The organism is Stenotrophomonas oahuensis (genome assembly GCF_031834595.1).
GTDB lineage: Bacteria > Pseudomonadota > Gammaproteobacteria > Xanthomonadales > Xanthomonadaceae > Stenotrophomonas > Stenotrophomonas oahuensis.
Genome location: NZ_CP115541.1, coordinates 1206359 through 1262563 on the forward strand (window position 1 = coordinate 1206359; position 56205 = coordinate 1262563).

Sequence of the window (56205 nt, forward strand, 5' to 3'; positions counted from 1 at the left end):
CGCGTACGGTGCGCGAAATCCGGCAATGACGCGGGTGCGGCGCGTTGCGCCGACGCACGACCAACGATCGTGCGCCACCGATCCATGCCGCGGGGGTGCCACCGATCCATGCCGCCGTAGGTAGCGCACGACCGTTGGTCGTGCGCCCGAATCACCCGGCCGCCTTCGGCGCGTTCAAATAATCGAGGCTGACCTGCAACAACGCCCGCAGCCCCACATCCAGCGCCTTCTCATCCAGCAGGAACTTCGGCGAATGGTTGGCCGGAGCCTTGGCCGGGTCGATCCCTTCGCTGGTGGAGCCAACGAAGAAGAACATGCCCGGCACCTGCTGGGCGAACAGCGAGAAGTCCTCCGCGCCCATCTGCAGCGGCGGCTCGTACACATTGGCTTCGCCCACCACCGCCTGCAGGCTGGGCAGCATGCGCGCGGTCAGTGCCGGGTCGTTGACCGTGGCCGGGTTGCCCTCGGCCTCGTAGATCTCGGTTTCGGCCTTGGCCCCATGCGCAGCGGCAGTGTGTTCGGCGACATTGCGCAGGTCGGCGAAGATCTGCTGGCGCATGCCTTCATCAAACGTACGGATGGTGCCGACCATCTCCACTTCGTCGGGGATGATGTTGTAGCGGATGCCACCCTTGATCGCGCCGAAGCTGACCACCGCCGGCTGCTTGGAGATGTTGGAACGACGGCTGACGATGGTCTGCGCGGTGCCGACCAGGTCGGCGGTGGCGACGATCGGATCGACCCCGTTCCACGGCGCTGAACCGTGGGTCTGCCGGCCGATCACCTTGATCCCGAAGCGGTCCGACGCGGCCATCAGCGGGCCACCGCGCACGGCGATCTGGCCCGCCTGCACGCTGGAGAACACATGCAGGCCGAACACCGCTTCTGGCTTGAAGTCAGCAAACACGCCCTCCTTGAGCATCAGCGCGGCACCGCCCTCTTCCGGCGGCGGCGCCCCCTCTTCGGAGGGCTGGAAGATCAGCATCACTTCACCGGGCAGGTTGTCGCGCATCTTCACCAGCGCGTCGGCCACACCCAGCAGGGTGGCAGTGTGGGCGTCATGGCCGCAGGCATGCATCACCCCGACCTGCTCGCCGCGGTAGGTGCTGGTGGCCTTGCTGGCGAACGGCAGAGTGGTCTGCTCGGTCACCGGCAGCGCATCCATGTCGGCGCGCAGGGCGATGCGCGGGCCGGGCTTTCCACCCTTGATGATCGCCACCACGCCGTGGTGGGCAATGCCGGTCTTCGGCTTCAAGCCCATCGCGCGCAGACGCTCGGCGACCTTGGCCGAGGTGCGCTCTTCGCGGTTGGACAGCTCCGGGTGCTGGTGGAAGTCGCGTCGCCACTCCACCACCTGCGCCTGCAGACGGGCGGCGGCAGCGGTCACTTCCGGGCGCTCGGCCGGGGCGGCGGCAGCCAGAGCGGGCGAAGCAAGCAGCAGGGCGGACAGCAGCAGCGACAGACGGGGCATTGCAGTCTCCAGAGAAAGGCAGCCGGGCAAGCCCGGCTCTACGCGAGGGTGAACCTGAATGTAGGGCATCCGGCCCCACGGGGAAAGCCGCACGGGGATGGCCTTGGGTCAACGCGAAGCACGCTGGCGCGTTACCGCAGGGAACCTGCACGGTTCCGCCCGGTCAGAGCGCACGTCCCATCCGTCATGCAGGCAGTCTCACGGCGGGCGGGTATGCTTTGCAGCAGCCAACCGGGCCCTTGCCCTTCGCCAGCCTCAGGAGTTTTGAATGTCGCGTTTCTGGAAGATCGTGCTGCTGGTGATCGCAGTGCTGGTGGTGGGCCTGATCGGCCTGCGCGTGCTGGGCGGGGGCAAGGACAAGGCCGGCGGGCCCGGCGCGGCGGCCGAAGCCGGCAAGGACGGCGGGCGTGACAGCGCGCCGGTGCCGGTCACCGTGGTCGATGCCGCGCGCCAGGACGTGCCGGTGTATGCCAGCGCGCTGGGCACGGTGTCGGCAATGAACACCGTCACCGTGAGCCCGCAGGTGGGCGGGCAGCTGATCAGCCTGAACTTCAAGGAAGGCCAGGAAGTAAAGCAGGGCGATGTGCTGGCCCAGATCGACCCGCGCACGGCGCAGGCCAGCTATGACGAGGCCGCCGCGGCCAAGCGCCAGAACCAGGCGCTGCTGGCCACCGCGCGCTCCAATTACGCGCGTTCCAATTCGCCGGAATACCGCCAGTACGTCGCCAAGACCGACCTGGACACCCAGCGCAACCAGGTGGCCCAGTACGAAAGCACGGTGGCCGCCAACGAAGCCAGCATGCGTGCCGCCCAGGTGCAGCTGCAGTACACCAGGGTCACCGCACCGATCTCCGGCATTGCCGGCATCCGCGCGGTGGACGCCGGCAACGTGGTCAGCGCCGGTACCGCGCTGGTGACGCTGACCCAGGTGCACCCGATCCACATCGTGTTCAACCTGCCCGAGCGCCAGCTGCCGGACGTGCGTCAGGCCCAGCAGGCCGGCCCGGTGACCATTGCCGCACTGGACCGCAACGACGCGCATGTGCTCACCGACGGCGGCAAGCTGGACGTGGTGGACAACCAGATCAGCAGCGACAGCGGCACCTTCCGTGCCCGTGCGCTGTTCGACAACCCCGACAACACCTTGTGGCCGGGCCAGTTCGTCAACGTGCGCATGCAATTGCGCACCATCAGCGGCGGCGTGGTCATTCCGACCCAGGCGGTGATGCGTGGGCCGGACGGCGAGTACGTATACATCGTGCAGGCCGACAACACCGTGGCCATGCAGACGGTGAAGAGCGGCGTGGAAGTGGGCGACAGCCATGTGCAGATCACCGAAGGCCTGAAGGGCGGCGAGCGGGTGGTCAGCGAAGGCCAGTTCCGCCTGAAGCCGGGCAGCAAGGTCACCGCGCTGAAGCCGGGCGAAACCCCGGCCGCGCCGACCGAGGCCGAACTCAAGGCTGCTGCCCAGCAGCAGGGTCCGGGTGGCCGCCGTGGCGGTGGTCCGCGCTGATCGCGCACCGCGTCTTTCCGGTACCGGCGTGCGCGCGGGTACCGGCTTTCTGCATTGCCGTCTGACGTAACCGCAAGGACCCGCCCGTGGGCTTTTCGACGATCTTCATCCGCCGCCCCATCGCCACCTCGCTGTTGATGGCGGGTTTGTTGCTGCTGGGCATCCTGGGCTACCGGCAGTTGCCGGTGTCGGCGCTGCCGGAAGTGGACGCGCCCAGCCTGGTGGTCACCACCCAGTACCCCGGTGCCAACGCGACCACCATGGCCTCGCTGGTGACCACGCCGCTGGAGCGCCAGTTCGGGCAGATCTCCGGGCTGGAGCTGATGACCTCCGATTCGTCGGCCGGCTTGTCCACGATCATCCTGCAGTTCTCCATGGACCGCGACATCGACATTGCCGCGCAGGACGTGCAGGCAGCGATCCGCCAGGCCACCCTGCCCTCGTCGCTGCCCTACCAGCCGGTCTACAACCGGGTGAATCCGGCGGATGCGGCGATCGTCACTCTCAAGCTCACCTCGGACACGCGCCCGCTGCGCGATGTGAACAACTACGCCGACTCGATCCTGGCCCAGCGCCTGTCACAGGTGCAGGGCGTCGGCCTGGTCTCGATCGCCGGCAACGTGCGCCCGGCCGTGCGCATCCAGGTCAATCCGGCGCAGCTGTCGAACATGGGCCTGACCCTGGAAGAGCTGCGCAGCGCGCTCACCCAGGCCAACGTCAACGCACCGAAAGGCTCGCTCAACGGCAAGACCCAGTCCTACAGCATCGGCACCAATGACCAGCTGACCAGCGCGGCCGAATACCGCGACACCATCATCAGCTACCAGAACGGTCGCCCGGTGCGGCTGTCGGACGTGGCGCAGGTGATCGACGGCGTGGAGAACGACCAGCTGGCGGCCTGGGCCGACGGCAAGCCGGCGGTGCTGCTGGAAGTGCGCCGCCAGCCGGGCGCGAACATCGTGCAGACGGTGGAACGCATCCGTGCCCTGCTGCCGCAGCTGCAGAGCGTGCTCCCCGCCGACGTACACCTGGAGATCTTCTCCGACCGCACCGAAACCATCCGTGCTTCGGTGCATGAAGTGCAGTTCACCCTGATCCTGACCATCGGGCTGGTGGTGGCGGTGATCTTCGTGTTCCTGCGCCGGTTGTGGGCGACCATCATTCCGTCGGTGGCGGTGCCGCTGTCGCTGGCCGGCACCTTCGGGGTGATGGCGTTTGCCGGAATGTCGCTGGACAACCTGTCGCTGATGGCGCTGGTGGTGGCCACCGGCTTCGTGGTCGACGATGCGATCGTGATGATCGAGAACATCGTCCGCTACATCGAGCAGGGCAAGAGTGGCCCGGAAGCGGCCGAGATCGGTGCGCGCCAGATCGGCTTCACCGTGCTGTCGCTGACCGTGTCGCTGGTGGCGGTGTTCCTGCCACTGCTGCTGATGCCGGGCGTCACCGGGCGGTTGTTCCACGAGTTCGCGTGGGTGCTGAGCATCGCAGTGGTGCTGTCGATGCTGATCTCGCTGACCCTCACCCCGATGATGTGCGCCTATCTGCTCAAGCCCGATGCGCTGCCGGAAGGCGAAGACGCGCACGAACGGGCGGCGGCGGCCGGCAAGCAGAACCTGTGGACCCGCACCGTGGGTCTGTACGAGCGCAGCCTGGACTGGGTGCTGGAGCACCAGCCGCTGACCCTGGCGGTGGCGGGCGGCGCGCTGGTGCTGACCGTGCTGCTGTACGTGCTGATTCCCAAGGGGCTGCTGCCCGAACAGGACACCGGGCTGATCACCGGCGTGGTCCAGGCCGACCAGAACATCGCCTTCCCGCAGATGGAGCAGCGCACCCAGGCGGTGGCCGAAGCCCTGCGCAAGGACCCGGCAGTGACCGGTGTATCCGCCTTCATCGGCGCGGGCAGCATGAACCCCACGCTCAACCAGGGCCAGCTGTCGATCGTGCTGAAGCAGCGCGGCGACCGTGACGGGCTGGATGAGATCCTGCCGCGCCTGCAGCAGGCGGTGGCCGGCATTCCCGGCGTGGCGCTGTACCTGAAGCCGGTGCAGGACGTCACCCTGGATACGCGTGTCGCGGCCACCGAGTACCAGTACTCGCTGTCGGACGTGGACAGCGAACAGGTCGCCCTGCAGGCCACCCGCCTCACCGAGGCACTGCGCCAGCGCCCGGAACTGGCCGACGTCGACAACAACCTGTCCAACCAAGGCCGTGCGCTGGAGCTGAACATCGACCGCGACAAAGCCAGCGTGCTGGGCGTGCCGATGCAGACCATCGACGACACCCTGTACGACGCCTTCGGCCAGCGCCAGATCTCGACCATCTTCACCGAACTCAACCAGTACCGCGTGGTGCTGGAAGTAGCCCCGGAGTTCCGCACCAGCACCGCGCTGATGAACCAGCTGGCGGTGGCCTCGAACGGAGCCGGCGCGCTGACCGGCAGCAATGCCACAAACTTCGGCCAGGTCACCTCGTCCAACTCCTCCACCGCCACCGGCATCGGCGCGCAGAACACCGGCATTCCGGTCGGCGCGGGCAACATCATTCCGCTGTCGGCGCTGGCTGAAGGCAAGGTCACCAGCACCCCGCTGGTGGTCAGCCACCAGCAGCAGCTGCCGGCGGTCACGGTGTCGTTCAACATCGCCCCGGGCTACTCGTTGTCCGACGCGGTCAAGGCGATTGAAGAGACCAAGGCCAGCCTGGACATGCCGGCGCAGGTGCATGCGCAGTTCATCGGCAAGGCTGCCGAGTTCACCGGCAGCCAGACCGACGTGGTGTGGCTGCTGCTGGCCTCGCTGGTAGTGATCTACATCGTGCTGGGCGTGCTGTATGAAAGCTACATTCACCCGATCACCATCATCTCGACCCTGCCGCCAGCCGGCGTGGGCGCGCTGCTGGCGCTGATGGTGTGTGGCCTGAGCCTGTCCGTGGACGGCATCGTCGGCATCGTGCTGCTGATCGGCATCGTCAAGAAGAACGGCATCATGATGGTCGACTTCGCGATCGAGGCGCGCCGCGCCGGTGCCAATGCGCATGAAGCGATCCGCCGCGCCTGCCTGCTGCGTTTCCGCCCGATCATGATGACCACCGCCGCGGCCATGCTCGGCGCATTGCCGCTGGCGCTGGGCACCGGCATCGGTTCGGAGCTGCGCCGCCCGCTGGGCATCGCCATCGTCGGCGGGCTGCTGCTGTCGCAGCTGGTCACGCTGTACACCACGCCGGTGATCTACCTGTACATGGAACGCTTCTCCGAGCGCATGCGCCTGCGTCGTGAGCAGCGGGCGCTGCGCCACGCCGCCGCACAGGACCGCGCGTGAACATCTCCGGTCCGTTCATCCGCCGCCCGATCGGCACCACCCTGCTGGCCATCGGCCTGTTTGTGATCGGCCTGCTCTGTTACCTGAAACTGGGCGTGTCGGCGTTGCCGAACATCCAGATTCCGGTGATCTTCGTGCACGCCAGCCAGTCCGGCGCGGATGCCACCACCATGGCCTCCACGGTAACCGCACCGCTGGAACGCTATCTGGGCCAGCTGCCCGGCGTGGACCAGATGCGCTCTTCCAGTTCGGAAGGCAGCTCGCTGGTGTTCATGATCTTCCAGAGCGGCGTGGACATTGATTCGGCGGCGCTGGATGTGCAGACCGCGATCAACTCGGCCCAGGCCGACCTGCCCTCCGGGCTGGGATCGCCGATGTTCCAGAAGGCCAACCCGAACGACGACCCGGTGATCGCCATCGCGCTCACCTCGCAGACCCAGTCGGCCGATGAGCTGTACAACGTGGCCGACTCGCTGCTGGCCCAGCGCATCCGCCAGATCAGCGGGGTGTCGTCGGTGGATATCGCCGGTGCCTCCACGCCGGCGGTGCGGGTGGATGTGAACCTGCGCCTGCTCAACGCGCTGAACCTGACCCCGGACGACCTGCGCAACGCAGTGCGCGCGGCCAACGTGACATCACCGACCGGCTTCCTCAGCGACGGCAACACCACCACCGCGATCATCGCCAACGACTCGGTGGCGCGCGCGGCGGACTTCGCCAACCTGGTGATCAAGACCCAGGACGACGGCCGGGTGATCCGGCTCAAGGACGTGGCCAACGTCTACGACGGCCAGCAGGATGCCTACCAGGCCGCCTGGTTCAACCACAAACCGGCGGTGGTGATGTATGTGTTCACCCGCGCCGGGGCCAACATCGTGGAAACGGTGGATCGGGTGAAAGCGCAGATTCCGACCCTGCGCGACTACCTGCAGCCGGGCACGGTGCTGACCCCCTATTTCGACCGCACACCGACCATCCGCTCGTCGCTGCACGAAGTGCAGATCACCCTGTTGATCAGCCTGGCGATGGTGGTGCTGACCATGGCGCTGTTCCTGCGCCGGCTGGCTCCGACGCTGATTGCTGCGATCACCGTGCCGCTGTCGCTGGCCGGTGCGGCGCTGGTGATGTACGTGTTCGGCTTCACCCTGAACAACCTGAGCCTGCTGGCGCTGGTGATTGCGATTGGCTTCGTGGTTGACGATGCCATCGTGGTGATCGAGAACATCATGCGCCACCTGGATGAAGGCATGCCGCGGATGCAGGCGGCCTTGACCGGTGCGCGCGAGATCGGCTTCACCATTGTCTCGATCACCGCCTCGCTGGTGGCGGTGTTCATTCCACTGCTGTTTGCCAGTGGCATGGTCGGCGCGTTCTTCCGCGAGTTCACGGTGACCCTGGTGGCCGCCATCGTGGTCTCGATGATCGTCTCGCTGACCCTGACGCCTGCGCTGTGCAGCCGCTTCCTGAGCGCGCACGAAGAACCGGAGAAGCCGTCGCGGATCGGTCGTTTCCTGGATGGCGCGCACGACCGCATGCTGCGCGTCTACACCGTGTGCCTGGACTTCTCGCTGCGCCACGCCCTGCTGTTGTCGCTGACCCCGATCCTGCTGATCGTGGCCACGGTGATGCTGGCCGGCGCGGTCAAGAAGGGCTCATTCCCACCGCAGGACACCGGGCTGATCTGGGGCCGTGCCAATTCCAGCGCGACGGTCTCGTTTGAAGACATGGTCAACCGCCAGCGCCGCATCACCGACATGCTGATGGCCGACCCGGCGGTGAAGACGGTGGGCGTGCGTCTGGGCAGTGGTCGTCAGGGCTCCAGCGCACAGTTCAACGTCGAGCTGAAAACCCGCAAGGAAGGCCGCCGCGAGACCACCGCGGTCGCGCTGGCCCGGTTGAGCGCCAAGGCCGACCGCTACCCGGACCTGCAGCTGCGCCTGCGCGCGATCCAGGACCTGCCCAGCGATGGTGGCGGTGGCAACAGCCAGGGCGCGCAGTATCGCGTTTCGCTGCAGGGCAATGACCTGGCCCAGCTGCAGGAATGGCTGCCCAAGGTACAGGCAGCGCTGAAGCAGAATCCCAAGCTGCGCGACGTCGGCACCGACGTGGATACCGCCGGCCTGCGCCAGAACGTGGTGATCGACCGCGCCAAGGCGGCGCGCCTGGGCGTTTCGGTCGGCGCGATTGATGGCGCGCTGTATGGTGCGTTTGGTCAGCGCCAGATATCCACCATCTATTCGGACATCAACCAGTACAGCGTCGTGGTCAATGCCCTGCCCGAGCAGACCGCCACGCCGAAGGCGCTGGATGAGATCTATGTGCGTGCCGGCAATGGCGAGATGATTCCGCTGACCGCGGTGGCCGAGCAGGTGCCCGGGCTGGCCCCGCCGCAGATCACCCACCAGAACCAGTACACCACCATGGACCTGAGCTACAACCTGGCTCCGGGCGTGAGTACGGGCGAAGCGGATCTGATCATCAAGCGCACCGTGGATGGTCTGCGCCTGCCAGGTGACATCCGCATCAGCGACGGCGGCGGATTCAACGTGCAGCTGAATCCGAACTCGATGTTGATCCTGGTATTGGCGGCGATCATCACCGTGTATCTGGTGCTGGGCATGCTGTACGAAAGCCTGGTGCACCCGGTGACCATTCTATCCACGCTGCCGGCGGCGGGCGTGGGTGCATTGCTGGCGCTGTTCGTGACCAACACCGAGCTGTCGGTGATCTCGATGATCGCGCTGGTGCTGCTGATCGGCATCGTGAAGAAGAACGCGATCATGATGATCGACTTCGCGGTGGTAGCGCAGCGCGAGCATGGCAAGACACCGCTGGAGGCGGTGCGCGAGGCCAGCATCGTGCGCTTCCGCCCGATCATGATGACCACCATGGTGGCGATCCTGGCGGCGGTGCCGTTGGCGATCGGTATCGGCGAGGGCTCCGAACTGCGGCGTCCGCTGGGTATCGCGATGATCGGCGGCCTGCTGTTCTCGCAGAGTCTGACCCTGCTCAGCACGCCGGCGTTGTATGTGATCTTCTCGTGCCTGCAGGGCCATTGGCGCGCATGGCGGGCACGCCGCCGCGCAAAGGCGTCACGACCAACGGTCGTGACCCACCGGTAGGTACCCACCGTTGGTGGGTACACGTTGCGCGTGTCAATGATGACAATCATTTGACGCGCGGTAACGAAAAGAGAACAATTCGCGGCAGCCACGGTCCTGCCGCGCCTCGCGCCCTGCACTGATTCCCGCCTTCCGCGGGCAGCGCCCCGACTCAGCCACCTCCCCCTTTTCCGCCATCACCTGATCGCGGACGGTGTGCTGCTGTCCGCGGAGGACCCCGACATCATGCAATCTGCTGCACTGCTTCGTCCTACGCTGTTAGCTCTGTCGCTTTCGCTGGCCTGCGTCGCCCAGGCCCAGACCACGCCTGACGGCACCGCGCGCACGCGCAGCGCCACCGACCTGGATGCCATCACCGTGACCGGTGAGCGCGCCCACACCGATACCGGCGCACTGGGTGACCGCGCGGTGCGCGATACCCCGTTCGCCATTTCGGTCGTCGGCCGAGAAGCCATCGAGCAGCGCCAGGTGGTGTCGCTGGGCGAGGCGTTCCTGACCGACCCGTCGGTGGTGACGCAGGTCAGTGCGTATGCCAGTGGCTGGAGCTCGCCGATCCGCAACCGCGGCATTGATCTGAGCTACGACAGCTACCGCGTCAACGGCCTGCAGGTGTCTTCGTGGGGCACCGAGTGGCCGCTGGAAGTGATGGAGCAGGTGGAACTGCTGAAGGGTCCGGGTGGCTTCATGTACGGCTTCGGCCAGCCGGGTGGCATCATCAATTACGTCACCAAGAAGCCGACCGACACCACCACCCTGTCCACCCAGCTGGGCTGGCGCGAGCAGGGCGTGGTCAGCGGCCAGGTCGACGTGGGTGGACGCTTCGGCAACGAAGACATGTTCGGCTACCGCTTCAATGCGTACCAGGAGAAGGGCGAGACCTTCAGTGGCGGCGAGGTGAACCGCAAGGTGGGCTCGCTGTCGCTGGATGCGCGCCTCAGCGACGCCGTCACCTGGACCTTCGACGGCGTGTTCCAGGAACGGGACCTGAGCGAAGAGTCGCCGCAGTGGTACTTCCGTGGGATCACCGAACTGCCGCGTCCGATTGGCGGCGACGTCGACAACAGCATTCCCGGTACCTACTACGACACACGCTCCAGCCTGCTGTCGACCGCATTGAACTGGCAGATCAGCGAGGACTGGAAGGCCAGTGTGAGCTACGGCTACACCAGCTCGTGGAATGACGTGAACAAGATCTTCGCCTACGTCGACGATGTGAACGGCGACTACGACATCAATTCGTACGAACTGGGCGGAAAGAGCGAGTGGAAGCATGCGCAGGCGATGCTGCAGGGCCGGTTCCAGACCGGCCCGCTGTCGCACCAGGTGGTGGCGGGCGTCTCGCACCAGAAGGCAACGGGCTGGGACCGTCCGTATGAGTGGAATCTGATCGGCCGCGGCAACCTGTACCAACGCCCGACCATCCGCCACGACGCGGTCGGCTCGCGGGTGATGACGCGCAGCAGCGAGACGATCCAGCAGGCGGTGTTCGTCAGCGACACGGTGGACTTCGGCCACGGCTGGTCGGTGCTGGCCGGTGCGCGCTACAACGACTTCGAGAACAAGGGCAGCTACCACACCTATCCGGTGACCCCGACCTACGCGGTGATGTACAAGCCGGTGGAGGAAGTGACCCTGTATACCAGCTATGTGGAATCGCTGGAGGCGGGCAACCGCGTTGGTTCGGATTACATCAACGCCGGCGACGTCCTGGACCCGACCATCAGCAAGCAGTTCGAGGTCGGCGCGAAGATGGAGTATCCGCGCTGGAACGCGAACGTGGCGGCGTTCCGTCTGGAGCGCGGCGCGAACATCGACCGGATCACCCCGGCCGGCCTGCTGCTGGTGCAGGATGGCATCACCCTGTACGAAGGCATTGAAGCCAGCGGCGCGGTGCACCTGACCGATGCGTTCACGCTGGGCGGCGGCGTGACCTGGCTGGATCCGACCTACGACAAGCTGTCGCCGGACAGCGCCAGCCAGCAGGGCAACCGCACCACCGGCGCGGCGCGCTGGAACGGCGTGCTGCACGCGAACTACCAGCTGCCGTGGGTGGATGGCCTGGAGGCCTACGCACTGGCCCGCTACTACGGCGACGTCTATTACGACGCCGACAACACGCTGAAGCTCCCGGACTACACCCTGTTCAACGCCGGCGTGGGCTACCGCATGCAGTGGAACGAGCACGCGGTAACCTGGCGTGCCAGCGTCGAGAACCTGACCAACAAGAAGTACTGGTCCAACGCCGGCCTTGGCCTGCCACGCACGTTCGCGGTAAGCGTGCGCTTGGACCTATAACCGACACACCACTACGTAGAGCCGGGCTTGCCCGGCTGCTGCCGGTCTTTGGCGAACAACCGGTGGCCACCGACCACGTATCGAGGGGCCGGCGGGTGGGGGGTACGGGACCGTGAAGGCACATGGATGTGCCGCCCGAGCCTAACTGGAGATTTAAGGCGTGTCCCGTATCCCCCACCCGCCGGCCCCAAACACGTAGACCTGCAGACGAGGTCGCTCTTCGCGCACCCTCACAACGAAAGCAGCAATAATGCGGGCACCAAAACCGCACGAGCCCGCATGCCCGCCCGAGATTCCCGACTGAGCCGCCTGTGGGCGCATGAAAAGGCCAGCTATGGGTTGCGGGTGTTCATTGCGCTCAGCGTGGCGATGGGCGTGTGCTGGCACTTCGACCAGCTGCCGACCCTGCCCGGGGTGTTCCTGGGCATCATCGCCAGCGCGATTGCCGAGACCGACGACAACTGGTGGGGACGGACGAAGTCCGTCGCCTTGTCGCTGCTGTGCTTCGTCATTGCTGCCGCTGCAGTGGTTGAGCTGTTCGCGTGGCCGTGGTTGTTCATCGCCGCGCTGGCTGCCTCCACCTTCGGCCTGACCCTGCTCGGGGCATTGGGCGAGCGCTATGCCTCCATCGCCCAGGCCACCGTTACGCTGGCCATCTACACCATGATCGGGCTGGAGCAGCACGGCGCGGCCGACCGCGCCCAGGCCATCAACGCGGTCAGCCATCTGCTCGCCGGCGCGCTCTGGTATGGACTGCTGTCCATCCTGTGGACTGCCCTGTTCGCCAACCGCCCGGTGCGCGAACGGGTCGCGCGGCTGTACCACGAGCTGGGGCGCTATCTGGAACTGAAGGCCGACCTGTTCGAACCGGTGCGCGAACTCGACCTGCAGCAGCGCCAGCTCGCCCTGGCCGAGCAGAACCGCCGCGTGGTTGAGGCGCTCAATGCCGCCAAGACCGCCATCCTGGCCCGCTTCGGACGCTCCGGTCGGCCCGGCGTGCAGTCTGGCCTGTACCTGCGGCTGTATTACATGGCGCAGGATTTCCACGAGCGCGCCAGCTCCTCGCACTACCCGTATGGCGCGCTCACCGAAGCCTTCTTCCACAGCGACGTGCTGTACCGCTGCCAGCGCCTGCTCGCGCTGCAGGGCGAGGCCTGCGCGAATCTGGGCACCGCCATCCGCCTGCGCCGGCCGTTCGTGTATGGCGAACTCACCCGCCAGGCCACCGCTGACCTGACCGCTTCACTGGCCTGGCTGCGCGAGCAGCACAACCCGCAGTGGCAGCGGCTGCTCTCTTCGCTGGACCTGCTCGGGCACAACCTGCAGAGCATCGAGCGTCGGCTGTCCGAGGCCGCCCAGTCCGAGACCACGCTGGACAACGTCGACACCCGGCTGCGCGACACCAACCCGCACACCCTGCGCGAGATGGGCGTGCGTATCCGCCAGCAGCTGACGCCCGGCTCGGTGCTGTTCCGGCACGGCCTGCGTATGGCCATCGCACTGGTGGTCGGCTTCGGGGTGATCCATCTGGTCAATGCACAGAACGGGTCGTGGGTGCTGCTGACCATCGTGTTCGTGTGCCGCCCCAACTTCGGTGCGACCCGCCAGCGTCTGGCGCAGCGGGTGGCCGGCACGCTGATCGGCCTGGTGTTCACATGGGCGCTGTTGCAGCTGTTCCAGGACCTGCGCATCGAGCTATTGATCGCACTACTGTCGGCACTGCTGTTCTTCTTCACCCGCCACGACCGCTATCTGGTGGCCTCGGCCGCCATCACGGTGATGGCGCTGACCTGCTTCAACCTGATTGGCGATGGCTTCCTGCTGATCTGGCCGCGACTGGTGGACACCCTGCTGGGCTGCGCGATTGCCGCAGCGGCGGCCTTCCTGATCCTGCCGGACTGGCAGGGGCGGCGGCTCAACGAGGTGATGGCACGGGTGCTGGAGCGCTGCGCCGGCTACCTGCAGGCGGTGCTGGGCCAGTATGGCAGCGGCATGCAGGACGACCTGGCCTACCGGGTCGCGCGCCGCGACATGCACAACGCCGATGTGGCTCTGTCCACCGCACTGTCAAACATGCTGCGTGAGCCGGGGCATGTGCGCCGCAACCTGGATGCGGGGTTCCGCTTCCTGGCCTTGTCCAACACCTTGCTGGGGCATCTGTCGGCGCTGGGGGCGCATCGCGCGCAGCTGGACAGCTACGCCCAGGACCCGCTGGCGCGCAGTGCGGGCGAGCGGGTACAGCAGGCGATGCAGCAGATTGCCTCGGCACTGCAGCAGCGGCAGCCCGTGGAGGAGGGTGACAAGGAGGCAGACAGGGCGCTGGCTGAGCAGCTGGAGCAATTGGACGACGGCATGCCGGCCAAGCTGCAGTTGATCCGCACCCAGCTGGCGCTGATGCTGCGGCTGCTGCCGAAGCTGCGCGGGGCCGCCAACGAGGCGGCGCGCACGTTGCGGTAGACACCGCATGCTAAGGTGCGCCGGTCCGCAAGGAGATTCCATGTCATCCGGTCACAGTCAGTTCGCCCTGCTCCGCCAGCGCCGCTTCCTGCCGTTCTTCATCGTGCAGTCGCTGGGGGCCTTCAATGACAACGTGTACCGCCAGGCGATCATCGGCCTGCTGTTCTATCTCGGCGTCAGCCAGGAGGAGCAGTCGCTGTACACCACGCTCGCGCCGGCGATCTTCATCCTGCCCTACTTCCTGTTTTCGGCACTGGCCGGGCAGATCGCCGAGAAGCTGGAAAAGTCGCGCCTGATCGTGATCACCACCACGATGGAGATCGCGATCATGTCGCTGGCGGCGGTGGGCTTCCTGACCCAGAGCATGCCGGTACTGCTCGTGGCGCTGTTCTGCACCGGCCTGCAGTCGACCCTGTTCGGCCCGGTGAAGTACTCGGTGCTGCCGTCGGTGCTGAAGCCGGAAGAGCTCACCGGCGGCAACGGCCTGGTGGAAATGGGAACCTCGATGTCGATCCTGGTCGGCATGATCAGCGGCGGCATCATCTTCACCCTGGCCGGCAGCTACGGTCCGGTGGTGGCGGCAACAGCGGTGATCGCGCTGGCGGTGGCCGGCAACATCACCGCGCGGATGATTCCCAAGGTGGACGCCGGTGCGCCGGACCTGAAGATCAACTGGAATCCGCTGCCCGAGTCACTGGCGGTGCTGCGCCTGGCAAAGAAGCAGAAGGCGGTGCGCAACGCGATCCTGGGCGTGTCGTGGTTCTGGTTCGTCGGCACCCTGCTGACCTCGCAGTTGCCCACCTACGCCGTGGTCAACCTGGGCGGCGAACCGACGCTGTACATCTTCGCGCTGGCACTGTTCTCGGTCGGCACCGGGGTCGGCTCGCTGCTGTGCGAAAAGCTGTCCGGTCGCACCGTTGAGATCGGCCTGGTGCCGTTGGGTGCATTCGGCATGACCGCTTTCATGCTGGACCTGTACCTCGCACGGGCCGGTGAGGCCACAGCGGCCGGCCTGAGCGTGCCGGCCTTCATTGCGGCGGCCGGCAGCGCGCGCATCATCGTCGATCTGGTTGGCATCGGCCTGTTTACCGGCTTCTTCGTAGTGCCGCTGTTCGCCCTGATCCAGAGCCGCACGCCGAAGTCGGAAATGTCGCGCGTGTTCGCCGCGCTGAACATCCAGAACTCCGGCTTCATCGTCGGCGCGGCGCTGATCGCACTGGCCACGCAGAAGTACCTGCACTGGACGATTCCACAGTTGTTCCTGGCGCTGGCGATCGCCAACGCGGTGGTGGCGATCTACATCTTCACCATCGTCCCCGAATTCCTGATGCGCTTCCTCAGCTGGGTGATGGTGCGCACGCTGTACCGGCTGCGCCCGCACGGTATTGAAGCCAACGTTCCGGATGAAGGCGCGGCGTTGATCGTCTGCAATCATGTCAGCTACATGGATGCATTGATCCTGTCGGCGACGATTCCGCGCCCGGTCCGCTTCGTCATGTACTACAAGATCTTCAACATTCCGGTGATGCGCTGGATCTTCCGCACCGCCAAGGCCATTCCGATTGCCGGTGCGCGCGAAGATCCGGCGTTGATGCAGGCGGCGTTCGACGAGGTGGACAGGGCGCTGGCCGAGGGCGAGCTGGTCTGCATCTTCCCGGAAGGAGCCCTCACCCGCGATGGCGAGATGGCGGCCTTCAAGTCGGGCGTGGAAAAGATCCTGGAGCGCCGGCCCGTGCCGGTCGTGCCGATGGCGCTGCGCGGCATGTGGGACAGCATGTGGAGCCGGCGCGATACCCGGCTGGGGCGCATGCGCGTGCCACGCCGCTTCCGCGCGCACATCGAGGTGGCGGCGGGACCGCCGGTGGATGGAGCCAGCACCGACGCGGCGCAACTGGAAGCGCTGGTTCGTACGCTGCGGGCCGGGCAGGCTTGAGTCGCCATACGCTGCCGAACTTGGGTAGGGAACGTCTTAATTTGACGCTTCCCGCCATGTAAACGCATACATTCGGGGCCAACATGGGGTAGATTACCGCCCCATAGGGGGTGTCCGACGGGATTTTGGCGATGCCGTCGGACCACCAAAGGAATGGAGCAGTACTTGAATCACCCGCCAACACCACCTTCATCAGCCGTCTTCGTTCCGAACCACCTGGTGTGGGCGATCCTGACGACGTTGTTCTGCTGTCTGCCGCTGGGGGTGGTGTCAATCGTCTATGCCGCGCAGGTCGATGGCCGTCGGGCAGCGGGCGATGTGGCAGGTGCGTTCGCCGCCTCGCGCAAGGCCGCTGGTTGGGCCTGGGCGTCGGCGTTGGCCGGTCCGGTGCTGTTGCTGTTGTGGTTCGGTCTGTTCGGCGGTCTGGCTGCGCTGGGCGCTCTGTCCGAGCTTTGATTCACTTTTTTTAAACCCACCCGAGAAAATGGAGCTTCACCCATGAACGCCACTGCCCCGCAAGTCCCCAACAACCTGGTCTGGGCCATCCTGGCCACCCTGTTCTGCTGCCTGCCGGGCGGCATCGTGTCGATCGTCTATGCCGCGCAGGTCAACGGCAAGCTGGCCGCCGGTGACATCGCCGGTGCGCAGGATTCGTCGGAAAAGGCCAAGAAGTGGGCCATCTACTCGGCCATCGCCGGTATCGTCGTCGGCATCCTGTACACCGTGCTGGTGGTGATGATGGGCATCGGCGGCGCAGCCAGCGGCGGCTACTGATCGCACTGAGGACGGCCCGGTCCGGCACCCCTTGTGGGTGACCTGCCCGGGCCGTTCTGCCGTCATGTCCTCACCTAACTTACGTCCGACCGGCCGACGCTGGGCTCCGCTGGCGATCACCGCCGGCCTTGCTGTCGGTGCCACCGTGGTACTGCGCCACGTCAATCCGTATGCCGGCAACAGTCCGCTGCCAGGTTGCCCGCTGTACGCACTGACCGGGCTGTACTGCCCCGGCTGCGGCAGCACGCGCTGCCTGTACTCGCTGGTGCACTTCGACCTGCCCGGCGCGATGGCGATGAACCCGCTGCTGGTGATCTCGCTGCCGTTTCTGCTGCTGATGTTGCTGCACATGGCCGGCTGGCGTCCGCGTGCGCTGGACCCGTTGATGCGGGTGCTGGCCGCCCCGATGTTCTGGCTGGTGGTGCTGGTGGGGTATGCAGTGTTGCGCAATCTGCCTTGGATGCCGTTTGTGTTGTTGTCCCCCATTACCCGGTAGGTGCGGACCGTTGGTCCGCACGCTCTACGTCACCCAGCCCGCAATCACCAGCACCGCCAGCGCTGCCATCCACAGCAGCAGCATGCGCCACACCAGGCTCATCGCATCACGCAGTTCCGGCAGGCGCCGCCACACCGGCACCATCCCGGCTTCGCTGTAATCGTGCGCGTCTTCGCGCAGCTCGGCACTGACACTGGCCCGCGCCACCGCACCCAGAAACACCGTGGACGCCGCCCATTGATTGCCATGCGCTTCGCGCCAGGCCTTCCAGGCGGTATCAAAGTTACCCACCAGCGCCATCGACAGCGACATCAGCTGCGCCACCGGCCATTCCAGCCAGCCCAGCACCTGGCGCGCACCGACCACGGTTTCCACCGTCGCCAGCGACCGCATCGGCCCCACTGCCAGCAAAGCCAGCAGGCGGTAGCCGAGTGCGCCGGCCGGGCCCAGCAGCAGGAACCAGAACAGCACCGCAAACCAGCGCCGCAGTGCGTTCAGCACGGTGGCCTCCACCAGCGAACCGACATCCTCCTGCAGGCTGCCGCCTGCGGACTGCAGCTGTGCAATGGCCGCGTGCCGGGTGTGGCTGTCATCGGCGTCGATCACCGTTTCGACGTCGCGGTCGAGGTCGCGCGGACCCCAGCAGATCACCAGCGTGGCAATGCCCAGCAGCAGTGAAGGCAAGCCATACAACCGATCATGCAGCGCCCATTGCAGCAGCGCCAGCAGCAGCACCCACGGCAGCACCGCCACCACCCAGCCGTGTCGGCCCCGCCAGAACCCGCGGTGTTCATTGGCCTGACCACCGCCCTGCCGGTCCAGCCACTGCAGCCAGTGGCGGTAGGCAGCGAAACGCCGCAGGGCGACCGCTGCGGCCGGTGCGACATGCCCCAGGGCGAGCGCGACCAGGACAGCGACCAGGGTAGTGAACATGCGGGCCTCCGGCTCGTGACTGAGCGCTACTATGCCGTGCAACCCGGAAATTCCCCGGGTCACAGGTAATGTACCGCGTCGCGTGTTCAGGTAGCGGCAACGCGGCCGGCGCTCAGGCGACCTGGCTGCGGTACCAGTGCTCGATCAGGCTGCGTGAAATCGAGATCGGCGGCGACAGGCGGATGCCCTCGCCGTCGTCTTCGATATCCCGGGCCAGCGCCGCCCCGACCTCGTCCACGCTGAACCAGCGCGCGTCTTCCAGTTCACCGTCCACGCACGGCACATCGTCTTCAGCGGTGGCGGCAAAGCCCAGCATCAATGCGCCCGGGAACGGCCACGGCTGGGTGCCCAGATAGCGGCATTCCCGCACCCTTACCCGGCTTTCCTCGAAGACTTCACGGACCACGGTCTGCTCCAGCGATTCGCCCGGTTCGACGAACCCGGCCAGCACCGAATACCGACGCGGAGCCCAGTTGGCCTGGCGACCCAGCAGCAGACGGCCATTGTTTTCCACCGCCACAATCACCGCCGGGTCCACGCGCGGGTAATGCTCGGTGTTGCATTGGCTGCAGCGGCCGACGAAGCCGCCGCGGCTGAAGACCACGGCCCCGCCACACACGCCGCAGAAGCGGGTGCGTGATTGCCAATAGGACATGCCACGGGCGTAGCAGAACGCGGTGGCGTCTGCGGCCGCCCAGGACACGGCGGCCTCACGCAGGTCCACGCGCTGCGGCGCGCTGACGTCGACACCGGCAGCGTCCACCGAGAACCACGCCTGCTCACCGCGCAGCCCCAGGAAGATCGCTGTTCCGGGTCCACCGCCCAGTTGCTCGCCGGTCAGCGCGAGCGGTTGGCCGAGGTCATCAGCAAGCGCACGACCATCCACGTCGAGCACCAGCACATGCGCCTGCGGCCACAACCGCAGCAATGCATCGGCATCGGCGCGCAGCGTGTCAGCGCGTTCGAGGGGTTCAGTGGTGAAGGAAAAACCGGACAGCGGCAGGGATGTTCTGGACATCCCCCAAGCTTACATGCTGAAGCTGCTGCCGCACCCGCAGGTGGTCTTCGCGTTCGGATTGCGGATCACGAACTGTGCGCCGGTGAGGCTTTCGGTGTAGTCCACTTCCGCGCCCATCAGGTACTGCAGGCTGAGCGGGTCGACCAGCAGGGTGACGTTGTTGGTCACCACCGCCAGGTCATCCTCGGCGCGGTTCTCGTCGAACTCGAAACCGTACTGGAAGCCGGAACAACCACCGCCTTCGATGTACACGCGCAGCGCGAGCGAAGGATTGCCTTCGCCTTCGATCAGCTCATGCACCTTGGCCGCGGCGGCTTCGGTGAAGTGCAGCGGACGGTCCAGCGACTGGTAGTTCGGCGCGGCGGCGGGGGCACCGGGCAGGGAAACAAGCGTACTCATGCGTGCAGGATGGGGGCGCAAGGCCCCCGATTCAAGCCGTTTCGCCGATCACTGTGTTCAGGCCATGGCCTCGGCCAGCTTCTTGCGGGCCGCGCCATCCTTGTCCTTGCCGTCCTTGTCCTTGCCCTCGCCGGCTTCCGGCGGCGGCAGGGCCATCTGCGGCGCGCCGTGAATGAGGCGACCGGTGAGCTGTGCGCCGGCGTTCATCTCCACTACCTGGTAGTGGATGTTGCCGTTCACGCGGGCGCTGGGAGTCAGTTCCACGCGTTCGCTGGCGTGCACGTCGCCTTCCAGCCGGCCGCTGAGCACCACCACCTGCGCGCGGATCTCGCCTTCGATGCTGCCCTGCTCGGCCAGCGTGAGGGTGGCGGTCGACGCGCCTTCACTGGCGATCACCTTGCCCAGGATGGTGCCTTCCACATACAGGCCCCCACTGAATTCCACGTCCCCGCGGATGACCACCTGCGCGCCAATCAGCGCGTCCACGACCAGATGACCGTCGCGGTTGGACTTGTTGCTGCCGAACATGGGTTTACTCCCCTTCATTTGCCGTTGCTGCCACAGGCGCGCCGGCCTGTTTCCAGTCGAAGACCTGGGTGGTGCCCCCTGCACCGGATCCCAGCGTGACCCGCACACGTTGCGGGGTGAAGTCCTTCGGCAGCATGACGCTGCCGGTGAGCTGCTGGAAGTACCGGAAGGAATACTCCTGGCCCGGCACCTTGGTGCGCTGGTGCAGCTCGTCCCAGCTGACCGAGGTCAACTTGCCGTCTTTCACGCCTTCCACCGTGAACCGCATCTGCCCTTGGCTGATCGCACCACGGTTCAGGTTCTGGGTCAGCACCACGGCGTACTGCCAGGTGCCGGCCGCTTCCGGCGAGAACTCGATCGAATGGGTGTTCAGCCCCTTGCGCTGGCTGGTGGCACCGACGAGGCGTTCATAGAAGGCGACATCGGCACGCAGGCCGGCGATTTCTTCTTCACGTTCGCTGAGCGAGGTCTGTACCTCGCTGTTGGCGGCGCGACTGATGCGGTCGGAGGCCTGCAGGGTGGCCTGGCGCTGCTGCAGCTCGACCACCTGCTTCTGGAGGGTGTCGGCGCGCGCTTCGGCGGCGTCCAGCTGACGGCCGGCGTCGCCGCCGGGGCCCGCGAGCCAGCGGCCCACCAGGCCGGCCAGCACCAGGGTGAGCAGCCAGATGCCGGCCACGACGAGCAGCCGGCGACGGTCCGGCGCGGGCGCGGAACCCGGGCGGCGGATCTGGATGCGGGAAGGTGTCGGAGTGTTCATGACGATGAGCGCGGTACTGCGGCTGGGCAGTACCGCCACGGCCCCTGTCGGATCGAGCGACTTCCTAGTGTATGCCACCCCTGACGCTTTTTTCGCCCCGGAGAGGCCGCGCGATGATGGCGTTCATCGACGTCATCCCCGATAGTGTGGGCCTGTGCACATTTTCATGCCGGAGCGCGTGCCATGTCCGAGGCCCACCTGTTTGTGATCGGCATCCTGCTGGCCTGGCTGGCCGGCATCCGGGTCTACCTGACCGTGTTCGGGGTCGGCCTGGCCGGCCTGCTGGGCTGGGTGGACCTGCCCCCGGCGCTGCAGGCCACCGAGTCGTGGTGGGTGCTGGGCACCTCGGCGGCGCTGGCCATCACCGAATTCGTGGCTGACAAGATCCCGGGGGTCGATTCGGCCTGGGACCTGGTCCAGACCCTGGCGCGCGTCCCGGCCGGGGCCTTTCTGGCCGCCGCCACGTTGTCGCCCAACGGTGAGCTGAGCGCCACCGCGCTGGCCGCCGGTGCCGGGGTGGCACTGGCCAGCCATGGACTCAAGTCGGGCACCCGGGCCCTGCTCAACACCTCACCGGAACCGGCCAGCAACTGGGTGGCCTCGGCTGCAGAAGACACCGTGGTGGTGGGCGGGCTGGCGCTGGCACTGGCCCACCCGTGGATCGCCCTGGTGGTAGTGCTGGTGTGCAGCCTGGCCGGTGCCCTGATCGTATGGCTGGTGTGGCGGGCGCTGTGGAAAGGCATGCGCTGGTTGCTGCGGCAGCCGGCCACGACGCCAGATCGGGTCACGGCCAACGGTCGTGTCCTACCGCATAATGACGCCGCAGACAGGGAATATTGATGGCCGTCCACGAGAACAGCGTTGCCCCCACCCGCGCCGCGCGCGCTGAAACCCCGCCCGCCGACCATTGGCAGCGCTGGGCCAGCGCTGATGCTGTTGCGCCCGCACCGCCCGCACCGGCCCCGTTGCCCAGCAACGTGGTGCCGCTGGCCACCGCCGCCAGCGCGGCCGTGGCCACGCCGCCGCCGCTGACAGTGGCTTCCGCGCCAAGCCTGCCAGCCGACACTGCCCCGCCGCTCGGCTCCGAAGCGCCGTACCGGGTGCTGATCGTGGAGGACGACCGTTCGCAGGCCCTGTTCGCACAGAGCGTGCTGCACGGGGCGGGCATGGAGGCGATCGTGATCAGCGACGCAGAAGGCGCGCAGCAGGCCATCGCCGAGCATCGCCCCGACCTGATTTTGATGGACCTGCATCTGCCGGGCCTGGACGGCATGCGCCTGACCGCGCTGATCCGCCAGCAGCCCGGCCAGCAACTGCTGCCGATCGTGTTCCTGAGCGGCGACCCCGACCCGGAGCGCCAGTTCGAAGTGCTCGACAGCGGTGCCGATGACTTCCTGAGCAAGCCGATCCGGCCCCGCCACCTGATTGCGGCCGTGTCCAACCGCATCCGCCGCGCCCGCGCGCAGGCGGCGACGCAGAGCGGTGCTACCGGTGGCCCGGTGATGAACAACCCGGAGACCGGGTTGCCGACCCGCCACCATGTGCTGCAGCAGCTGTCTGCGGCGCTGACGCATGGCGATCACGGCGGCCTGTTCTTCATTGAAGTCGCCAGTGCGCTGGGGCTGCGCGAGCGCTATGGCTACGCCGCGTTTGAGCGCCTGATGGTGCAGGCCGCGCAGCGTCTGGCTGACAGCGCGCACCCGCACCTGCTGGCACGATTGAACGACAACAGCTTCCTGGTGCTGGCCCGCGGGATCGACGAAGACAGCCTGGATACCATCGCGCACAACCTGCGCACGCAGCTGTCCGAGCGCGCCTTCGTGATCCGCGACGAAGAATCGGTGCACCTGCGCGGTGTGGTCGGCCATGCCCAGTTGTCCGGCGGTTTCAGCGACGCCGGCACCGCGCTGGAAGCAGTGGAACGCACCACCCTGCAGGCGCGCCTGCTGTCCTCCGGCGTGGCCGCCTACGTGCGCCGCGAGGACGTGGCTGCACAGGAACACCTGGCCCTGCTGGAAGGGCAGCTGGAACTGGCCTACCAGCCGATCGTGGCGGTGGCCGGCGGCAACACCGCGCAGTACCAGGTGCTGCTGCGACTGCGCCAGGCTGACGGCACCCTGCTGTCGGCCGGCCAGGTGATTCCGGCGGCAGAAGCGGCCGGGCGCATCGCCGACCTGGACCAGCAGGTGCTCGACCACGCACTGGGGCTGCTGGACCTGTACCGCCATGCCACCCAGCCACTGCATCTGTTCGTCTCGCAGTCGCTGCGCACGCTGGCCCGCGATGCCTTCGCCGACTGGCTGCTGGAGTCGCTGGAGCGACGCCAGATCGCCGGCAGTACCGTCGTCATCGACGTGCGTCTGCCGGACGCGCTGATCCACACGGTGACCCTGCAGCAGTTCTGCAACCGCATGAGCGCAGCCGGCGTGCGCTTCTGCCTGAGCCAGTTCGAGCCGGGTACCGAGGCCAACGCGCTGCTGACCCAGCTGCCGCTGTCTTACGTGCGCATGGCCGCGCGCTTCTCCAGCACGCATGCCAACCAGAAAACCCGCGACGAACTGCGCGGTGCCATCGATGCGGCGCACCGCGCGGGCGCGCTGATCATCGGCCAGCAGATCGAAGATCCGCAGGCCGCAGCAGCGATGTGGATGGGCGGCGTCGACTTCATCCAGGGCAACATGGTGCAGTCGGCCGGCAGCGAACTGAACTTCGACTTCCATAACGCGGTGCTGTAACCGTGGCGGCCCAGGGACGGGTTCCATTCGCGTTCTGGATGGCGGCCATCACCTCCGCGCTGGCGGCCACGTCCAGCGTGTTGGCGGTCGCGACACTACGTGCGCCGTGGATGTGGATCGCGGCCGGTGCCGCAGGCGTGGCCCTGGTGGCCGCACTGGTGGCGATGCGCCGCTGGCACGACCTGAAGGGCACCCTTGTACAGCAGCAGCGTCGCCACGCGGCCCTGACCGGCGAGCGCGACCAGCTGCTACGCACGCTGCAGCAGCAGGACGCGCTGGAACAGGAGCTGCTGCAGGCCAAACAGGCGGCTGAAACCGCCGCGCTGGCCAAGGGCGAGTTCCTGGCCACCATGAGCCATGAGATCCGCACGCCGCTCAACGGCATTCTGCCGATGCTGGACCTGATCGCACGCGGGCAACTGGCCAGCGACCAGCGGCAGATGCTGCAGACCGCCACGGTCAGCTCGCAGCAGTTGCTGCGCATCGTCGACGACATCCTGGATTACTCCCGTCTGGAGGCCAAGGGACTGGACCTGGAGACCACCACCTTCAACCTGCGCGAACTGCTGGAAGGGCTGGTGCAGCTGATGCGGCGCACGGCCGAGGCCAAGCGTCTGGCCCTAACACTGGAACTGGATACTTCGGTGCGGCTGGCGGTACGCGGCGACCCGGTGCGGCTGCGCCAGGTGCTGGGCAACCTGCTGGTGAACGCGATCAAGTTCACCGAGCGCGGTGGCATCCGCCTGCGGGTGGGCCGCCAGGGTGAGAGCGGCAACCAGCATCTGCTGCGTTTCGAGGTGATCGACAGCGGGATCGGCATCGAGCCGGCAATGCAGTCGCGTCTGTTCCAGTCCTTCAGCCAGGCCGATGCCTCCACCACCCGCATTTATGGCGGCACCGGGCTGGGACTGGCGATCTGCAAGCGCATCATCGACCTGATGCACGGGCGTATCGGGGTCAGCTCGACACCGGGGCACGGTGCCAACTTCTGGTTCGAAATTCCCTTGCTGAAGGTGGCCGGCGACCTGCCGCCACCCAGCGCCACCACCCGCGCCCTGCTGGTCAGCCAGGACCCGCTGCTGATCCAGCGCCTCCAGCGGGTGACCCTGCACCACGACATCCGCCTGCACACGGTGGAAAGCGCCTCGGCTGCCCTGGATATCCTGCGCGCGCCATCGCGGCGCGGGATCGAGCCGGACCTGACCTGGGTGATCGCCGACGCCGATGCGCTGCGCCACGGGGCCACCGCGCTGCACCGCGCCGTGCTGCGCGAACCGCGCGAGCCGCGCCCGCAGCTGCTGTGGCTGGAGGGCACCGAGTCGCTGGCCGCGCTGCTGCATGAGGACGCATTGGCGGTGTCGCGCGACGTGGGCGACATCGAACTGCATGCGCTGCTGCGTCCGCCGCAGCCCAGTGCGCGCCCGGCCCCGCTGCTGGTCAATGTGGAGGACTACGCCGAGCCGGTGGAAGCGCAGCAGCTGGGCTTGAACCTGCTGCTGGTGGAAGACAACAGCGTCAACCTGCTGGTTGCCCAGCGCCTGCTGCAGGTGCTGGGCTGCACCGTCACCACCGCCACCGACGGCGAGCAGGCACTGCGGGCACTGCAGACCCAGTCGTTCGACCTGGTGTTGATGGACTGTCAGATGCCGGTGATGGACGGCTACACCGCTACCCGCCGCTGGCGGGCGCTGGAAGCAGAAAGCCGGGTTGGCCGCTTGCCGATCGTGGCGATGACGGCCAACGCGATGGCAGGCGACCGCGAACGCTGCCTGCAGGCCGGCATGGACGACTATCTGTCCAAGCCGGTCAACCGCGAGTCGCTGCAGGCCTGCCTGCTGCGCTGGCAGCAGAATGCGGAGAACAACGCGGTTGCCCTGGCCGTGCAGGCCGAGCCCCTGCCGATACCCACGCCGCCACCCCTGCCGCCGCTCAACGACGCGCCGTTGCTGCGCGGGCTGGAGCCTGAGCTGCGGGGCGAGGACGCGCCCCAGACAGTGCTGGATCCGAGCGTGCTGGACGAACTGCAGGAGGTGATCGGGCCGGAGACCGCGCACATCATCGGCGTGTTCCTGGACGACACCCCACCCCTGATCCGCCAGCTGCAGGATGCGTCGGTGGCCGGTGACCTGGAACAACTGCGCAACCTGGCGCACAGCCTCAAGTCGGCAAGCGCGAATGTGGGCGCGATGGCGCTGTCGATGGCGGCCCTGCGTATCGAGCAGGATGCACGCGCGGGCTCTCTGGAGCGCCCGGCCGTGGCCGTGGCGCTGCTGGTGGCCGAGTTCGCGCGTGCGCGGATCGCGCTGGCCGGGTATCAATCCGCCCTGCGCAATCCGGCCGCGCCGTAACTCACTCTTCCAGCTTGGTCAGCAGGTACTGCGGTTCGCCGATGCGTTCGATCAGGTCAAGCTGGGTTTCCAGCCAGTCGATGTGCTCTTCCTCGTTGTCGAGGATCTTCACGAACAACTGGCGGCTCACGTAGTCGCCCACGGAGTCGGCGTAAGCCACCGCCTCACGCAGGGTGACCGCGCCTTCGCGTTCCAGCGTCAGGTCGCACTGCAGGATCTCGGTCGGATTTTCGCCGATGCGCAGCTTTCCCAGCGCCTGGAAGTTCGGCAGGCCTTCCAGGAACAGGATGCGATCGGACAGCACGTCGGCGTGCTTCATTTCCTCGATCGATTCCTTGTACTCGTGTTCGGAGAGTTCCTTCAGCCCCCAGTTCTTCAGCATCTTGGCGTGCAGGAAGTACTGGTTGATGGCGGTCAGCTCGTTGTAGAGGACCTTGTTGAGGAATTCGATGACCTTGGCGTCGCCCTTCATGACCGTGCTCCTGCAGCGTGAAAACGCCGGCACTGTAGCGCGTTGGGACGGGGGATGATTAAACGCGAATCAAAACCGTATCGAATGCCAACCGACCAACGGTCGGTTGCTACCGGCCCTGCGCATTGACGGACGACGGCCGCCCGAACGGTAGCGCCCGACCGTTGGTCGGGCGGCCTTGGTCAGGCAACCTGGGCCAAACCCAGAACAGGCAGCGGCAGGTCGTGGGTGTTGCGGGCCTTGGCCAGAAGATCGGCGGCCATGTCGAGGCACGAGCCGCAGGTCGCGCCGCAGCCGGTCCGCATGGTCAGTTCGGCCACGTTCGCGACACCGCTCTGGGCGGCTTCGCGGATCTGGTGGTCGGTAACCCCATTGCAGATGCAGACGTACACGTGACGGACTCGGCTGACAGGCCGGAATCGGCCTATGCGCATTTGAATCGAAACGAGAATGGTTGTCAATTTCGAAACTGAATCATTCTCGATAGGATTCAGCCAGCCTGGCCACCACCCGGCTCGGTCTTCTTCCTCGGCCAGTAGCCCCCGCCGCGCTTGGGCGCAGGCGCGCGCTTGCGCGGGCGGTCATGCCCGGCCGCATTGCCCGGCATCCAGGCCTCCTGGGCCGACTTGGGCATGTTCTGCACCCCCGCTCCGGCGACCCCGCGCGCCAGCGGAGCCAGGTGGCGCAACGCCCGGGCATAGACCCCGCGCTTGAACATCACCACGTGCTCCACCGGGTACCAGAAGTCCACCCAGCGCCACTGGTCGAACTCGGGGCTGTCGGTATGGTCCAGCTTCACATGCGACTCGTCGCCGGCCAGACGCAGCAGGAACCACACCTGCTTCTGGCCAATGCAGACCTGACGCTCATTGCGCCGCACCGCCCGTGCTGGCAGGCGATAGCGCAGCCAGCCGGGTGTCGCACCGAGCACTTCCACGTGCTCAGGCAACAGACCGGTTTCTTCCTGCAACTCGCGATACATGGCCTCGACCGGGGTTTCGTCGGTATTCATGCCGCCTTGCGGGAACTGCCAGCCGTCCCGGCGCACACGTCGTGCCCAGAACACCTGCCCGTCCTGCCGCATCAGCACAATGCCGACGTTCGGTCGATAGCCGTCCGGATCGATCACGATGCGGACTCCTGAATAAAATCTACTGGTTGGGACTGTGCCATGCCGACTCCCCACTCACAAGCGTGATGGAAAAGTGTTGACAGATCCCGTTTGCCACCCCAGAATTACCGGCTCCCAAGGCTATGTAGCTCAGCCGGTTAGAGCACAGCACTCATAATGCTGGGGTCGGTGGTTCGAGTCCACCCATAGCCACCAAGTTCGCTTGGTTTAACTTGGGAAAAGTGCAATAATTGCACGCACATATTGCCCCGTCGCCAAGCGGTAAGGCACCTGACTCTGACTCAGGCATTCGGTGGTTCGAATCCATCCGGGGCAGCCAAACAAAAAGAAAAGGCCAGATCTTCGATCTGGCCTTTTCTTTTTGTTTGGTCGCGCACGCCACCTTATCCCCGCGCCTTCGGCGCGCCCCCTTGAACATCAAGGGGGCTCTTCTCCAGATGGGCGGCTGCGCTTCGCTCGCCTTTCGGTGGCGGGACGATCTGATTGGATCACACGCGGCGTAGTGCCGGGCCATGCCCAGCAACATGCATCAGATGTCGCAGCAAACCCCAGAAACGACAAAAGCCCGGCCGGAGCCGGACTTTTGCTTTTCCCAGCTGGGCTCCGAGGAGCCCAACCCAGGCGTGATTAACGCTTGGAGAACTGGGTGGCGCGACGGGCCTTGTGCAGACCGACCTTCTTACGCTCGACTTCACGGGCGTCACGGGTCATGAAGCCAGCCTTGCGCAGCTCGGACTTCAGGGTTTCGTCGTACTCGACCAGCGCGCGGGCGATGCCCAGGCGGATCGCACCGGCCTGGCCGGTGGTGCCACCGCCAGCGGCGGTCACGGTGATGTCGAAGCTCTCGGTGTTCTTGGTCAGCTCCAGCGGCTGACGCACGATCATGCGAGCGGTTTCACGACCAAAGAACTCGTCCAGCGGACGGCCGTTGACGGTGATGTTGCCAGCGCCCTTGCGCAGGAACACGCGGGCAGTGGAGGACTTGCGGCGGCCGGTGCCGTAGTTTTGAGTGATAGCCATGATTAGATATCCAGAACCTGGGGCTGCTGAGCGGCGTGCGGGTGCTCGGAGCCCGAGTACACCTTGAGCTTACGGTACATGGCGCGGCCCAGCGGGCCCTTCGGCAGCATGCCCTTGACGGCGATTTCGATGACGCGTTCCGGGTGGCGCTCCAGCGCCTGGGCCAGGGTTTCGGTCTTCAGGTTGCCGATGTAGCCAGTGAAGCGGTGGTACAGCTTGTCCTGCAGCTTGTTGCCGGTGACGGCAATCTTTTCTGCATTGATGACAACCAGGTAGTCACCGGTGTCGACGTGCGGGGTGTAAACCGGCTTGTGCTTGCCGCGCAGACGGCGGGCCAGCTCGGTGGACAGACGGCCCAGCGTCTTGCCGGAGGCGTCAACGAGATACCAGTCGCGCTGGACGGTCTCGGACTTTGCAGTGAAAGTGCTCATGAAAGAACTCAAGTAGGTCGGGCTCATTACGGCGGTGAAACCACCGGAACTCTGCCACGCGTTGTGAAGAGGCGGGATTGTACCGGCACCCCGGCCGCCATGCAAGCCAGCCGGAGGCAATGGTTGGCACCGGGCCGCCGCCCGGGCGAAAATCGGCCCCCCCCCGCTGCTGCCGTGCCTGCGCATGACCTCGCTCCGCCAGATCACCCCGCTGGACCACCTGCTGACCGAAGCCCAACGGGCCCTGGACACGGTGTTCGGCAACCCGCCGGCACACCGCCCCTACCCCGCCGAAGCCACCCCGGACGTGGAACTGGACGTGGATGAGCGCCGCCACGCCGCCGGCCTGATGCGCATCAACCACGTCGGCGAGGTCTGCGCCCAGGGCCTGTACTTCGGCCAGGCCGCCGTGGCCCGCGAGCCGGAAACCCGCGCCCATCTGCTGGAAGCCGCCCAGGAAGAGACCGACCACCTGGCCTGGTGCGCGCAGCGCCTGCGCGAACTGGACAGCCGCCCCAGCCTGTTCAACCCGCTGTGGTATGCCGGCAGCTACACCATCGGCACCCTGGCCGGGCTGCGCGGCGACGGCTGGAACCTGGGCTTCGTGGTCGAAACCGAGCGCCAGGTCGAAGCCCACTTGGACGAGCACCTGGGCACCCTGCCCCCGGCCGACCTGCGCAGCCGCGAGATCCTCAAAGTGATGAAGATCGATGAGGCCCGCCATGCCGACCACGCCGAGCATGCCGGGGCGCGCCGCCTGCCGCGGCCGATTCCGAGCGTGATGGCGCTGGCTTCGAAGGTGATGAAGGGCGTGGCCTACCGGTTGTGATGAATGGAAACAAAACGGCCCGACGTCTTCACGCCGGGCCGTCTGTTCACGAGGCCGTGAAACGTCGGATCTGCGCGACCAGACGTTCCACGCAACCGGTTACTCGGACAGATTGCGTCCGTGGAACAGCTCTTCGATCTCGCGCTTGAGCAGCGCTTCGATCTTCATGCGTTCCTTGAAGGACAGGTTCTTGGCCTTCTCTTCGAACAGGTACTGGTCCAGGTCGAAGTCCTTCAGGTGCATCTTCGTGTGGAAGATGTTTTCCTGGTAGACGTTGACGTCGAACATCTCGTAACGCGACTTGATGTTCTTGGCCAGGAAGTTCTGGATCGAGTTGATCTTGTGATCGATGAAGTGCTTCTTGCCCTTCACGTCACGGGTGAAGCCACGCACGCGGTAGTCCATGATCACGATGTCCGATTCCAGACTCTCGATCAGGTAGTTCAGCGCCTTCAGCGGCGAGATCACGCCACAGGTGGCCACGTCGATGTCGGCACGGAACGTCGCAATACCTTCCTGCGGATGGGTTTCCGGGTAGGTGTGGACAGTGATGTGGCTCTTGTCCATGTGCGCGACCACGGCGTCGGAGATCAGCTCCTTGCCGGCCAGCTTCTTGTCGATCACCGGTTCTTCGGAGATCAGGATGGTCACCGACGCACCCTGCGGATCGTAATCCTGGCGTGCGACGTTGAGGATGTTGGCGCCGATGATCTCAGCGACATCGGTCAAGATTTGAGTCAGCCTATCGGCGTTGTACTCTTCATCGATGTATTCAATGTAACGCTGGCGCTCCTCTTCGGTGCGGGCGTAACACACGTCATAGATGTTGAAGCTCAGCGCCTTGGTGAGGTTGTTGAAACCCTGCAACCTCAGGCGAGGCAACGGCTTGACCACGGCGGTCGATCCTGTGTGTGGTGGGAAAGGGGGAATTATGGGGCAAACCGGCCGGGGGCGAAACTTGCATCGAGGCAAGTTCGTGTGCTGGGTTTGCCCTTCACAATGCTGATCGTTAAGCTCGCGGGATACAGCCGTGAATTCTTCATGAGCAGAGGGAGCGCCTTACCGTGTCAACTGTGCGCCTTGCTACAAGTCCATTGGCCCTGGACATCGCCACCATTGACCGGTTTCTGGCCCACAGCCACCGCCGGCGCTACCCCGCCCGGACCGACGTGTTCCGGCCCGGGGACCCCGCCGGAACCCTCTACTACGTGATCAGCGGCTCGGTTTCGATAATGGCCGAGGAAGAAGACGACCGCGAACTGGTGCTGGGCTACTTCGGCGCGGGCGAGTTCGTCGGCGAAATGGGCCTGTTCGTCGAATCCGACCGCCGTGAAGTGGTGCTGCGCACCCGTACCCCCTGCGAGCTGGCCGAGATCAGCTACGAGCGCCTGCACCAGCTGTTCCTGGGGCCGCTCTCCTCCGACGCCCCCCGTCTGCTGTATGCCCTGGGCCAGCAGGTCTCCAAGCGCCTGCTCGATACCAGCCGCAAGGCCAGCCGGCTGGCGTTCCTGGATGTGACCGACCGCATCGTGCGCACCCTGCACGACCTGTCCAAGGAGCCGGAGGCCATGAGCCACCCGCAGGGCACCCAGCTGCGCGTGTCACGCCAGGAGCTGGCGCGCTTGGTGGGCTGCTCGCGTGAAATGGCCGGGCGCGTGCTGAAGAAGCTGCAGAGCGACGGGCTGCTGCATGCGCGTGGCAAGACGGTTGTTCTGTACGGCACCCGGTAAAACCCGGCGCGTTGCGCCGTCACCCCGCCAACGGTGGGGTGCTACCGACTCCCGATTCCCTCTGGTAGGTGACGACCGTTGGTCGTCACGCCGTACCGCGGCCTTCACCTGGACCCGATAGGCTGAGGGCATGGAACTAGGCAGCGAATTCTATTGGTTCATCCTGATCGGCCTCGGCGCGCAGCTGGTGGACGGCGCGCTGGGCATGGCATTCGGGCTGGTGTCATCCTCGGTGATGCTCAGCATGGGCATCCCGCCCGCGGCGGTCAGCGCCAGCGTGCATACGGCTGAAGTGTTCACCACCGGCGCCTCGGGGGTCTCCCACCTGGTAGCCGGCAACGTCGACAAGCGGCTGTTCCTGCGCCTGGCCCTGCCGGGTGCAGTGGGCGGGGTGCTGGGGGCTTACGTGCTGACCCAGCTGCCTGGCGACGCGATCCGTCCCTTCATCTACGCCTATCTGCTGGTGCTGGCGGTGTTCATCCTGCTGCGCGCAGCAGGGCGGCTGGTCCCGCGTCAGGAGGTCAAACGCGTGCCGCTGCTGGGCTTCGTGGCCGGCATGCTGGACGCCAGCGGCGGCGGCGGCTGGGGTCCGGTGGCCACCTCGACCCTGCTGGCGCGTGGCGGCCAGGCGCGCACCACCATCGGTACGGTCAATGCCGCCGAGTTCGTGGTCACCGTGGCGGTGTCGGTCACGTTCCTGCTGTCGATGGGCCTGCAGTACCTGAACATCGTCGCCGGCCTGCTGATCGGCGGCATGATGGCCGCGCCGTTGGCGGCCATTCTGGTCAAGCGCGTGAAAGAACGCTGGGTGCTGGTCGCCGTGGGTGTGCTGGTGCTGGGGATCAGCCTGTTCCAGGTGGGCAGTGCGGTGAAGGGGTGGCTCGGCGGCTGATGGCGCGGCGCGATGCGCCGTCGCACGACCAACGGTCGTGCGCTACCGGTCCGGTAGGTAACGACCGTTGGTCGTTACCGATCTCCGCCGCGATCCACACAACCCCAATTGAGGATGCGCGTACCCGGCTTCAACACCTGGCGGAAGAACGCCACCTTCGAGTGCTTCGGATTCACCACCACCGGATCCTTCGCTGCCAGCAGCAGCGGCAGATCGGCGGTGCTGTCCGAGTACGCCACGTCGATGTCGCCATAGCCGCGCTCGCGCAGCATGCGCATCTTTTCTTCGTTGTGGCAGTGCCGGGTCGCCCCGACTGCGCCCAGGCGCGGCCCCACTTCGCTGCCGATCACCGGCACACCCTGGTGGGCGACGAAGGCGAGGATGGCGCGGGCCAGCTCCGGCGGCGCACCGGTGGCGACGACCACGCGGTCGCCCTTGGCGCGGTGTTGGGCGAACACCGCCAGCGCCTGTGGCAGCAGCTTGGCGCGCAGCTGCGCCTCGTGCTTGATCACGTAGGCGTCAATGACCCGGTTGAACTCGCGCGCGCGGTGCAGCCCGAAGGTGGCAATCCACACGTAGACCGAGATGCCGGTACGCCGGGTCGGCAGCATCGCCACCAGCGGCCCCGCGATGGGGGTGACCAGCAGCGCGGCCAGCAGCCGCAGCGGATTGCGCTTGATCAGCGAGGCGAACAGATGGCTGCCGGAATCGCCGTCGTACAGGGTGTGATCGAAGTCGAAGACGACCAGCGGGGCATCGTCGTGCGGTGTCGGATAGGTCACAGTCATGCGTTGAAGAATAGCTGACGCAGGCCTTCGCCGGGCTCCTCCACCCGCATGAAGGCCTCACCGACCAGGAACGCATGGACGCCTGCGTTGCGCATCAGCGCTACATCATCCGGCCCGAGAATGCCGCTTTCGGTCACCAGCAGACGGTCGCGCGGCACCGCCTGACGCATCTCCAGCGTGGTCTGCAGCGAGACTTCGAAGGTGCGCAGGTTTCGGTTGTTGATGCCGACCAGCGGCACCGGCACCTGCAAGGCACGCTCCAGCTCGTCGATATCGTGTACTTCCACCAGCACGTCCATGCCCAGCTGCATCGCCAGGTCGGACAGTTCGGCCAGCTGGCGATCATCCAGCGCGGCCACGATCAGCAGGATGCAGTCCGCGCCCAGCACGCGCGCCTCGTAGACCTGATACGGGTCGATCACGAAGTCCTTGCGCAGCACCGGCAGAGTGCAGGCGTCGCGCGCCTGCTGCAGGTAGGCGTCGGCCCCCTGGAAGAAGTCCACGTCGGTCAGCACCGACAGGCAGCTGGCCCCGCCGAACTCGTAGCTGACCGCGATGTCGGCCGGATGGAAGTCCGGGCGGATCACCCCCTTGGACGGGCTGGCCTTCTTCACCTCGGCAATCACCGCCGGGTCGCCGTTGGCGATCGCCGCCTGCAGCGCGCGGGCGAACCCGCGTACTGGCGGGGCGCTGGCCACCTGGGCCTGCAGGGTCTCCAGCGGCACCTGCGCACGGCGCGCGGCCACTTCTTCGACCTTGCGGGCCAGGATGGTGTCGAGGATGTCGCTCATGGGGAATTCGGGTCCTTCAGGCCAGCCATGCAGTCAAGCAGGCGATTATCGGCCAGTAGCGGGTGGGGCGTGAAGGCGGGCTCAGGCCGCGTCGTTCAGGCGGCGGGTGGCGGCGACGTAGTCCTGCATGCGCTGGCGGGCGCTGCCGTCGGCAATGGCCGCGCGTGCGCGCGCCAGCCCATCGGCGATGCTCTCAGCCACGCCGGCCACGTACAGCGCGGCACCGGCATTCAGCGCCACGATGTCCAGCGCCGGGCCAGGTTCGTTGTCGAGCACGCCACGCAGCATGGCGATGGACTCTTCCGGCCCGCTCACCTTCAGGTTGCGGCTGGCGGACATGGCGATGCCGAAGTCTTCCGGGTGGATCTCGTACTCGCGCACTTTGCCGTCACGCAGCTCTCCCACCAGGGTGCCAGCACCCAGCGAGATCTCGTCCATGTTGTCGCGCCCCCACACCACCAGCGCGCGCTCGGCCCCCAGCTCACGCAGCACGCGCGCCTGGATGCCCACCAGATCCGGATGGAACACGCCCATCAGCACATTGGTGGCCCCGACCGGATTGGTCAGCGGGCCCAGAATGTTGAAAATGGTGCGCACGCCCATTTCGCGGCGCACGGGTGCCACCACCTTCATCGCCGGGTGGTGCATCGGCGCGAACATGAAGCCGATGCCGGTTTCCTCGATCGCACGCGCGACCTGCTCCGGGCGCAGTTCGATCACCGCACCCAGCGCCTCCACCGCATCGGCACTGCCGGACTTCGACGACACGCTGCGGTTGCCGTGCTTGGCGACGTTGGCTCCGGCGGCCGCGACCACGAACATCGCGCAGGTGGAGATGTTGAAGGTATGCGAGCCGTCACCGCCGGTACCGACGATGTCCACAAGGTGGGTCTTGTCCTGCACCGGCACCGCCAATGCCAGCTCGCGCATCACCGTGGCCGCGCCGGCGATTTCGCCGACCGTCTCCTTCTTCACCCGCAGACCGGTCAGGATCGCGGCGGTCATCACCGGTGACACTTCACCGCGCATCACCTGACGCATCAGGTCGATCATCTCGTCAAAGAAGATCTCGCGATGCTCGATCGTGCGCTGCAGGGCTTCCTGGGGGGAGAAGGTCATGCGGGTGTCCTTTGTGATGCGGGCAGCGCGGCTCAGCGCTGCAGGAAGTTTTTCAGCAGGGCGTGGCCATGCTCGGTGAGGATCGATTCGGGGTGGAACTGCACGCCCTCGACCGGATGTTCGCGATGACGAAGGCCCATGATTTCCTCGATGGAACCATCGTCGTTCTCGGTCCAGGCGGTCACTTCCAGGCACGCCGGCAGCGTGGTCTTGTCGACCACCAGCGAGTGGTAGCGGGTGGCCTGGTAGCGGTCCGGGAGGCCGGCGAACACGCCCTTGCCCTCATGCCGGATCGGCGAGGTCTTGCCGTGCATGATGTTGCCGGCTCGGATCACGTCACCGCCATACACCTGGCCGATGCTCTGGTGGCCCAGGCACACGCCGAGGATCGGCGTGGACGGCCCCAGCCGCTGGATCAGTTCCAGCGACACGCCCGCTTCATTGGGCGTGCACGGACCGGGCGAGATCACGATGCGTTCGGGGCGCTGCGCGGCAATCTCGTCCACGCTCATCGCGTCGTTGCGCACCACCTTGACCTCGGCCCCCAGCGTCTGCAGGTACTGCACAAGGTTGTAGGTGAAGCTGTCGTAGTTGTCGATCATCCACAACATGGAAAAATCCCTGGAATTCTGTGGGTAGTGCCGGCCGCTGGCCGGCAACAAAAAAACCTCAAAGGCCCTTGGCAGCCTGCGCAACGGCGCGGAACAGCGCACGGCCCTTGTTCATGGTCTCGTCCCATTCCTTGCCCGGGTCCGAGTCATAGACGATGCCGGCACCGGCCTGCACGTGCAGGCGGCCGTCCTTGATCACCGCGGTGCGGATCGCAATGGCGGTGTCGGCGTCGCCGTGCCAGCCGATGTAACCGATGCTGCCGGCGTACACGTTGCGCTTGATCGGCTCCAGCTCGCGGATCACTTCCAGCGCGCGGATCTTCGGCGCGCCGCTGACCGTGCCGGCGGGGAAGGTGGCACGCAGCACATCGGCGTAGCTCAGGCCCGGCTGCAGACGGCCAGTGACTTCGCTGACGATATGCATGACGTGGCTGTAGCGTTCGATCACGAACTGCTCGCCCACTTCGACCGTTCCCGCCTGCGAGACGCGGCCGGCGTCATTGCGGCCGAGGTCGATCAGCATCAGGTGCTCGGCACGCTCCTTGGGATCGGCCAGCAGTTCGGCTTCCAGCGCGTTGTCTTCTTCCACCGTGGCCCCGCGCGGACGGGTGCCGGCGATGGGACGCACGGTGACTTCGCCGTCCTGCAGGCGCACCAGGATCTCCGGTGAAGAGCCGACCACCTGCACGTCGCCTGTGTCGAGGAAATACATGTACGGCGACGGGTTGAGCGCGCGCAGCGCGCGGTACACATCCACGGGGCGCGCCTTGAACGGCACGCTCAGGCGCTGGCTGAGCACCACCTGGAAGATGTCGCCGGCGCGGATGTATTCCTTGGACTTGTCCACCGCAGCGATGAAGCCGTCGCGGGTGAAGCCAGACACGAAGTCGTTCTCGTCCAGTACGTCGCGGGTGATCGGGGCCGGATAGCCCGCGCCCGGGTCGCGCAGCTTGGCCACCAGGGCGTCCAGCCGCGCCTGCGCCTCGTCGAAGGCACCGGGCTGGCGCGGGTCGGCGTGCACGATCAGGTACAGGCGGCCCTTGAGATTGTCGAAGACGGCCAGGTCTTCCGAATGCAGCAGCAGGATGTCCGGGGTGCCCAGCTCATCGCGGCCACGCGGCGGAGCCAGGCGCGGTTCGATGTAGCCGATGCATTCAAAGCCGAACCAGCCCACCAACCCACCGGTGAAGCCCGGCAGGCCGGCCAGCTTGGGCACCGAATGGGCGCTGCGCAGCGCCTCCACTTCGGCGAAGGGATCGGCCACCTCGCGGGTTTCCACCACTTGCCCGGCCTCACGCACGGTCAGGGTGTGGCCGTGGAAGGCATACACCCGGCGCGCCGGCAGGCCGATGATCGAGTAGCGCCCAAAGCGCTCGCCGCCTTCGACGGATTCAAACAGGTAGGTATGCGGGCCGTCAGCGAGCTTCAGGTACACCGAAAGCGGCGTGTCCAAGTCGGACAGCACTTCACGGACAACGGGGATACGGGTGTGGCCTTCAGCGGCCTGCTGCTGGAACTGCTCGAGCGTGATCAAGACGACTTTCCTTCCGGGAAACGGTGGTGGCGGGACGGACGACGGCAACAGGCCACCATCGCCAACCACGGCGAGCGGAAGAAAGGGTATGCGGGGTCGTCAGAATGGACACCGGGGGACTGTAACCCATGGCCGGGGGCCAGGGGAACCCGCCTGGGCACTGTGGCCCAGGCGGGAAACGGGCACAGGCGAGCCTCAGCCCATGCGGCGGGCGGCGGCCTGCTGCTCCTGGTCGCGCTGGCCGGCGTCCAGGTCCTGCGCCTGCTGCTTGTCGGGAGTGGCCTGGGCGATCTGCTGGCGGTTGACCTCGGCGACCTGCTCGGTACTTACGCTGAGCGGCTGCTGGCGGCCCTCGGCAATGTCCACCTGGGCCAGCTTGCGGTGCACCGAGGTGGTGTCCTGGGTGTCGACCGCGAACACGCGGGTGCGGTCGGTGCTGAGCACAACATGTTCAATGCGCTCCAGCCCTCCCTGCTTGGCCTTGCTGGCCAGTGCGCCGGCCAGCTGGTCGCTGTGCAGGTCCGGGGTGAGGTTGTGGGCCACGTCCAGCGCGTGCACGCCGGTCTGTGCGCCTTTGAACAGCGGGTAGTCGGCATTGCTCGGGTCGTTGATGCCCACCACCAGCGACGCCGGCTCGCCGTTCAGGCTGGCCTGACGGCCGTCGTTGGGGTGCTGGATGCGCTGGTGCTGCTCGACAAGTTTGCGCGCGGCGGCTTCCTGCTTGGCCAGCTCCGAATCCAGGCTGGGAATGACGGTTTCGGCCATGCCGTGGCGGGCGGTGGCCTCGGCAAATGCGGGGCCCAGCTTTTTGGCCAGCACGGCGGTTTCGGCCAGGTTGACGGCATTCAAGGGCTTGGCCGGGGTGGGAATGTGGGTTGCAGCGGCCGTGGTCAGCGCGGCAGTGGTGCCACCCACCGTGGCCAACACCGCCGGTGCCTGGGCCGTCACGTGCTTCACCTGATAGCCGACAAAGTCGTAACCCTTGTCCACATACGCACCGGCGGTGGCATAGCCGTTGCGCAGCGAGCCGGCGACCCATTGGCCGCCGTGGTCGATGCTGCTGGCGACGCGCTGCCCGGCGGCGCGCACTGCTGCCGCGTCCTCACGCGCATCGCGAGTGGCATGTTCGGCGCGGGCGTCCCCCATGTTACGGGCAGAATCGGCCTTGCCGCGCAGGTCCTTGGCCAGATCATCCTTGCCGATCAGGTCGGCTCCCCATGCCACTGCCGACCACACACCGGACTGGGCACGGCTTTCCACACGATGCAGGGTGGACTCAACCATGCCGGTCAGCTCACGACCGCTGGCAATGACGGTGGCCCCCGCCTTGGTGCTGACCTGCAGGGTGGCCGACCCCATATCCACTGTCTTGCCAAGCACCATGCCCTGCACGCGCGCGGTCTGCTCAACAGCATCGCCGACTTTATCCAGGCCGTAGCCAACACCAGCACCGACAGCTTCGATCCCCTGCCCGACTACGCGCCCAACCTGCATGCCGTGCGCGCCCGCATGCAGCACGGTAGACAACGGCCCAGCCAGCTCTGCAACCTGGCTGGGTGCGCTGACCTTGGCGCGGTCGACCAGTTGATCGCCTACACGTGTCTTGGCCTCAAGCAATTCAAGATGGCCGGCCGCAATGGGAATGTTGCGCAGTGCATCCTGGCCGGGTTTGGTCGCCAGCTGCTCGATGAACTGTGCCGCTGAAGTCTGTGCGCCTGGCGGCATGGCTTCGCGAAGCTTGTCGCCGACCAGCTTCTGCATCATCGGTTCGCGCAGCAGCAGACCTGCCTCATTGGCCAGCAGGCCGTAGCCGTGCCGATGCTCCTCGCTCAACCGCTGCATGCCGTTCTGTACATCGTTCAGCACCTCGCCACCGGTCTGATAGGTGCGCACCGTCTGCTGCGGATTGAAGGTAGGCAGGCCGTTTTCCTTGCCGAAACGCGCGGCTGTGTCTGGATGCAGGCCGGCGGCGTTGAAGGTGGTGGCGCGCGCACCGGTGACGGCGGAAGCGGCCGAGGCCATGCCGCCGCCCAGGGAGTGGCCTGCGATTTCGAAGCTGCCCGGCAACTCCTGGTTAACGACAGAAGCGAGCTGCATGGCCCGATCGTAGTAATCGCTGCGCATGCCAATGCCTTGCTGGCCATTATTGAGGAAATCCTCCCCTCCCGACTCACGTCGCCCCCCCGGAGCCGACGGATCAACGATTTGCCCGGTAGATCCCTTGTAAACAATGACCGGCTTTGCACTCTCACCGAAGACTGCCTTGTCTGGAAGGTAAATATCGGCACGGAACCCAGAATCCTTGGGTTCCAACAGTTCTTTGAGATCGGAATCAGGTATGTTCAGACCCGCAGCGCGCAATGCCGCCGGATCACTGCTGGCACGTGTCCAGCCAACAGGAGGGCTCCCTTGTTTGTTGGCCGAGAGATAGACGTCAGAGGCCAGCCCCGACATTTCACGTGCGTGATAGGTTTCCTGAAGGCGATCTGCCTCTTTGTCATTCCCGCTGTCTCGCAACTGCTGGACAAGCTGGTTTTGTTCCTGGATGGCACGGGCACGCGCCTCGATATCCGGACCGCTCATGGCAAGCTCCATTGCTCAGTGAAGGACGCGGCCCCTGATCCGCGTTGCTTATCGAATAACAGAACAGTTTGCTAATGTCACCCCATCAGGGGTTCCACATCAGGACGATCATGCGCTCCAGTCTTCACAACTTGATGGCGAAAACGCTCATAAGTGCGGCATGGGTCACACTTTTCTTTATGAGCGGCTGTGCCGCCTCCTCTGCACACGGGGCTGGCGATTACTTCGATGGACGAGCACTACAGCTCGCAGTGGCCTCTGAAAGTGGCGACTCCGACACCATCACACGCTTGGTAATGAAGGAAGGCGTCGATCCCGACAAGACCTTCGCCCGTCGCGATGGCATTCCAGTGATTGCGTGGCCACTTCGCGCCCGCAGCCTTGAGGGACTTCAGGCATTGCTCGAGGCAGGTGCGGATCCCAATGCGCGTGAATCCAAGCACATGAATGGAGAAATGATCCATTTCAACAATGCGATGGTCTACGCAGCGAAGATGGACGATCCACGCTACTTGGAACTCTTGCTCAAGCACGGCGGAAACCCGAACACGCGCAACATCAACAACGAGACTCTTCTGCTTCAGGCGTTCCTTAGTGGAAATCAGTGGAAGAACATTCAAGTCCTGATTGAGAACGGTGCGAACATCAACGAATCCAGCTTGAGCATGGGCGATGACACAGTTCTTAGCTGGTATACACGACGAGGGGGATTCGATTCGGCCTATTGGCTTCTTGAACATGGTGCCGACCCCAGGATTTCGAAGCCATCAGCCAATACACCGGACGGAGCTGCAAGGCAGAAGATGGTCGAAGACATCTACTGGGAGATCACGACCCCTGACCTGCTTCCCTGGCAGAAGAAGTGTCAGCAATGGCTTGTTGAGCGCAACATTCCTCGCCCACCGCTGCCGGAACATATCCGTCGGAAGCGAGAAGCATTTGGGTTTCCGAGCAAGGAAGCGGACATTCCGCTGCTTTGAACACGCACACCCCGCGAGCACGAATCCTCAGAGCGGCACATGCCTTCACCGGCATTCTGTCAATAATCCTCTTGACAGGCTGCGATCCGACATCGGCCAACGGTGCTGCGGAGTACTTCGAAGGCAGCGCACTGCAGCTCGCAATCGCCAGTGAGCAAGGCGATTCCGACACCATCACGCGACTTATCAAAGAAGAGGGGGTGAATCCCGACACAACCTTTGCAAGCCGCGATGGCATTCCCGTCGTCGCCTGGCCACTCCGCGCCCGAAATCTGGAGGGACTGGATGCGCTGCTTGAGGCTGGCGCAAATCCCAATGCGCGCGAGTCGAAACACATGAATGGCGAAATGATCCACTTCAACAACGCCATGGTGTTCGCAGCGATGATGGACGATCCTCGCTATCTCGCCCTTCTCCTCAAGCACGGTGGCGATCCGAATATCAGGAACGTCAATAACGAAACACTCCTTTTCCAAGCATTCATCAGCGGAAATCAGTGGGAGAACGTGAAGCTCCTCGTAGAAAACGGCGCGGAAGTAAACGAGTCCAATCGTGGCTCAGCAGACACTGTGCTGGGCTGGTACACCACGCGCGGGGGATTCGAGCATGCGTACTGGCTCCTGGAGCACGGAGCGGTGCCTACGGTGATGATGAAGTCGTCAATTGGAAAGCCTGACAGGATGCATATCGCAGAAGACATCTATTGGGGCATCACCACCCCTGACCTGCTCCCCTGGCAGAAGAAGTGCCAGGAATGGCTGATTGCGCGCAACATCCCGCGGCCCGCTATGCCCGTCGGCATCCGGGACAAGCGGAAAGCTTTCGGATTTCCTTACGAAGAAGAAGATATCCCGCTGCTTTGAACGCCTACAGAGTGAAGCAGCCGGGCAAGCCCGGCTCTACGGGAAACAACCGGGCGGATCCCGGTGCCATGAAAGCGGGCGGACGAGCCCGCGCAACGGGAGGCGGTCATGCGTAAGGTGCTGAAGACGACTGTGGTGGGTGCGGGGATGATGTTGGCCGGGTGCGGGTCGACGGCAAAGCCGGACGCTGCCGACCCTGCTGTGGGCATGGCCAATCCGGCGTCGGTGTACTGCGTCGAGCTGGGCGGGAAGAGTGTGATCGAGACCGATGGCGCGGGTGCGCAGACCGGGTTCTGCCATCTGCCGGATGGAACCAAGGTCGAGGAATGGGCGTTGTATCGGCGGGATCATCCGGCGCGGTGATGGCGTGCCCGGTTACACCAGCTCGGTGTCGTGCGGCAGGTGCATGCGCACGCGGCCGGGCACGCAGTCGATGCGGAAGTGGCGCGCCTTGACCGGTTCGCCATCCAGATTCAGCGTCATCGGCTGATCGGCGTCGATCTCCACCCATTGCGCGCGCGTGCGCTCGGCCACCTGCTCCAGCGCGCCGCGCTTGCCGCCCTTCACCAGCGCCGCGAAGGTGGACATGACCTCGCCGCTGAGCTCGGGAATGATGGTCAGGTCGAGCAGGCCGTCGTTGATCACCGCCTCCGGGCACAGCACCTGGCCGCCGCCGGCCTGGCGACCGTTGCCGATGCCCAGCGCGATGAAGCCGCCTTGCCAGTGGAAGTCCTGGCTCCGCACCCGGGCCTGGATCGGCTCGATCTTGCCCAACCGCGAGATACCGGTAACCAGGTAAGCCAACCCACCCAGCACCTTCTTCAGGCCTTCATCGGTTTCCACCGTGACCTCGGTACCGAAACCACCGCTGGCGACGTTGGCGCACCACCACGGATTGCCGTCGGCGTCGATGCGCAGCAGGTCGACCGGGCGCGGCGACTGCTGCTCGATCAGGCTCAGCGCGGCCAGCGGTTCGTCCGGAATGCCGGCGGCGGTGGCGAAGTCGTTGGCGGTGCCCAGCGGCAGCAGGCCCAGCGAGGGCAGCGCATCGGCGGGCTCGTCACGGTGGGCCAGGGTTTCGGCGACCTCGCTGAGGGTGCCGTCACCGCCGGCGGCAATGATGGTGTCCACGCCATGCTCGATGGCCTCGGCCACGTAACGCTCGGCGTCGCCGCCCTCCCAGGTGACCCGGACCTCGAGCGCGATGCCGCGCTCGCGCAGGATGTGCACGGCCTCGCGCACATCCTCGTTGCCGGTGGATTTTCCGTTCAGGATCAGACGCCAGCGGGCACGGCTCATGCAGCATTTCCATCGGTGGGGACGCGCAGGCTAGCAGCGGGGTGTTTCAGCCGTGGTGAACGTCATCAAACGGTCACCCAACACCCGGAGAATGGAAGGCCATAGCAGGGATGATGGATGGAGGCAGGATCAGCCTCCCGCTGTTTCCGGGGTCGCATCTGAAAGGGTGCGGCCTTTTTTTCATGCGGCGTCTGCCGGTTGCACGAGGGCGGCCGGGCCATCAATCGCGTTGCGGTGGTCCTGCACGCGCGCCGGCCGTGGGGGTTGCTGGGCCAGCTCTGCCCTGACCTCGGCAAGCCGCTGGCCAGCCTGCCTGTATCTCCGCACCTGCAGGACACCCACGGCGAAGATTCCAACCACTGCAACGCTGACGCTCAGCGCGTTGCTCGTGCCCGTCGTAAAGCGAACAGCAATATCCGTATCCGGATCCGTATCCGGCTGGCGCGCGGCGGGACCCTGCATCCACGCCGGTGGCTCATTGGATATCCGCTGCAGCACGCTTCCCAGCGCATCCCCCACCGCCGCGAGCGCCGTGGTTCCGGCACGAATACTCAGTTCAGTGGCATGCGAAAGCGTGACATTCACAGGGCATAGCAGCGGCAACATCAGGACCTCGGGGGGCTATCGACGGGACCCGCGATTGTCCTTCCCGCGCCGCAATTGCGTCAGAGGCAATGCCGACACTGCGCCGGCAATCGCCACGCCTGCAACGCTTACGCGCGTTCGGCAAACGCCTTCAACGCGTCGCCTTCAAGCCGGTACACCGTCCACTCGCTCTGCGGACGCGCGCCCATCGCTTCATAGAAGTCGATGGCCGGGGTGTTCCAGTCCAGCACCGACCACTCGAACCGGCCGCAGCCTTCGGCCACCGCCTGCCGTGCGATGTACTGCAGCAGCGCCTTGCCGGCTCCGCTGCCGCGGCTGGCAGGGCTGACGTACAGATCTTCCAGGTAGATGCCGTTGCGGCCCAGCCAGGTCGAGTAGTTGTAGAAGTACACCGCGTAGCCGATCGGCTGACCTTCCGCTTCGCAGATCAGCGCGCGTGCCTTGGCACCGTCGCCGAACAGGCTGTCGCGGATGCCGGCCTCGTCGGTCTGCACCGACGATTCGGCCTTCTCGTAGATCGCCAGCTCGCGGATGAGGCGCAGAATCAGCGCTGCATCCTCAGCAACGGCATCGCGGATCAGCACGCCGGCAGCGGCCATGCTCAGCCCCGCGCCTTGGCGACGTTGCGGCGCATCTGTTCGATCACGTCCTTATAGCTGATAGGCGCATTGAAGATGGCCGAACCGGCAACGAAGGCGTCTGCGCCGGCGGCGGCAATCGCACCGATGTTTTCGGCCTTAACCCCGCCGTCGATCTCCAGGCGGATGTCGCGGCCGCTGGCGTCGATCTTCTCGCGCACCACGCGCAGCTTGTCCAGCGCAGACGGAATGAAGGCCTGGCCACCGAAGCCCGGGTTCACCGACATCAGCAGCACCAGGTCCAGGTCATCCAGCACCCAGTCCAGCACGTCCACCGGGGTACCCGGGTTGAGCACCAGGCCCGGCTTGCAGCCCAGCGAACGGATCAGCTGGATGGTGCGGTGCACGTGGCGGCTGGCTTCCGGGTGGAAGCTGATGTACGTGGCCCCGGCTTCGGCGAAGTCCGGAATGATGCGGTCCACCGGTTCCACCATCAGGTGCACGTCGATGGGCGCGGTGATGCCGTGCTTGCGCAGCGCCTGGCAGACCATCGGGCCGATGGTCAGGTTGGGCACGTAGTGGTTGTCCATCACGTCGAAGTGCACCCAGTCGGCACCGGCGGCAAGCACGTTGTCCACTTCCTCGCCGAGACGGGCGAAATCGGCGGACAGGATGGAGGGGGCGATGATGCAGTTGGACATGGCCAGGGCCTTGCAGAAGGAAGAAGGGAGGGCAGCGCTAGCCGCGCTTGCGCAGGGTCTTGATGCGGTCGTAGGCGGCGTTGAGCTGGCGCGACTTGCGCTCGGCCTGCTGGCGCAGCTCGGGGGCCGCGCCCACCACCTTGTCGGGGTGGTACTGGGAAATCAGCCGACGGTAGGCCAGGTCGACCTCGGCATCGGTGGCCTCGGAGGTCAGCCCCAGCTCGCGGTAGGGATTTTCCCTGTTCAGCCGGAACCAGTCGGCGTCGAAGGCATGGCCGATGAGCAGGCCGATGACCGCCCCGAACAGCGGGTTGGGCCGGAACAGCAGGGCCCCGGCGATGAATCCGAGCAGTTTTCCGTACCAGCGCATGGTCGTCGGGGCGGCCGCTTGAAAAAGGTGATCCATTTTACGTCACAGCGGGCCCAACCCGCTTTACACTAGGCCGCCCGCTGTCTGGCGGGCCCGTCACCGGGTGCCCTGGACAGCTGTCTCGACGAAGCCTCAGGAGTGCCCGTGCCGACCACGTTGTTGCAATCCGATCTCCCCGGCCTGCCCTTGCGCCATCGCGGCAAGGTGCGTGATGTTTTCGACATTCCGCGCGACCGGCTTCCTGCCGGCACCCCGCCGGGGGACTACCTGCTGATGGTCGCCACCGACCGTCTGTCGGCCTTCGACGTGGTGCTGCCGGACCCGATTCCCGGCAAGGGCGAAATGCTCTGCCAGGTCTCGAACTTCTGGTTCGCCAAGACCGCCCACCTGATGCCCAACCACCTGACCGGCATTGATGTCGCCAGCGTCCTGCCCGAAGGCGTGGACCCGGCGCTGTATGCCAAGCGCGCGGTGGTCACCCGCAAGCTGAAGCCGGTGCCGGTGGAAGCCATCGCCCGCGGCTATCTGATTGGCAGCGGCTGGAAGGACTACCAGCGCACCGGCAAGGTCAGCGGTATCGAACTGCCTGACGGCCTGCGCCAGGCCGAACAGCTGCCGGAACCGATCTTCACCCCGTCGACCAAGGCGGCGGTGGGCGACCACGACGAGAACATCGACTTCGACGCGATGGTCAAGCAGGTGGGCGTGGACCTGGCCGAGCGCGTGCGCGACGCCACCCTGCGCATCTACAAGTTCGCGGCGGATTACGCCCGCGAGCGCGGCATCATCCTGGCCGACACCAAGTTCGAGTTCGGTACCGATGAAGACGGCCGCCTGTACATCATGGACGAGATGCTGACCCCGGATTCGTCGCGCTACTGGCCGGCCGATCAGTACGAAGTGGGCACCAGCCCGCCAAGCTACGACAAGCAGTTCGTCCGTGATTACCTGGAAACGCTGGACTGGGGCAAGACCGCCCCGGGCCCGAGCATCCCAGCCGACATCATCGAACGCACCCGCGCCAAGTACGCCGAGGCGCTGCAGCGCCTGGCCGGCATCAGCGTGGATTGACGGAAGCCACCATGTCCACCACCACCCAGGTTGTGCGGCCGATTGACCGCTACTTCGCCAGCTACTCCGACGACCACCGCAATGCGCTGAACCAGCGCATCCACGTGGTCGCGGTGCCGGCGATCCTGTGGTCGGTGGTGGGCTTGTTGTGGTGCATTCCGCCGCTGATCACCTGGTTCCAGCACGGCATCTGGGCCGGCCTGGCGATGTTCACCGCCTGGTGCTTCTACAACCGCCTGTCGCGGTCGCTGGGCATCGGCATGCTGGGCCTGCTGTTCGTGTGCGGCTGCGTGTGCCGTCTGCTGGAAGCCCAGATCGGCATTGCCGGCCTGGGCTGGACTGCCTTGGGTGTGTTCGTGGTGGCGTGGATTGCGCAGTTCATCGGCCACAAGTTCGAGGGCCGCAAGCCCAGCTTCCTCACCGACCTGACCTACCTGCTGATCGGCCCGGCCTGGGTGATGGCCAAGCTGTTCCGCCAGATGGGCTGGAAGTACTGACGGTAGTGCCGGCCGCTGGCCGGCAACCACGCCCCCCAACCTGAACGAAATCGATCATCACCGGCGCTGCACGGACCCGCGCCCAGCATCGCCGTGGGTGCTCCATTTTCGACATCGGCCATTCATGTCCAGGCCAGCCGGGGTGTGGTCGCAGCCCCTGCCGTTGCTGGGCGGAAACGCTCGCGACGAACAATGGGGGGCCAGATGCGGCAAAGCGGACGGGATTGTCCATACGACTTTGACGGGTGCCGAATGGGGCGTATATGGGGCCTGAAAAAATGAACCACGCACGTTCCCTGCAGTTGCTGGCGTATTCGGGTATATCGGCGACAAATGACCGCCTGTTAGACTGAACAACCTGCTCGTGAATCGCGCATTCCCTGCATGAATCCTGCCCTGCTCCTGCTGCTGGCCCTGCCCTTCCTGATGGCAGCGGTCGTGGCCACATTCCGCACCAGCTCCCGCGCCACCGCCGCCTGGCTGGCCGCCGTCGCCCCGTTGGGCGGGCTGGCCCTGCTGGCGACGATGACCCCGGCCGTGATGCAGGGCGAGGTGGTGCGCAGCTTCGGCGACTGGTTGCCGCAGATCGGCTTGGCCTTCTCGCTGCGCCTGGACGGGCTGGCCTGGATGTTCGCCGGCATGGTGCTGGCGATCGGCGCACTGGTGGTGATGTATGCCCACTATTACCTGAGCGCCCGCGACAGCGCGCACCGCTTCTACTGCTACCTGCTGCTGTTCATGGGGGCCATGCTGGGCATGGTCCTGTCGGGCAACCTGTTGCTGCTGATGGTGTTCTGGGAAATGACCAGCATCAGCTCTTTCCTGCTGATCGGCTTCTGGTCGCATCGCCAGGACGCGCGTGAAGGCGCGCGCATGGCGCTGGTGGTCACCGGCGGCGGCGGCCTGGCCCTGCTCGGCGGCGTGCTGCTGATCGGGCGCATTGTCGGCAGCTTCGAGCTGGATGCAGTGCTGGCCGCGGGCGATGTGATCCGCAGCAGCCCGCTGTATCCGTATGCCCTGTTCCTGGTGCTGGCCGGCATCTTCACCAAGAGCGCGCAGTTCCCGTTCCACTTCTGGCTGCCGCACGCGATGGCCGCGCCGACCCCGGTGTCGGCCTACCTGCACTCGGCCACCATGGTCAAAGCCGGCGTGTTCCTGCTGGCACGGCTGCACCCGGCGCTGGCCGGCACCGACCTGTTCTTCTACACGGTCAGCGGTATCGGCGCGCTGACTCTGCTGATCGGCGCGTGGAACGCGATCTTCCAGCATGACCTGAAGGGCCTGCTGGCCTATTCGACGATCTCGCACCTGGGCCTGATCACCCTGCTGTTCGGCCTGTCCACGCCGATGGCGGTGGTGGCCGGCGTGTTCCACATCCTCAACCACGCCACCTTCAAGGCCTCGCTGTTCATGGCCGCCGGCATCATCGACCATGAAACCGGCACGCGTGACATGCGCAAGCTCGGCGGATTGCGCCGGCTGATGCCGTTCACCAGCGCGCTGGCGATCATCGCCTCGCTGGCGATGGCCGGCATTCCGCTGCTCAATGGCTTCCTGTCCAAGGAAATGCTGTTTGCCGAGGCGATCACCACACAGGGTCCGGAGCCGATGCGCATCGCGGTGTCGATCGCGGCGCTGCTGGCCGGCGTGTTCGGCGTCGCCTACAGCCTGCGCTTCGTGCACGACACCTTCTTCGGCAAGGGCCCGCATGATCTGGACCGGGTGCCGCACGAGCCGCCGCGCTTCATGAAGGTGCCGGTGGAGATCCTAGTGGTGATCTGTCTGGCCGTCGGCATCGCGCCGGCAATCACCATCGCGCCTGTGCTCGACACCGCCGCACAGGCCATTCTGGGGTCGGCGATGCCTGTCTTCAGTCTGGCGGTGTGGCACGGCTTCAATTTGCCGCTGGTGATGAGCATCGTCGGCGTGCTCGGCGGCATCGCGCTGTACTTCGGCCTGCGCCGGCGGATCAACCTGCATGCGGTGGTCAGCCGCACCATCGGCCGCAACCTGTTCCACAAGCAGCTGGACCTGGTGTTCGGCTTTGCCCACGGCCTGACCCATGCGCTGGCCAACGGCAGCCTGCAGCGCATGCTGATGGCGCTGGTGGTGGTGGCCATCGTGGTCGCGGCCGCGCCGTTCGTGGCCAACCCGATCTCCCCGAACTGGCCGTCGCCGCAGCCGATTCCGCTGCTGGGCTGGGTGCTGTGGGCGGTGATCGTGGTCTGCTCGTTCGGCGCGCTGTTCGTGTACCGGCAGCGCCTGCTGGCGGTGCTGGTGGTCGGTGGCGTGGGGCTTATGGTGTCGCTGACCTTCGTGTTCCTGTCCGCACCGGACCTGGCGCTGACCCAGCTGCTGGTGGAAATGGTCACCCTGGTGCTGATGCTGCTGGGCATGAACTACCTGCCGGCGCAGTCGCCGCCGGAGAAGTCGCGCTGGCGCAAGCGGCGTGACGCGCTGATCGCCGTCATCGCCGGCGGCGGGCTCGGGGCCATGGCCTACAGCGCGATGACTCTGCCGCCGAACACCATGGCGGGCGAGATGCTGGCGCGCGCCCTGCCCGAGGCCTACGGCGAGAACGTGGTCAACGTGATCCTGGTCGACTTCCGCGGCTTCGATACCTTCGGCGAGATCACCGTGTTCGGCATTGCCGCGCTGGTGGTGCATGCGCTGCTGCGGCGGTCGCGCATGGCCCCCGAGCAGATCATGCCGGGCCCGCCGATCAAGCTGCCGGTGCCGGCCGATCTGGCCCAGATCATGTTCCCGCTCACCCTCACGGTGTCGATCTTCCTGTTCCTCCGCGGCCACAACGCGCCGGGCGGCGGCTTCATCGCCGGCCTGGTGCTGGCGGTGCCGCTGCTGATCCAGTACGTGATCCAGGGCACCGAATCGGTGGAGTCGCGCTTCGGCTTCGACTACATCCGCTGTATCGGCGTCGGCCTGCTGATCGCCATTGTCAGTGGCTGCGCCTCGATGCTGTTCGGGGTGCCGTTCCTGACCAGCGGTCACGTTGACCTGGAACTGCCGTTGATCGGCACCGTGCCGCTGGCCAGCGCCATCGGCTTCGACACCGGGGTGTACCTGGTGGTGTTCGGTGGCGCGATGCTGATGCTGTCGATGATGGGCACGATCAAGCCGCACCGTACCCGCAACGCCCGCAAGGGTGAGATCGATCCCAACCGCCGTTCGGCCTTGACCGGGGAGATGCACTGATGGAACTGGCCCTGGCAAGCGCGATTGGCGTACTGGCAACGATCGGCATCTACCTGCTGCTGCGCGCGCGCAGCTTCGACGTCATCCTCGGCATGACCTTCCTGTCCTATGCCACCAACCTGCTGATCTTCGCCGGTGGCCGGCTGGTCAGCGGCAAGGCCCCGGTGCTGAAGGAAGGCGTGGCGTCAAACCTGGGCAACTACACCGACCCGCTGCCGCAGGCGCTGGTGCTGACCGCCATCGTCATTGCCTTTGCGATGACCGCAGTCAGCATCGTGCTGGCGATGCGCAGCCGCAGCGACAACCACAGCGACCACGTGGATGCGCACGAGGAAGAGCCGGCCCCTGACACCGCGCCGGGCCGGGAGGGCGGCGCATGAACCATGTCGTGATCCTGCCCATCCTGATTCCGTTGGTCGGTGCAGCGCTCTCGCTGTTTGTCGAACACCGGCGCTACGGGCCCAAGGTGCAGCGCAGCGTGGCCTGGACCACGCTGGCGGCGTTGGCCGCCGCTGTCGCCCTGCTGTTCTCCCGCACCGCCGATGGCAGCATCGCGGTGTACCTGCTGGGCGACTGGCCGTCGCGGCTGGGCATCGCACTGGTCGCCGACCGGTTGTCCAGCTGGATGCTGCTGACCACCCTGCTGCTGGCCATTGCCTGCCTGCTGCATGCCTGTTCCGGTTGGGACCGGCGCGCACCGCACTTCCACGCGCTGTTCCAGTTCCAGCTGGTTGGTTTGAACGGTGCCTTCCTCACCGGCGACATCTTCAACCTGTTCGTGTTCTTCGAGGTGATGCTGATCGCCTCGTACGGCCTGCTGCTCAGCGGCGGGCGCGGCCTGCGCATGCGCATCGGCCTGCACTACGTGGTGTTCAACGTCACCGCCTCGACCCTGTTCCTGATCGCGCTGGGCCTGCTGTACGCCTCGCTGGGTTCGCTGAACATGGCCGAGCTGTCGCAGCGCATCGCCGAAGTTCCGGCCAGCCACCTCACCTTGACCAAGGCTACGCTGGGCCTGCTGCTGCTGGTGTTCTGCAGCAAGGCGGCGTTGATGCCGCTGTACCTGTGGCTGCCGGAAGCCTATGCGCGTGCACCCGCCGCCGTGGCGGCGCTGTTTGCGATCATGACCAAGGTCGGCCTGTACGCCGTGCTGCGGGTGAGCTCGCTGTGGTTCGGTGAAGACGCGGGCCCGATGGCCGGCTACGGCAGCCAGTGGTTGCTGTGGGCCGGCGTGGCCACGCTGGTGCTGGGCGGGCTCGGCGTGCTGGCTGCGGCACGCCTGCGCGTGCTGATCTCCTACCTGGTGGTGGTGTCGGCGGCGACGCTGTTCATCGCGTTCGCGATCCGCACACCGCAGGTGCTGTCGGCCGGTCTGTACTACCTGCCGCACAGCACCTTTGTCGCCGCCGCGCTGTTCCTGATCGCCGACTTGATCCGCCGGCGTCGCGGCGGAGCCAGCGACCGCAAGGAAGTAATCGCGCCGATGCCGGGCAAGCAGACCCCGGCGGTGCTGTTCCTGATCGCAGCGGTGTCGGTCGCGGGTCTGCCGCCGCTGTCCGGCTTCCTCGCCAAGGCCGCGTTGCTGGCCGGCATGCCGGCGCAGTACACCGGCCTGGTGTGGAGCGCGGTGCTGATCAGCAGCCTGATGGTGATCGTCGGCATCACCCGCGGTGGCGTGCGCCTGTTCTGGCGCGTGCCGGTCGCCGAAGAAGGCGTACCCGCGCCGCGCAAGGCTCCTACCCGCACGGTGGAGCTGTTCGCCGCCGGCCTTCTGCTGGTCTACGGCATCGGCATGGCGGTGTTCGCCAACCCGCTGATGCGTTACACCGACGCCATGGCCGCCCAGTTGCTGCAGCCGCAGGACTACGTAGGCGAGCTGCGCGCGACCACGCCGGAGATCCGCCGCCCATGACGCGCAAACGCCCGTTGTTCCGCCGCCTGATTCCCTCGCCGATGCTGAGCTTCACGGTGCTCGCGTTCTGGGTACTGATGTCCGACAGCTTCACCCTGGGCCAGATCCTGCTCGGCCTGGTGCTGGGCGTGGTGGTGCCGCTGTTCGCCGCCCGCCTGGACCGCGAGTTCGCGCGCATCGGTTCGCTGCGGCCGATTCCCAAACTGCTGTGTGTGACCCTGTGGGACATCCTGGTGTCCAACATCCGCGTGGCGATCCAGGTGCTGGGGCCGGAGCGCCGCATCCACCCCGGCTTCATCTGGTTGCCGCTGGATATCGCCAACATCCACGGCATTGCCGCGCTGACCAGCATGATCACGCTGACCCCGGGCACTGTGTCGGCCGCGTTGTCCGACGACCGCCGCTATCTGCTGGTGCATGTGCTGCACCTGGATGACCCGGACGAGCTGATCCGACAGATCAAGACCCGCTACGAAGCCCCGCTGATGGAGATCTTCCCATGACCGGATATGTGTTCATCCAGACCACGCTGGTGGTGTGCATGCACGTGGTCGGCCTGGCCATGCTGCTGGCCACCTGGCGCCTGCTGCGCGGGCCGACCGTGCCGGACCGCATCCTCGCGCTGGACACCTTGTCGGTAACCGCGATTGCCGAACTGATGCTGTTTGGCATGTACCTCAATTCAGCGGTGTACTTCGAAGCAGCGCTGGTGATTGCAATGCTCGGCTTTGGCAGCACCGTGGTGCTGAGCAAGTTCGTGCTGCGCCGGGATATCGTCGAATGATCACCTTCATCCAGATCCTGCTGTCGCTGCTGCTGCTGTTCGGCTGCTTCTTCATCCTGGTCGGCGCGCTGGGGCTGGTGAAGCTGTCCACGTTCTTCAAGCGCCTGCATGCGCCGACCAAGGCCAGCACGCTGGGCGTGGGCTGCGTGCTGGCCGGTTCGGTCGCGTATCACATCTTCCTGGGTGAAGATCCGCAGCCGCGTGAGCTGCTGATCACCGCTTTCCTGTTCATTACCGCGCCGATCAGCGCGCACATGATGGCCAAGGCCGCGTTGTCGCTGATGATGGAAAAGCGGCCGAGCCTGCCGGGGAATGACAAGGCCGAAGAAGAGCAGTTGCCGCCGCCGCAACCGGACGCAGAAGACGCGTAGAGCCACGCCCTGCGTGGCTGCGACTCACGCCCCAATCAAGGCCAGCTCCAGCACCACCCAGCCCACAAACGCCACCAGCAGGATCCCGCCCTCACGCCGGCTGAGAGTCAGGTCCCCACGCAGCATCGGGTACAGCACCAGCACGAAGGCGATCGCCGCGGGCAGCTCCAGCTTCACGAACGATTCCGGCAACGCAATCGGGCGCAGCGCGGCCATGCCGCCCACCACCACCAGCAGGTTGAACAGGCTGGAGCCGATCACGTGACCCAGCACCATGTCACCCTGCCCACGCCGTGCGGCCACGACCGCAGCGGCGACCTCCGGCAGCGCGGTGCCGATCGCCACCGGCAACAGGCCCACCAGCAGCGGTGACCAGCCCAGTCCGGCCCCGAGCACCGGCGCGGCGTTCACGATCCAGCGCGCGCCGTAGTACAGCGCCACCCCGGCAAACACGACCCGCAGCACGTTGAGGAACAGGCCGGTGCGGGTCATTGCGTAACCGGCAATGGCCTCACGCACCGGTTCGGCTTCACGCCGCGCCGCACGCAGCAGGAACGCCAGCACACCGACGAAACCCAGCAGCAGCAGTGCGCCTTCCCAGCGCGCGATGACGCCATCGAGGCCGAACACGATCAGCGCCAGGCTGACCACCGCCAGCAGCACCAGCAGCGGCGACAGCACCCGCGCGCGCACCAGTAGCGGCGCGGCCAGCGCGGCGAGGCCCAGGGTCAGGCCGACATTGACGATGTTGCTGCCCACCGCGTTGCCCAGCGCGAGGTCCTCGGCTCCTATCGCGAAGGCGCGCGCGTTGACCACCAGTTCCGGCAGCGAAGTCCCGAAGGCGACCAGCAGCAGGCCGGCCACGAACGGCGACGCGCCGAAGCGCTGCGCCAGCCCGGAGGCCGCCTTGACGATGGAATCCCCGCCCAGTGCCAGCAGCACCAGGCCCAGCACGAACCAGATGGCAGCAGCGAACATTGGCCTCTCCCCATGATGCCGGGCATGGCCCGGCGTTCCCATGTGCCCGGCTGGGCACCTCCCGGTGCCTACGCTACCTCAACTGCAGCCTTCCACGTAGTCCACCTGCGGGGTCTGGCCCACCCGCCACGCAGTGACGGTGCCATTGCCGCCGATCTCGAAGTTCAGGATCGCACCGCCCTCGGCGGCCGGCCGCACCCGCAGGTTGTGCCCGTTCTGCTCGTACTTGTGCGGGGTCAGGTCAGCCCGCTCCGGATACAGCGCCTGCAGCTCGCCCAGGGTCATGCCGACCTTGCCGCCGCCCGGGGCCACGATGCGGTCGTTGCGCACGTCGTAGCGGACCAGCTTGCGGCCTTCGATCATGAAGATCACATCATCGGCCTGCGCGCCCTGCGGGCGCAGCGCATGGCAGTAGTCATCCGGCACGTCGCCCTGCAGCGGTTCGCTCCAGGCGGTCTTGAGCGCGTCCAGTGAAGCGCCCAGGGTTGCGGCCCCGTAGCCGTCCAGACGTGCCGGGCCGCTGCCCGCAGTCGCCGCGCCATCCTGTGTCGTGGGCATCGATGCCGGTGCGGCCGGTTCGCCTGCGGCGGCAGGTCGTGATTCATCGGCGGGCACCACCGCCGGTGGCCGCCGGTCGCAGGCGGCCAGGGACAACACCATACCGATGGCCAGAACGCCTCCCAGCTGTTTCATGAGCACATCTCCTCCGTTCAGTGCCGGCAGCGTAGTCCCTTTGGCGTGCAGCGGATGCATGCAAGTCGCCGGTTGTCATCACGCTTTCACCTGGCCCATTCAGGCTCGGCGTGCACCGCATCGACACCTCTCCTCATGCAACCGCGCAAGACCGATCTCGCCCGCGACGCCCTGCAGGCCCATCGTGCGCCGCTGGACATGCGCCAGCGGCGGCTGCTGATCATGTGTGATGGCCAGCGCGATATCGGCCAGCTGACTGCGCTGATCGGACCGGAAGCGCCGGCGATGGTGATCCAGATGATCCAGGCCGGGTATCTGGTGTCTGCGCCGGAGCCGGCGGTGGTGGCGGTGCCTGCCACAGTAGCCGCTCCCGCGGCGGCGGAGCCGGCACCGGAGCGACGTCGCTCATTGGTGGCCGCGCGGATCTATCTGCTCGGCATTCTGGAACTACAGCGAAATCCGCAGGCGGCGGCGCTGTACCGAGATCTGCAGATGGCGCGTGCCGAGGGCGATGTGGTGACAAGCCTGCGGACGGCGTTGGAGGCGCTGCCGGGGATGACGTCCGAGGGCTACTCGCAGCGCGTCCGGCAGCGCGTGCTGGAGGCGCTACCGTTGGAGCACGGCGAGGCGATGTAGAGCCGGGCTTGCCCGGCTGCTCTTGCATTACGCGAACGGCAGCCGGGCAAGCCCGGCTCTACGGGGTATCCCGCGAGCGGCAACGGACGGGACATCCCACGAACGTCGGCGGTGCAGACTCCGCCCCCGTCACCCGCCGAAATGCTTCTTCAACCCCTGCCAGCACTGCTGATACCCACGCTGCCGATGTGCAGCCTCCATGGCCTGCGCGGTCGGTCGAATCACCCCGCGCGTTTCGAACATGAAAGCCATGGTGTCCTTGACCACGTCCGGCTTGGACAGATCCGCTGCCGAAGCCTTCTCGAACGTGGCCGCATCCGGCCCATGCCCGCTCATGCAGTTGTGCAGCGATGCACCGCCGGGCACGAAGCCTTCGGCCTTGGCGTCATAGGCACCGTGAATCAAACCCATGAACTCGCTGGCGATGTTGCGGTGGAACCACGGCGGACGGAACGTGTCCTGCGCCACCAGCCAACGCGGCGGGAAGATGGCAAAGTCCATGTTGCTGGTGCCCGGGGTGTCGCTGGGCGAATGCAGCACCAGGAAAATCGACGGATCCGGGTGGTCGTGGCTGATCGAGCCGATGGTGTTGAAGCGGCGCAGATCGTAGCGGTACGGGGCGTAG

At 66.1% G+C, this 56205-nt stretch carries 54 protein-coding genes and 2 tRNA genes (2 of these 56 only partly in view); 30 read left to right on the forward strand and 26 right to left on the reverse strand.

What is annotated here, in order from left to right; genetic code table 11:
* A protein-coding gene (gene queF, locus PDM29_RS05250) for an NADPH-dependent 7-cyano-7-deazaguanine reductase QueF (protein ID WP_311192829.1) crosses the window boundary here: on the forward strand, positions 1-29 show its final stretch. It extends 790 nt beyond the left edge of the window; the window shows 29 of its 819 coding nt (coding positions 791-819); the start codon falls outside the window, past its left edge; it ends in the stop codon at positions 27-29.
* 122 nt (positions 30-151) lie between these two features.
* Here queF and PDM29_RS05255 read toward each other — a convergent pair whose 3' ends face one another.
* Positions 152-1471 carry a M20 family metallopeptidase gene (locus tag PDM29_RS05255; protein WP_311192830.1) on the reverse strand — a complete coding sequence of 440 codons (1320 nt, stop codon included), beginning with the start codon at positions 1469-1471 and terminating at the stop codon, positions 152-154.
* Positions 1472-1739: 268 nt separating this feature from the next.
* Between PDM29_RS05255 and PDM29_RS05260 the strand changes: the two genes are divergently transcribed.
* The 9 genes from PDM29_RS05260 (at position 1740) to PDM29_RS05300 (ending at position 17378) form a co-directional block, all read left to right on the forward strand.
* The gene (locus PDM29_RS05260) at positions 1740-2984 is read left to right on the forward strand and encodes an efflux RND transporter periplasmic adaptor subunit (protein ID WP_311192831.1); all 1245 of its coding nucleotides are present in this window, start codon (positions 1740-1742) and stop codon (positions 2982-2984) included.
* A gap of 86 nt (positions 2985-3070) precedes the next feature.
* On the forward strand, positions 3071-6301 hold the full coding sequence (locus tag PDM29_RS05265; RefSeq protein WP_311192832.1) for an efflux RND transporter permease subunit: 3231 nt from the start codon (positions 3071-3073) through the stop codon (positions 6299-6301).
* The gene (locus PDM29_RS05270) at positions 6298-9423 is read left to right on the forward strand and encodes an efflux RND transporter permease subunit (protein WP_311192833.1); all 3126 of its coding nucleotides are present in this window, start codon (positions 6298-6300) and stop codon (positions 9421-9423) included. The genes PDM29_RS05265 and PDM29_RS05270 overlap by 4 nt, the downstream gene beginning before the upstream one ends.
* A gap of 225 nt (positions 9424-9648) precedes the next feature.
* Positions 9649-11718, forward strand: coding sequence for a TonB-dependent siderophore receptor (locus tag PDM29_RS05275; protein WP_311192834.1), 2070 nt, complete (start codon positions 9649-9651; stop codon positions 11716-11718).
* 279 nt (positions 11719-11997) lie between these two features.
* Positions 11998-14175, forward strand: coding sequence for a YccS family putative transporter (gene yccS / locus PDM29_RS05280; protein ID WP_311192835.1), 2178 nt, complete (start codon positions 11998-12000; stop codon positions 14173-14175).
* A gap of 40 nt (positions 14176-14215) precedes the next feature.
* Positions 14216-16108 carry an MFS transporter gene (locus tag PDM29_RS05285; RefSeq protein ID WP_311192836.1) on the forward strand — a complete coding sequence of 631 codons (1893 nt, stop codon included), beginning with the start codon at positions 14216-14218 and terminating at the stop codon, positions 16106-16108.
* A gap of 165 nt (positions 16109-16273) precedes the next feature.
* Positions 16274-16564 (forward strand): CD225/dispanin family protein, encoded by a 291-nt coding sequence (locus PDM29_RS05290; RefSeq protein WP_311192837.1) that lies wholly within the window; start codon positions 16274-16276, stop codon positions 16562-16564.
* A 42-nt stretch (positions 16565-16606) separates the two neighbouring features.
* The gene (locus PDM29_RS05295) at positions 16607-16882 is read left to right on the forward strand and encodes a CD225/dispanin family protein (protein ID WP_311192838.1); all 276 of its coding nucleotides are present in this window, start codon (positions 16607-16609) and stop codon (positions 16880-16882) included.
* Between the two features lie 64 nt (positions 16883-16946).
* Complete coding sequence (locus PDM29_RS05300; protein ID WP_311192839.1) at positions 16947-17378, forward strand: DUF2752 domain-containing protein; 432 nt, start codon at positions 16947-16949, stop codon at positions 17376-17378.
* A gap of 24 nt (positions 17379-17402) precedes the next feature.
* Here the strand turns inward: PDM29_RS05300 and ampE are convergent, their stop codons facing one another.
* The 5 genes from ampE to PDM29_RS05325 all read right to left on the reverse strand — a co-directional run bounded on the left by ampE (position 17403) and on the right by PDM29_RS05325 (position 21013).
* Positions 17403-18311, reverse strand: a complete 909-nt coding sequence (gene ampE / locus PDM29_RS05305; RefSeq protein ID WP_311192840.1) for a regulatory signaling modulator protein AmpE — start codon at positions 18309-18311, stop codon at positions 17403-17405.
* Between the two features lie 112 nt (positions 18312-18423).
* Entirely contained in the window at positions 18424-19329 is a 906-nt protein-coding gene (gene nudC, locus PDM29_RS05310) for an NAD(+) diphosphatase (RefSeq protein ID WP_311192841.1), read from the reverse strand.
* Positions 19330-19338: 9 nt separating this feature from the next.
* Positions 19339-19728 (reverse strand): iron-sulfur cluster insertion protein ErpA, encoded by a 390-nt coding sequence (gene erpA / locus PDM29_RS05315; RefSeq protein ID WP_311192842.1) that lies wholly within the window; start codon positions 19726-19728, stop codon positions 19339-19341.
* A gap of 57 nt (positions 19729-19785) precedes the next feature.
* Complete coding sequence (locus tag PDM29_RS05320) at positions 19786-20256, reverse strand: bactofilin family protein (RefSeq protein ID WP_311192843.1); 471 nt, start codon at positions 20254-20256, stop codon at positions 19786-19788.
* A 4-nt stretch (positions 20257-20260) separates the two neighbouring features.
* Positions 20261-21013: a DUF6776 family protein gene (locus PDM29_RS05325; protein ID WP_311192844.1), complete on the reverse strand. Its 753-nt coding sequence runs from the start codon at positions 21011-21013 to the stop codon at positions 20261-20263.
* A gap of 183 nt (positions 21014-21196) precedes the next feature.
* Here PDM29_RS05325 and PDM29_RS05330 point away from each other — a divergent pair, with 183 nt between their 5' ends.
* Genes PDM29_RS05330 through PDM29_RS05340 form a run of 3 tightly spaced genes read left to right on the forward strand, consistent with a single transcriptional unit; the run spans position 21197 to position 26096 of the window.
* A complete protein-coding gene (locus PDM29_RS05330; RefSeq protein ID WP_311192845.1) occupies positions 21197-21853 on the forward strand; it encodes a DUF4126 domain-containing protein in 657 nt (218 codons plus the stop codon).
* Entirely contained in the window at positions 21853-23748 is a 1896-nt protein-coding gene (locus PDM29_RS05335; protein WP_311192846.1) for an EAL domain-containing protein, read from the forward strand. Before PDM29_RS05330 ends, PDM29_RS05335 begins: the two co-directional genes overlap by 1 nt.
* Before the next feature lie 38 nt (positions 23749-23786).
* The gene (locus PDM29_RS05340) at positions 23787-26096 is read left to right on the forward strand and encodes a hybrid sensor histidine kinase/response regulator (protein WP_311192847.1); all 2310 of its coding nucleotides are present in this window, start codon (positions 23787-23789) and stop codon (positions 26094-26096) included.
* A gap of 1 nt (position 26097) precedes the next feature.
* Here PDM29_RS05340 and bfr read toward each other — a convergent pair whose 3' ends face one another.
* The 3 genes from bfr to PDM29_RS05355 form a co-directional block, all read right to left on the reverse strand.
* Entirely contained in the window at positions 26098-26568 is a 471-nt protein-coding gene (bfr, locus tag PDM29_RS05345) for a bacterioferritin (RefSeq protein WP_311192848.1), read from the reverse strand.
* 182 nt (positions 26569-26750) lie between these two features.
* Positions 26751-26960: a (2Fe-2S)-binding protein gene (locus PDM29_RS05350; RefSeq protein ID WP_311192849.1), complete on the reverse strand. Its 210-nt coding sequence runs from the start codon at positions 26958-26960 to the stop codon at positions 26751-26753.
* 98 nt (positions 26961-27058) lie between these two features.
* A complete protein-coding gene (locus PDM29_RS05355) occupies positions 27059-27697 on the reverse strand; it encodes an RNA pyrophosphohydrolase (protein ID WP_311192850.1) in 639 nt (212 codons plus the stop codon).
* Positions 27698-27818: 121 nt separating this feature from the next.
* Here PDM29_RS05355 and PDM29_RS05360 point away from each other — a divergent pair.
* Both PDM29_RS05360 and PDM29_RS05365 read left to right on the forward strand, forming a co-directional pair.
* Positions 27819-27895 (forward strand) — tRNA-Met (locus PDM29_RS05360).
* A gap of 49 nt (positions 27896-27944) precedes the next feature.
* Positions 27945-28019 (forward strand) — tRNA-Gln (locus tag PDM29_RS05365).
* Between the two features lie 308 nt (positions 28020-28327).
* On the opposite strand, the gene rpsI is transcribed toward PDM29_RS05365, so the two are convergent.
* Positions 28328-28720 (reverse strand): 30S ribosomal protein S9, encoded by a 393-nt coding sequence (rpsI, locus tag PDM29_RS05370; protein ID WP_125360306.1) that lies wholly within the window; start codon positions 28718-28720, stop codon positions 28328-28330.
* Between the two features lie 2 nt (positions 28721-28722).
* Positions 28723-29151, reverse strand: a complete 429-nt coding sequence (gene rplM / locus PDM29_RS05375) for a 50S ribosomal protein L13 (protein ID WP_311192851.1) — start codon at positions 29149-29151, stop codon at positions 28723-28725.
* Between the two features lie 184 nt (positions 29152-29335).
* Here rplM and coq7 point away from each other — a divergent pair, with 184 nt between their 5' ends.
* Positions 29336-29980: a 2-polyprenyl-3-methyl-6-methoxy-1,4-benzoquinone monooxygenase gene (gene coq7 / locus PDM29_RS05380; RefSeq protein WP_311192852.1), complete on the forward strand. Its 645-nt coding sequence runs from the start codon at positions 29336-29338 to the stop codon at positions 29978-29980.
* A 99-nt stretch (positions 29981-30079) separates the two neighbouring features.
* Here coq7 and speD read toward each other — a convergent pair whose 3' ends face one another.
* Complete coding sequence (gene speD, locus PDM29_RS05385; RefSeq protein ID WP_005411315.1) at positions 30080-30874, reverse strand: adenosylmethionine decarboxylase; 795 nt, start codon at positions 30872-30874, stop codon at positions 30080-30082.
* Positions 30875-31044: 170 nt separating this feature from the next.
* Between speD and crp the strand changes: the two genes are divergently transcribed.
* Positions 31045-31710 (forward strand): cAMP-activated global transcriptional regulator CRP, encoded by a 666-nt coding sequence (gene crp / locus PDM29_RS05390; RefSeq protein ID WP_125360303.1) that lies wholly within the window; start codon positions 31045-31047, stop codon positions 31708-31710.
* A 130-nt stretch (positions 31711-31840) separates the two neighbouring features.
* Positions 31841-32602 (forward strand): sulfite exporter TauE/SafE family protein, encoded by a 762-nt coding sequence (locus PDM29_RS05395; protein ID WP_311192853.1) that lies wholly within the window; start codon positions 31841-31843, stop codon positions 32600-32602.
* A 74-nt stretch (positions 32603-32676) separates the two neighbouring features.
* Here the strand turns inward: PDM29_RS05395 and PDM29_RS05400 are convergent, their stop codons facing one another.
* The 6 genes from PDM29_RS05400 to PDM29_RS05425 form a co-directional block, all read right to left on the reverse strand.
* Positions 32677-33390: a haloacid dehalogenase-like hydrolase gene (locus PDM29_RS05400; protein WP_311192854.1), complete on the reverse strand. Its 714-nt coding sequence runs from the start codon at positions 33388-33390 to the stop codon at positions 32677-32679.
* On the reverse strand, positions 33387-34181 hold the full coding sequence (gene trpC, locus PDM29_RS05405) for an indole-3-glycerol phosphate synthase TrpC (protein WP_311192855.1): 795 nt from the start codon (positions 34179-34181) through the stop codon (positions 33387-33389). The genes PDM29_RS05400 and trpC overlap by 4 nt, the downstream gene beginning before the upstream one ends.
* An 81-nt stretch (positions 34182-34262) precedes the next feature.
* A complete protein-coding gene (trpD, locus tag PDM29_RS05410) occupies positions 34263-35300 on the reverse strand; it encodes an anthranilate phosphoribosyltransferase (RefSeq protein ID WP_311192856.1) in 1038 nt (345 codons plus the stop codon).
* Between the two features lie 32 nt (positions 35301-35332).
* Positions 35333-35911, reverse strand: a complete 579-nt coding sequence (locus PDM29_RS05415) for an anthranilate synthase component II (protein WP_311192857.1) — start codon at positions 35909-35911, stop codon at positions 35333-35335.
* A 58-nt stretch (positions 35912-35969) separates the two neighbouring features.
* Positions 35970-37445 carry an anthranilate synthase component I gene (gene trpE / locus PDM29_RS05420; protein ID WP_311192858.1) on the reverse strand — a complete coding sequence of 492 codons (1476 nt, stop codon included), beginning with the start codon at positions 37443-37445 and terminating at the stop codon, positions 35970-35972.
* Positions 37446-37640: 195 nt separating this feature from the next.
* Positions 37641-40040 carry a Tle-like phospholipase domain-containing protein gene (locus PDM29_RS05425; RefSeq protein WP_484606901.1) on the reverse strand — a complete coding sequence of 800 codons (2400 nt, stop codon included), beginning with the start codon at positions 40038-40040 and terminating at the stop codon, positions 37641-37643.
* A 98-nt stretch (positions 40041-40138) separates the two neighbouring features.
* Here PDM29_RS05425 and PDM29_RS05430 point away from each other — a divergent pair, with 98 nt between their 5' ends.
* The 3 genes from PDM29_RS05430 to PDM29_RS05440 all read left to right on the forward strand — a co-directional run bounded on the left by PDM29_RS05430 (position 40139) and on the right by PDM29_RS05440 (position 42234).
* Positions 40139-41008, forward strand: coding sequence for an ankyrin repeat domain-containing protein (locus tag PDM29_RS05430; RefSeq protein WP_311192860.1), 870 nt, complete (start codon positions 40139-40141; stop codon positions 41006-41008).
* The gene (locus PDM29_RS05435) at positions 41005-41871 is read left to right on the forward strand and encodes an ankyrin repeat domain-containing protein (protein WP_311192861.1); all 867 of its coding nucleotides are present in this window, start codon (positions 41005-41007) and stop codon (positions 41869-41871) included. Before PDM29_RS05430 ends, PDM29_RS05435 begins: the two co-directional genes overlap by 4 nt.
* Positions 41872-41979: 108 nt before the next feature.
* Positions 41980-42234 carry a putative hemolysin gene (locus PDM29_RS05440; protein ID WP_311192862.1) on the forward strand — a complete coding sequence of 85 codons (255 nt, stop codon included), beginning with the start codon at positions 41980-41982 and terminating at the stop codon, positions 42232-42234.
* Positions 42235-42246: 12 nt separating this feature from the next.
* Here the strand turns inward: PDM29_RS05440 and yegS are convergent, their stop codons facing one another.
* The 5 genes from yegS to PDM29_RS05465 form a co-directional block, all read right to left on the reverse strand.
* On the reverse strand, positions 42247-43170 hold the full coding sequence (gene yegS, locus PDM29_RS05445) for a lipid kinase YegS (protein WP_311192863.1): 924 nt from the start codon (positions 43168-43170) through the stop codon (positions 42247-42249).
* A 180-nt stretch (positions 43171-43350) separates the two neighbouring features.
* Positions 43351-43776 (reverse strand): hypothetical protein, encoded by a 426-nt coding sequence (locus PDM29_RS05450; RefSeq protein WP_311192864.1) that lies wholly within the window; start codon positions 43774-43776, stop codon positions 43351-43353.
* Positions 43777-43883: 107 nt separating this feature from the next.
* Positions 43884-44375: a GNAT family N-acetyltransferase gene (locus tag PDM29_RS05455; RefSeq protein WP_311192865.1), complete on the reverse strand. Its 492-nt coding sequence runs from the start codon at positions 44373-44375 to the stop codon at positions 43884-43886.
* 2 nt (positions 44376-44377) lie between these two features.
* The gene (rpe, locus tag PDM29_RS05460) at positions 44378-45055 is read right to left on the reverse strand and encodes a ribulose-phosphate 3-epimerase (protein WP_311192866.1); all 678 of its coding nucleotides are present in this window, start codon (positions 45053-45055) and stop codon (positions 44378-44380) included.
* A gap of 37 nt (positions 45056-45092) precedes the next feature.
* Positions 45093-45425, reverse strand: coding sequence for a J domain-containing protein (locus PDM29_RS05465; protein ID WP_311193725.1), 333 nt, complete (start codon positions 45423-45425; stop codon positions 45093-45095).
* Between the two features lie 144 nt (positions 45426-45569).
* Here PDM29_RS05465 and PDM29_RS05470 point away from each other — a divergent pair, with 144 nt between their 5' ends.
* The 8 genes from PDM29_RS05470 to PDM29_RS05505 all read left to right on the forward strand — a co-directional run bounded on the left by PDM29_RS05470 (position 45570) and on the right by PDM29_RS05505 (position 53273).
* A complete protein-coding gene (locus PDM29_RS05470) occupies positions 45570-46496 on the forward strand; it encodes a phosphoribosylaminoimidazolesuccinocarboxamide synthase (protein WP_311192867.1) in 927 nt (308 codons plus the stop codon).
* Positions 46497-46507: 11 nt separating this feature from the next.
* Positions 46508-46993 (forward strand): Mpo1 family 2-hydroxy fatty acid dioxygenase, encoded by a 486-nt coding sequence (locus PDM29_RS05475; RefSeq protein ID WP_311192868.1) that lies wholly within the window; start codon positions 46508-46510, stop codon positions 46991-46993.
* A gap of 384 nt (positions 46994-47377) precedes the next feature.
* Entirely contained in the window at positions 47378-50206 is a 2829-nt protein-coding gene (locus PDM29_RS05480; protein WP_311192869.1) for a monovalent cation/H+ antiporter subunit A, read from the forward strand.
* Positions 50206-50586: a Na+/H+ antiporter subunit C gene (locus tag PDM29_RS05485; protein WP_311192870.1), complete on the forward strand. Its 381-nt coding sequence runs from the start codon at positions 50206-50208 to the stop codon at positions 50584-50586. The genes PDM29_RS05480 and PDM29_RS05485 overlap by 1 nt, the downstream gene beginning before the upstream one ends.
* Positions 50583-52118, forward strand: a complete 1536-nt coding sequence (locus PDM29_RS05490) for a monovalent cation/H+ antiporter subunit D (protein ID WP_311192871.1) — start codon at positions 50583-50585, stop codon at positions 52116-52118. The genes PDM29_RS05485 and PDM29_RS05490 overlap by 4 nt, the downstream gene beginning before the upstream one ends.
* Complete coding sequence (locus tag PDM29_RS05495) at positions 52115-52621, forward strand: Na+/H+ antiporter subunit E (protein ID WP_311192872.1); 507 nt, start codon at positions 52115-52117, stop codon at positions 52619-52621. Before PDM29_RS05490 ends, PDM29_RS05495 begins: the two co-directional genes overlap by 4 nt.
* Positions 52618-52902: a K+/H+ antiporter subunit F gene (locus PDM29_RS05500; RefSeq protein ID WP_125360575.1), complete on the forward strand. Its 285-nt coding sequence runs from the start codon at positions 52618-52620 to the stop codon at positions 52900-52902. The genes PDM29_RS05495 and PDM29_RS05500 overlap by 4 nt, the downstream gene beginning before the upstream one ends.
* A complete protein-coding gene (locus PDM29_RS05505) occupies positions 52899-53273 on the forward strand; it encodes a Na+/H+ antiporter subunit G (protein ID WP_311192873.1) in 375 nt (124 codons plus the stop codon). The genes PDM29_RS05500 and PDM29_RS05505 overlap by 4 nt, the downstream gene beginning before the upstream one ends.
* 24 nt (positions 53274-53297) lie before the next feature.
* Here PDM29_RS05505 and PDM29_RS05510 read toward each other — a convergent pair whose 3' ends face one another.
* Both PDM29_RS05510 and PDM29_RS05515 read right to left on the reverse strand, forming a co-directional pair.
* Positions 53298-54251 carry a sodium:calcium antiporter gene (locus PDM29_RS05510; protein WP_311192874.1) on the reverse strand — a complete coding sequence of 318 codons (954 nt, stop codon included), beginning with the start codon at positions 54249-54251 and terminating at the stop codon, positions 53298-53300.
* A gap of 78 nt (positions 54252-54329) precedes the next feature.
* Positions 54330-54944, reverse strand: a complete 615-nt coding sequence (locus tag PDM29_RS05515; protein ID WP_311192875.1) for a hypothetical protein — start codon at positions 54942-54944, stop codon at positions 54330-54332.
* 135 nt (positions 54945-55079) lie between these two features.
* Here PDM29_RS05515 and PDM29_RS05520 point away from each other — a divergent pair, with 135 nt between their 5' ends.
* Positions 55080-55580 (forward strand): hypothetical protein, encoded by a 501-nt coding sequence (locus PDM29_RS05520; protein WP_311192876.1) that lies wholly within the window; start codon positions 55080-55082, stop codon positions 55578-55580.
* A 129-nt stretch (positions 55581-55709) separates the two neighbouring features.
* Here the strand turns inward: PDM29_RS05520 and hmgA are convergent, their stop codons facing one another.
* Positions 55710-56205, reverse strand: the final stretch of a protein-coding gene (gene hmgA / locus PDM29_RS05525) for a homogentisate 1,2-dioxygenase (protein WP_311192877.1). The gene runs 806 nt beyond the window's last position; the window shows 496 of its 1302 coding nt (coding positions 807-1302); its start codon lies off the right edge, out of view; its stop codon occupies positions 55710-55712.

Excerpts from the sequence above, each read along its gene's own strand:
- PDM29_RS05285 (WP_311192836.1), top strand. The coding sequence starts at position 14,216 with ATGTCATCCGGTCACAGTCAGTTCGCCCTGCTCCGCCAGCGCCGCTTC.
- bfr (WP_311192848.1), bottom strand. The coding sequence starts at position 26,568 with ATGAAGGGCGACGCCAAGGTCATCGAATTCCTCAACAAGGTCCTCTAC.
- PDM29_RS05330 (WP_311192845.1), top strand. The coding sequence starts at position 21,197 with ATGTCCGAGGCCCACCTGTTTGTGATCGGCATCCTGCTGGCCTGGCTG.
- PDM29_RS05475 (WP_311192868.1), top strand. The coding sequence starts at position 46,508 with ATGTCCACCACCACCCAGGTTGTGCGGCCGATTGACCGCTACTTCGCC.
- PDM29_RS05455 (WP_311192865.1), bottom strand. The coding sequence starts at position 44,375 with ATGGCCGCTGCCGGCGTGCTGATCCGCGATGCCGTTGCTGAGGATGCA.
- PDM29_RS05490 (WP_311192871.1), top strand. The coding sequence starts at position 50,583 with ATGAACCATGTCGTGATCCTGCCCATCCTGATTCCGTTGGTCGGTGCA.
- PDM29_RS05450 (WP_311192864.1), bottom strand. The coding sequence starts at position 43,776 with ATGTTGCCGCTGCTATGCCCTGTGAATGTCACGCTTTCGCATGCCACT.
- PDM29_RS05320 (WP_311192843.1), bottom strand. The coding sequence starts at position 20,256 with ATGTTCGGCAGCAACAAGTCCAACCGCGACGGTCATCTGGTCGTGGAC.
- PDM29_RS05300 (WP_311192839.1), top strand. The coding sequence starts at position 16,947 with ATGTCCTCACCTAACTTACGTCCGACCGGCCGACGCTGGGCTCCGCTG.
- PDM29_RS05295 (WP_311192838.1), top strand. The coding sequence starts at position 16,607 with ATGAACGCCACTGCCCCGCAAGTCCCCAACAACCTGGTCTGGGCCATC.
- PDM29_RS05325 (WP_311192844.1), bottom strand. The coding sequence starts at position 21,013 with ATGAACACTCCGACACCTTCCCGCATCCAGATCCGCCGCCCGGGTTCC.
- PDM29_RS05510 (WP_311192874.1), bottom strand. The coding sequence starts at position 54,251 with ATGTTCGCTGCTGCCATCTGGTTCGTGCTGGGCCTGGTGCTGCTGGCA.
- PDM29_RS05485 (WP_311192870.1), top strand. The coding sequence starts at position 50,206 with ATGGAACTGGCCCTGGCAAGCGCGATTGGCGTACTGGCAACGATCGGC.
- PDM29_RS05400 (WP_311192854.1), bottom strand. The coding sequence starts at position 33,390 with ATGACTGTGACCTATCCGACACCGCACGACGATGCCCCGCTGGTCGTC.
- PDM29_RS05275 (WP_311192834.1), top strand. The coding sequence starts at position 9,649 with ATGCAATCTGCTGCACTGCTTCGTCCTACGCTGTTAGCTCTGTCGCTT.
- PDM29_RS05495 (WP_311192872.1), top strand. The coding sequence starts at position 52,115 with ATGACGCGCAAACGCCCGTTGTTCCGCCGCCTGATTCCCTCGCCGATG.
- PDM29_RS05480 (WP_311192869.1), top strand. The coding sequence starts at position 47,378 with ATGAATCCTGCCCTGCTCCTGCTGCTGGCCCTGCCCTTCCTGATGGCA.
- rpe (WP_311192866.1), bottom strand. The coding sequence starts at position 45,055 with ATGTCCAACTGCATCATCGCCCCCTCCATCCTGTCCGCCGATTTCGCC.
- ampE (WP_311192840.1), bottom strand. The coding sequence starts at position 18,311 with ATGTTCACTACCCTGGTCGCTGTCCTGGTCGCGCTCGCCCTGGGGCAT.
- PDM29_RS05255 (WP_311192830.1), bottom strand. The coding sequence starts at position 1,471 with ATGCCCCGTCTGTCGCTGCTGCTGTCCGCCCTGCTGCTTGCTTCGCCC.
- PDM29_RS05465 (WP_311193725.1), bottom strand. The coding sequence starts at position 45,425 with ATGCGCTGGTACGGAAAACTGCTCGGATTCATCGCCGGGGCCCTGCTG.
- trpC (WP_311192855.1), bottom strand. The coding sequence starts at position 34,181 with ATGAGCGACATCCTCGACACCATCCTGGCCCGCAAGGTCGAAGAAGTG.
- trpD (WP_311192856.1), bottom strand. The coding sequence starts at position 35,300 with ATGACCTTCTCCCCCCAGGAAGCCCTGCAGCGCACGATCGAGCATCGC.
- nudC (WP_311192841.1), bottom strand. The coding sequence starts at position 19,329 with ATGTCCAGAACATCCCTGCCGCTGTCCGGTTTTTCCTTCACCACTGAA.
- erpA (WP_311192842.1), bottom strand. The coding sequence starts at position 19,728 with ATGAGTACGCTTGTTTCCCTGCCCGGTGCCCCCGCCGCCGCGCCGAAC.
- PDM29_RS05520 (WP_311192876.1), top strand. The coding sequence starts at position 55,080 with ATGCAACCGCGCAAGACCGATCTCGCCCGCGACGCCCTGCAGGCCCAT.
- PDM29_RS05430 (WP_311192860.1), top strand. The coding sequence starts at position 40,139 with ATGCGCTCCAGTCTTCACAACTTGATGGCGAAAACGCTCATAAGTGCG.
- PDM29_RS05260 (WP_311192831.1), top strand. The coding sequence starts at position 1,740 with ATGTCGCGTTTCTGGAAGATCGTGCTGCTGGTGATCGCAGTGCTGGTG.
- PDM29_RS05425 (WP_484606901.1), bottom strand. The coding sequence starts at position 40,040 with ATGGAGCTTGCCATGAGCGGTCCGGATATCGAGGCGCGTGCCCGTGCC.
- PDM29_RS05335 (WP_311192846.1), top strand. The coding sequence starts at position 21,853 with ATGGCCGTCCACGAGAACAGCGTTGCCCCCACCCGCGCCGCGCGCGCT.
- PDM29_RS05500 (WP_125360575.1), top strand. The coding sequence starts at position 52,618 with ATGACCGGATATGTGTTCATCCAGACCACGCTGGTGGTGTGCATGCAC.
- coq7 (WP_311192852.1), top strand. The coding sequence starts at position 29,336 with ATGACCTCGCTCCGCCAGATCACCCCGCTGGACCACCTGCTGACCGAA.
- PDM29_RS05395 (WP_311192853.1), top strand. The coding sequence starts at position 31,841 with ATGGAACTAGGCAGCGAATTCTATTGGTTCATCCTGATCGGCCTCGGC.
- PDM29_RS05515 (WP_311192875.1), bottom strand. The coding sequence starts at position 54,944 with ATGAAACAGCTGGGAGGCGTTCTGGCCATCGGTATGGTGTTGTCCCTG.
- rplM (WP_311192851.1), bottom strand. The coding sequence starts at position 29,151 with ATGAGCACTTTCACTGCAAAGTCCGAGACCGTCCAGCGCGACTGGTAT.
- PDM29_RS05415 (WP_311192857.1), bottom strand. The coding sequence starts at position 35,911 with ATGTTGTGGATGATCGACAACTACGACAGCTTCACCTACAACCTTGTG.
- rpsI (WP_125360306.1), bottom strand. The coding sequence starts at position 28,720 with ATGGCTATCACTCAAAACTACGGCACCGGCCGCCGCAAGTCCTCCACT.
- PDM29_RS05340 (WP_311192847.1), top strand. The coding sequence starts at position 23,787 with ATGGCGGCCATCACCTCCGCGCTGGCGGCCACGTCCAGCGTGTTGGCG.
- yegS (WP_311192863.1), bottom strand. The coding sequence starts at position 43,170 with ATGAGCCGTGCCCGCTGGCGTCTGATCCTGAACGGAAAATCCACCGGC.
- yccS (WP_311192835.1), top strand. The coding sequence starts at position 11,998 with ATGCCCGCCCGAGATTCCCGACTGAGCCGCCTGTGGGCGCATGAAAAG.
- PDM29_RS05505 (WP_311192873.1), top strand. The coding sequence starts at position 52,899 with ATGATCACCTTCATCCAGATCCTGCTGTCGCTGCTGCTGCTGTTCGGC.
- PDM29_RS05440 (WP_311192862.1), top strand. The coding sequence starts at position 41,980 with ATGCGTAAGGTGCTGAAGACGACTGTGGTGGGTGCGGGGATGATGTTG.